Source organism: Leclercia sp. AS011 (genome assembly GCF_037152535.1).
Lineage (GTDB): Bacteria > Pseudomonadota > Gammaproteobacteria > Enterobacterales > Enterobacteriaceae > Enterobacter.
Window position 1 is genome coordinate 1 of sequence record NZ_JBBCMA010000001.1, and the last position, 57478, is coordinate 57478.

Below are 57478 nucleotides of genomic sequence, written 5' to 3' on the forward strand. Positions count from 1 at the left end.
CGGTGGTCCCACCTGACCCCATGCCGAACTCAGAAGTGAAACGCCGTAGCGCCGATGGTAGTGTGGGGTCTCCCCATGCGAGAGTAGGGAACTGCCAGGCATCAAATTACGCGAAAGCCCATCCTCACGGATGGGCTTTTTGCGTTGGGGCGGAAAAAACCGGCTGGCGGCTTCGCCTGCCCGGCCTACAATAACAAGATACGCATCGTCAGCGAGGTTATTTTGCCGAACCCACCCTTTAACTACCAACAAGATTTCGCCAACACTAACTTCCGTGACCACCCGGAGCTTTACCAGGTAGGACGGGGAGAACAAGGTGTTCTGCTGGTTGAACCTTACAAAAGCGAAATCCTTCCCCACTGGCGATATAAAAATGCTGAGGTTGCGACCAAATCTGCGCAGGAGATCTATGCGCTGTTTGAACAATACCGCCAGCAAAACGATTTTGTGGGCATGGATATGGCAAGGAAGTTTATTCAGATGGGATATACCCGCGCCAGACGCTACGCCAACCACAAAGGCGGAAAAAAGTATGATGATGAATGCAACGTTCGTCCGTTAGATCACGATCCTGTGAAAGCCGAAGCGGCCAAAATCTTTAAAGGATGGTGGGATAAAATTCGCGCCGACGAAGATTATTTGCAACGAAAACAAGCGCATCAAAAAAAGTGGGGATAACGACGCCACTCCCATTAGCGCTCGTTTTATGACGTAACTCACAAAATTAAATGAAACATAATAGAAACAATTTTTTTACCTAACGTTAAATTTTAAACCTGGTTTTACTGGAATGGGTGCAATGGCCCGCAATGTAAGACAGGGGATTTAAAATGACAGAAACCGTAGCAAGTATAGATACGGATAGTAAAAAAGCAACAGACGGGGATACTCGCCGTAGGATCTGGGCAATTGTCGGCGCATCTTCAGGCAATCTGGTGGAATGGTTCGACTTTTACGTTTACTCATTTTGCTCACTCTATTTTGCCCATATCTTCTTCCCATCCGGCAACACCACTACCCAACTGCTGCAAACCGCAGGCGTCTTCGCCGCCGGCTTTTTAATGCGTCCGATCGGTGGCTGGCTGTTTGGTCGCATCGCCGACAGAAAAGGGCGAAAAACGTCCATGCTGATCTCCGTCTGCATGATGTGTTTCGGCTCTTTGGTGATCGCCTGTTTACCTGGCTATGACGCGATCGGCACATGGGCACCGGCCTTACTGTTGCTGGCCCGTTTGTTCCAGGGGCTCTCCGTGGGGGGAGAATACGGCACCAGCGCGACCTATATGAGTGAAGTCGCAGTGGAGGGTCGTAAGGGCTTCTATGCCTCTTTTCAGTACGTCACGCTGATAGGTGGACAGCTGCTGGCTATCCTTGCAGTAGTAATCCTGCAACAGGTTCTGAGTGATGAAGATCTTCGTGCCTGGGGATGGCGTATTCCTTTTGCGATCGGTGCGGTACTTGCTGTTGTGGCATTGTGGTTACGCCGCCAGCTGGAAGAGACGTCCCGAAAAGAGGTGCGGGCGTTAAAAGAGGCAGGTTCATTTAAAGGTTTGTGGCGTAACCGGAAGGCATTTCTGATGGTGCTTGGCTTTACGGCAGGCGGCTCGCTCACCTTCTATACCTTTACTACCTATATGCAGAAGTATCTGGTCAACACGACGGGCATGCACGCTAACGTGGCGAGTATGGTCATGACGGTAGCGCTGTTTGTCTTTATGTTGATTCAGCCCATCGTCGGCGCGCTATCGGATAAAATAGGTCGTCGTAACTCAATGCTGATTTTTGGCGGGTTGTCGGCGTTATGCACGGTGCCCATTCTCACGGCCCTTCAGCATGTTTCATCTCCTTATGCCGCTTTTGCACTGGTAATGGTGGCGCTGATTATCGCCAGCTTCTATACCTCTATCAGCGGTATCCTTAAAGCAGAGATGTTTCCGGCTCAGGTACGTGCGCTGGGCGTTGGGCTGTCTTATGCAGTGGCTAATGCGCTGTTTGGCGGTTCGGCGGAATATGTCGCACTGTCACTGAAATCGGCAGGAAATGAGACCATCTTCTTCTGGTACGTTACGCTGATGGGAGCGCTGGCATTCATTGTCTCGTTGATGCTGCACCGAAAAGGCAAAGGGATCCGTCTTTAGCGATCTGCCAGTTGCCACAGGCTATAGCCGGTCGTCGCGCCGGCGATATCCCAGGCAAAATCTTTCCAGCTCCAGCCGCTCCCCGCCGGGCGGCTGTCCCACAGCTCCTTCGATGCGCCCAGACTGACCGAAAACATCAGACCATACGCGGCGCTACGATCGCGGCTGTAACCCTGGCGTTGAGCATATTCATTACCCGCCGCCGATAGCATTGCCGAGGCTAAAAAGTGTTGCGCCTTATCCTGACCAGACCAGCTATCCTGAGCCATATGGCTGCAGCCGGACAGGACCAGACAGCCCATTAACAGGAAATAACGCACAACGACCTCCATAAAAAAGCCCCGTCGATGACAGGGCTGAAGATTACAAAATGCGGCTAATCAGACGATCGATTCGGATCCTGCGCAGACGGCGGATCAGCTTTCTGACCTTGACCGGGTAATCGGCAATGCTCTGCAGATCGCGGTAATGGTTAACCACAGTGGTGTGGGTGCGAATCAGCTCCAGCTCGCGATCGCGCTGAGCGGCAAGCTCGTGGCGCGGGTCGTGGATCAGAATGGCATTCTCCAGATCCAGTCGCCATGCACGCGGGTTGAGGTTATTTCCCGTCAGCAGCATCCATTCATCATCAACCCACATTCCTTTCAGGTGATAGCTATTGTCTTCATCTTTCCAGAGACGCACCACCAGCTGATCGGTATTCACATAATACTGCAGGCGGCTGAGGAAGCGGCGCAGGTTGATCTCATACAGATAAGGCAGAGCGCCGATGATCTTGAACGGCTGATCTTCCGGGATAAAGAAATCGTTCGCGGTTTTATCGCCTACGATAATCTCCACCTTTTTGCCGTCCCGTAAGAGCTGAATGATATTACGCACCAGCACGGCTGGCAGGTTGAAGTATGGCGTGCAGATGGTCAGCTTATGCTCGGTGCAGGGCATAAGATGGAAGATGGTTTTATTGAGCAGGCTGGACTTGCCCAGGCCTACAAGAGGCGTCACCGCAAGCTGTTCGTTATCCGCATCACCCTGGAAATGGTACATGGCATCGCGCAGTTCCTGACGGAAAAGGCGAATGTCATTTTTAATCTCCGGGCTTTTTGGACGATGGGGATCGTCAAGGCGATTCACGCCGCGACCGCGCACCAGGTGCTGATCAACCCACTCGAACATGATGTCCGCCATGCGGGCATTACGCACCAGGTGATAGCGATCGTAACGGTATTTATCGAGCTGATGCAGGTAGACGTCATTCAGACTCGCGCCGCTGTACAGCACGCTGTCATCAATAATGAAGCCTTTGAAATGGAGTACACCGAGCGCTTCGCGGGTGTTAACCGGGACACCATAAACCGTGACCTCTACGCCAGGATTCTCCTGCGCCATGCGGCAATACCAGTCGGCATTGGTGTTGGATGCGGCCGCACCAATACGTCCGCGCTGGGCGCGATGCCAGTCAACCAGGATGCGTACATCCAGTTCCGGGCGCTGACGTTTGGCCTCGTATACCGCGCGTAAAATGGCGCTGCCGCCTTCATCCTGTTCAAGATAAAGCGCGATGATGCAGATACGATGCGTTGCGCTGGCAATTTTTTCCAGTAGCGTCTCCCGAAAATCGGCGGGAGCATAAAAGAACTCTACATCATCAACTGACTGAGAAAGCTTCGGTAGTTGAGCAAGGTGTTGTTGATGTTTGTTACGCTTAAATTTGGACAACATCACAGTGCGTTTCTTCTCTGTTCATTGAAGGATTATATGGACTATGCAGACAACAGAAGCGGGCAATCATACCACCAGTGCCGTTTAAAGTGGTCAACATTTCCAGTACCTTACTCTTGTTTACCTGCTGACATCAGCGCCAGCGTCAACCCGACGATGCCGTCTTCCAGCTGAACATCAACGGTAAAGCCTAATTTTCGTGCCAGAGCGATCATGCCCCGGTTATTGGGCATAGTAATGCCATTGAGGCGGATAAGTCCGTGATCGCGCGTATAACTGATTAGCTTTTCCAGTAACCGTCTTCCCAATCCGAGTCCTTTTAGATCGGAGCGAACCAGCACTGCAAACTCCGCATCGACGTTATCGGGATCGGAAATAGCACGCGTGACGCCAAGGATCTCATCGCCCTCATCCGTGCGGCGGACGGCAACAAAAGCCATTTCCCGATCGTAGTCGATCTGCGTCATATTGGCTAAATCTTCGTGGGTAAATTCGTTGATTTCACTAAAGTAGCGGTAGTACAGATCTTCTTTTGTTACCTGGTCGATAAAGCGCTGCAGCTGAGGTTCATCTTCCGGCAGGATGGGACGAAACAGCGATCTCTCGCCATTTTTCATCTCCACCCACTCTTCAAGCTGATGGGGATAAGGGCGGATTGCGAGACGGCTTTCACGATCGCCGGTAAAGGCCGCAACATCCATCGTCACATCCAGCGCCGTCAGCTCGCTGCCGGATGCCAGCAAAGGATGAATATCCAGACGCCGAATTTCCGGGCTGTCGACAATCAGGTTCGATACCTGCACCAGGAACTGGCTCAGGGCGGCAATATCCAGCGGTCGCAAGGCGCTACGTCCGCGGATCTTCTTGCTCTTGATCCCCTGGATCACCAGATAGCGCGCCAGGTTCATGTTCAGCGGAGGCAGCGCCACCACAGCCTGCTCTTCAGGGCGCCACTCCACGCCCCCTTCACCCAGCATGATCAGCGGGCCGAAGACCGGATCGTGTTCGACCACCACCCGCAGCTCCTGTGCGCCCGCGCGGTTGGCCATGCTTTGCACCAGTAGACCGTGAATGCGTGCCTGGGGCCAGGTCATTTTGACGCGATCGATAATGGCATCCGCCGCCTGCTGCACTTCTGCGGCGGTGCGCAGATACAGCATGACCCCCTGGACTTCCGACTTATGCGGAATATCGGGAGAGCGCAGTTTCAGGGCCACCGGATAACCAATCTGCTCGGCGATATGCACCGCTTCTGCACTGTCGCTGGCGATCCAGGTCGGCAGGGTATGCATGCCGAAGGCATTAAGGATCGGCTGCACCTCATGGGTATCCAGCGAGCGTGCGCCATCATCAATGGCGCGCTGCAGCAGGGCCCGGGCGTGGCCGGTATTGGCCGTCAGATTGCCAGGAAGCGCAGGCGTTTCCCGCAGCTGTTTCTGGTTACGCCGGTACTCCACCATATGCATAAAGGCAGTGATAGTGCCTTCCGGGGTGCGGTATGTCGGCAATCCCGCCTCGCTGAACAGGCGTCGCGCCTCCTGAGAGGAATACTCGCCGCACCAGTTAGTCAGGAGCGACACGTATTTTCCCCGGGGATGCTTCTTCACGGCCTCAATCAGCGAACGGGCGCTTTCGCTACCCGGTGCTACGGCGCTCGGGGAGTGAATGACCATCAGGGCGTCAAAATCCTGGCTTTCCAGCAGGATGTTCAGGGCGCTGATATAGCGATCGCTACTGGCATCATCGCGCAAATCCAGGGGATTACCCGGCTCCACGCCGGGCGGCAGCGTATCACGCAGGCGCTGGAGCGTCTCTTCGCTGAGTGCGGCCAGCTTCCCGTTGCGCAGCCAGAGTTCGTCCAGCGCCAGCGCAGCCGGGGCGGCGCCATTGCTGATGATCATCAGCCGCTCTCCCCGCAGCGGGCGCATATGGCTGAGCGTTTCGACAGCGGAAAAGAGTTCGTGAGTATCCTGAACGCGCAGTAAACCGGCGCGCTGGATAGCCGCATCCCATGCCGGATCCATCCCGGAATGGGAGTGCAACAGACGTTGGGCGGCCGGGCTACGTCCGCTTTTGATCACCAGGATCGGTTTATTGCGCGAGGCGCTACGGGCGGCGGACACAAAGCGTCGCGCGTCGCTGAGATGTTCAAGATAGAGCAGAATCGCGCTGGTTTTGCTGTCACGCGCCAGGAAATCCAGCAGCTCGTCGACATCAATGTCCAGCCCGTCGCCCAGCGCGATAAAGTAGGAGAACCCCATCTCGCGCTGCTGGGCCCAGTCGAGAATGGTATTGGAGACCGCAGCCGACTGCGAGATAAAGGCCAGTTTGCCTTTACGTATTGGCACGGGAGAGAAACTGGCGTTCAGCCCCTGCCAGGGAGCCAACAGGCCGAGGCTGTTTGGCCCCAGCAGCCGCATCTGGTGTCGCGCCGCGCAGGCCAGCAGCTCCGCCTGTTGTTCAGGCGGCGAGGAGAGAATGATGCAGGTTTTGCAGCCCTTTTCCCCCAGCGCCTCGAGTAGCGCGATATTGCGGCGGGCGTGGGTACACAGCACCGCGAGATCGGGAATAAAGGGCAGAGCGTCGACGTCGGGCCAGGCCAGAACGCCCAGCACGGCTTTATAAGCCGGTGTCACCGGCAGGATCGGGCCGTTAAAACCGCCTGCGAGCAGGTTTCGCATCATCAGGTAACCGGCGCGTTCGGGTTTCATCGACGCGCCAATCACGGCGATGGATTTAGGGCGGAGTAAGGCTTCTAACCCGCGCTGGCTCATACAAGTCTCCTGAAAGGGCGAGTGACCTGATGATTTTAAACGCTTTCCGGCTCCGCTGCTGTGATGCTTCCCTTATGAATGGTTTTTCCGGCCAGATAGCGTTCACGAAAACGCGTGAAGTGATCGCCCAGTGCGCCAGCCGCTTGTACATCTCCCGCCAGATCCAGCAGGGCAATCGCCACTTCGGCGGTGCAGTACTGACCTTCAGCATGGGCTTCGCGCAGGCGGTAAGCGGAAACGCGCGACAGGTCGACGGAGATGACCGGCAGGGCATCAAGGTAAGGGCTCTTGCGGAACATTTTGCGCGCTTCGGTCCAGGTGCCATCCAGCATTATGAACAGCGGCGGCTTGCCGGATGGCGGCACGGAAAGCACCTGACGTGATTCTCCTGCATAGGAAGCGGGGAACACGACCATAGGTTGATAATCGGGGCTCGCGACCAGATCGAGCAGCGCCTGCGGCGGCTCAGTACGTGACCACTGGAAGGCGGTGGTATCGGGTAAAATATCGGCGATCAACCGCCCGGTATTGCTCGGTTTCATCGGTTCGGTATCGAACATCACCAGACAGAAACGGCTGTGGGCCTGGCTCGGGATCAGGGTCGCGCACAGGCACTGCTTAAGCGGCAGCAGGCAGCGCTGACAGCGACGAATGCGGTTACCACGGGCAAGAAAGGGGCGAGTCGCACGCGCCAGGCGTTCGGCGCGCAATTGCAGTACGGCGTTATCAGTCATGGGGGAGTGCGCAGAAAAAACGCCATTCTCGCAGAGGCGAGAGCGGGGCACAAGTTACGTGCCCCGGAATATCAGAGGGATTCGTTCAGCCAGCTGTCAAACGGGGCTTTAGGAACGGCACCGTTCAACATATCAACAACTTCGCCATTCTTGATAATCATGATGGTCGGGATACTGCGAATGCGGAAGCGGGCGCTCAGCTCGCGTTCGGTCTCGGTATTCACTTTCACGAAACGCACTTTACCGCTGCGCTCTTCGGCGACATCTTCAAAAATCGGGGCAAAGTTACGGCACGGGCCGCACCAGGGAGCCCAGAAATCAATGACTACCGGCAGATCGTCCTTCAGCAGTTTATCCAGAGTTGCACCGGTAGCATTAATGACATCACCATCGAACAATTCATGACCGCAGCGTCCGCATTTTGCTCCGTCATCAATTCGATCATCCGGAATGCGGTTAAGAGCCTGGCAGTTGGCACATACGGTATTCATAACTAACCTCAGGTAGAGCAGGGGGACAAATCGGCAACATGCCGGTTATGTTTCCAATATGTTACATATTATCAACGACCCTGTTTGAAACGACAATGCGTTTTATTCAATGAGAACAATAGTCACAGGCTTTTATACGAAGTAATGGCTATGCGCCGGGACATCGGGTAATCTGCGCGCTTCGCGCAGCGCTGGTGGAGAAAAGCATGAACGACGAACTGAAAAACAAAAGCGGCAAGGTCAAAGTGATGTATGTCCGCAGTGATGATGACTCTGATAAACGCACCGAAAATCCGCGTACCGGAAAAGGTGGCGGGCGTCCAGGGCCATCTCGTGCAGACGGTGGCCGTCGCCCCGCCCGCGATGAGAGAAACAGCCGCGGTGATGACCGCAAACGCGACGATCGTAAACGTGACGACCGTAAGCGTGATGATTTCAAACGCGACGACTTTAACCGCGATGCGTCCCCATGGCGTACCGTTTCCCGTGCACCTGGCGATGAGTCAAAAGCACCCGTCGATCACGGGAGCATGGCCGGTAAAGCGGTTATCGATCCTGAAGTGATCCGTCGTCAGCGCGCGGAAGAGACCCGCGTCTACGGTGAGAACGCCTGCCAGGCCCTGTTCCAGAGCCGCCCTGATTGCATCGTTCGCGCCTGGTTTATCCAGAGCGTTACGCCGCGTTTCAAAGAAGCGCTGCGCTGGATGGCCGCCAACCGCAAAGCCTACCACGTTGTAGACGATGCTGAGATCACCAAAGCGTCGGGCACCGAACACCACGGTGGCGTGTGCTTCCTGATTAAGAAACGTAACGGAACCACCGTTAAGCAGTGGGTAAGCCAGGCAGGCGAAGATGACTGCGTGCTGGCCCTGGAAGACGTGGGCAACCCGCACAACCTTGGCGCGATGATGCGCAGCTGCGCTCATTTCGGCGTCAAAGGGGTACTGTTGCAGGATGCGGCTCTGCTGGAATCTGGTGCGGCAATCCGTACGGCGGAAGGCGGGGCGGAGCATGTTCAGCCGATCACCGGCGACAGCGTGCTGGAAGCCATTGAGCAGTTCCGTAAAGCGGGCTACGCCATTGTGACTACCTCCAGCCACAAAGGCACCACGCCGCTGTTTAAAGCGACACTGCCACGTAAAATGGTGCTGGTGTTGGGTCAGGAGCGTGATGGTCTGACCGATGCGGCACTGTCCAGCGCCGATCTGAGCGTCTCAATTGATGGTACCGGCAATGTAGAAAGCCTCAACGTATCCGTTGCGACCGGCGTTCTGCTGGCGGAATGGTGGCGTCAGAACAAAGCGTAATGTCGCTTTGTTCGTAGGCCCGGCAAGCGTAGCGCCGCCGGGCAATGTGCCGGGTGGCGGCTTCGCCTTACCCGGCCTACAAAACCACTCTATTCGCTTTCAGCCGGTAACTCCGGCATCCAGTTAATCGGCGTTTCGCCCTGTTTCTCCAGCCACTCATTCGCCAGCACAAAATGGTTGCAGCCAAAAAAGCCGCGATGCGCTGACAGCGGTGATGGGTGCGGTGCTTTCAGCACATGGTGACGCTGGGTATCAATGATTGCCCCTTTCTTCTGCGCGTGAGATCCCCACAGTAAAAACACCACACCTTCCCGATGCTGGTTAATCAGGCTGATGACTTTATCCGTAAAGGTCTCCCAGCCGAGGCTGGCATGGGAATGTGCCTGTCCTGCGCGAACCGTCAGCACGGTGTTAAGCAGCAGAACACCCTGTCGTGCCCAGCTTTCCAGATAGCCGTGCGCGGGTCGGGTAAAACCAGGTACCGAGGCTTCCAGCTCCTTATACATATTCAGCAGGGAAGGTGGGGTCGCAACGCCCGGACGCACGCTGAAGGCCAGTCCGTGCGCCTGACCCGGCCCGTGATAGGGATCCTGACCCAGGATGACTACTTTGACATCGGCCAATTCAGTAAAGCGGAAGGCGTTAAACACGTCTTTCTGGGGAGGATAGATGGTGATGCCGTCCTGACGTTCAGCGGCAACGGTGTTCAGGGTGTTGACGAAGTAAGGCTGTTTTTTCTCATCGGCCAGGACGTCGTGCCAGGTTAAAGGTGTAGTCATCTCGCTCTCCTGCGAATTTTCTCTGCCCCTAGCTTAACTGCTTATGACCAGGGAGCAAAATTGCCCGCTGAAAAAGGTCATCCTGTTGAAAAATATTTAAAAAATTACAAGATTTTTTGAGTGCTGGATTTGGGGAAAATTGATATAAAACAACAATCTTCCTCTATGGCCCTTTTTCTTGTATGGTTTTTATTGATTTAAGTCAAAGAATGCCGATGGGTTGACTGATATATATACACTCAAGCAACAATGGTTTTACCAATTGCCCTAAATAACGGGCGACACCCAATAGTGTAGTTTAAGGGAGGCATCACATGATTACTGGTATCCAGATTACTAAAGCTGCAAACGACGACCTGCTGAACTCTTTCTGGCTGCTGGACAGCGAAAAAGGCGAAGCGCGCTGCGTATGTGCAAAAGCAGGCTTTGCTGAAGACGAGGTTGTTCAGGTTAATGCGCTGGGCGAATTCGAATATCGCGAAATCCCAATGGAGATCAAACCGGAAGTGCGTGTTGAAGGCGGTCAGCATCTGAACGTTAACGTACTGCGTCGTGAAACCCTGGAAGATGCTGTTAAGCACCCGGAAAAATATCCGCAGCTGACCATCCGCGTTTCTGGCTACGCCGTTCGCTTCAACTCCCTGACTGCAGAACAGCAGCGTGACGTGATTGCGCGTACCTTTACCGCCAGCCTGTAATTGTTGGCAGGGTACAAATAAAAACGCCGGGTTATCCCCGGCGTTTTTTTTACTCTTCTTTCTGTGAGGCCGGCGCGCTGCCGCTTGGCTTACGACGCTTGCCAATGTTTTTGCTGTAACGGTGGCGTTGCTTCGCGCGCGGTTTCTCTTTTTCTTTCTCTTTTTTCTCTGCGCGTTTAGCGAGCACCTTCTTGGACGGTTTACCCGTCATCTTCTCACTTGGCGGACGGGTAACAGGGCGCAGTTCATCAATCACGCGCGCTTTCACCGGCTCGTCGATGTAGCGGCCCACTTTCTGCAGCAGCAGATAGTCATGCGCTTCCACCAGAGAGATAGCCGTGCCTTTCAGGCCAGCTCGCCCGGTACGACCGATACGGTGCAGGTAAGTATCTCCGCTGCGCGGCATGTCGAAGTTAATCACATGGCTTACTTCAGGAATATCGATACCACGCGCCGCCACGTCGGTGGCAATCAGCACGTTCACGCGACCTTCGGTCAGGCGTTTAATCCCTTCGGTACGTTTAACCTGCGCCATCTCGCCTTCGAGATAACAGTTGTTAATGCCTGCGGCCCGGAGCTGTTCCGCCAGCTCATGCACACGTTCGCGTTTGCGGACAAAAACGATGGTGCGCGTTGTATCATCTTGTTTTAACAGATGCTTAAGTAACTCGAGCTTATGCTCGTAGTTATCGGCGCGATAATACCACTGGTGAATTTTTTTACGCTCACGCGTGGACGGCGTAGCAGAGACTTCTGCCGGATCGTTAAGCAGACGCTCAGCAAAGTCCTTGATGGCATCGCCTTCAAGCGTTGCGGAGAACAGCATGGTCTGTTTGCGCCAGCGCGTTTCGCCTGCGATGTGTTCAATATCCTGCGCGAAGCCCAGCTCCAGCATGCGGTCCGCTTCATCGAGAATCAGCGTTTCAACAGCACGACAGTCAAAGTTCTCTTCTTTGATGTACTGCATCAGGCGCCCGGTCGTGGCGACCACGATATCCTGGTTCTCACTGAACACTTCGGCGTGGTTCATATAGGCGACGCCACCGGTGATGGTCGCAATATCCAGATGGGTCCTGGCAGCCAGTTCACGTGCATGCTCCGCAACCTGTACGGCTAACTCACGTGTCGGGGTCAGGATAAGAATGCGCGGCGGCCCGGATTTCTTACGCGGGAAATCAATAAGATGCTGCAAGACGGGCAGCAGATACGCCGCTGTTTTACCGGTGCCTGTCGGCGCTGAACCGAGTACGTCGCGGCCTTCTAACGCAGGCGGAATGGCTGCCGCCTGGATGGCAGTCGGGCGTGTGAAGCCTTTATTCTGGAGAGCTTCCAGAAGGCTTTCGTCGAGTTCAAGTTCGGAAAAAGTCGTTACAGTCATGTTCTACCTCTGTGTGGGGCGCTGATTATAGACGTTATGGCTGCGATCTTCATCTGTTTGTGTGGATATCCCTTTTCCCTCATTGCGCTTTCACCTATGCTACTCCCGTTTCATTTTGAAGGTTGCTCTGACATGTCTCAACTCAAAGCGCAGCTGCGCCGCGATGGTTTTACCTTTAAGCAGTTCTTTGTCGCTCACGATCGTTGTGCGATGAAAGTCGGTACTGATGGCATTTTACTGGGGGCATGGGCACCGGTTGCAGGCGTTAAACGTATCCTTGATATTGGCAGCGGCAGCGGACTCTTAGCCCTGATGCTGGCTCAGCGTACCGGGGAATCTGTCACCCTGGATGCCGTTGAGCTGGATCCGCAGGCGGCCGAACAGGCGGCAGAAAACGTGGCGGAGTCTCCCTGGGCGTCTCGTATTACCCTCCATTGTGCGGATGTTCTGACCTGGGCACCAGAGCAAACGGCTCGCTATGACTTAATTGTCAGTAATCCTCCTTATTATGAACCCGGCGTCGGGTGCGCAACGCCCGAGCGCGATCAAGCCCGCTCAACCGGCTCGCTCGATCACAGCTCACTGTTAGCCTGTGCGGCGGCGTTGATCACCGAAGAGGGGTTTTTCTGCGTGGTATTACCGGAAAGCGCAGGCACTGCCCTTGTCAGTAATGCACTGGAGATGGGCTGGTATTTACGCCTGCGCACCGATATTGCTGACACGGAAGGCAGGCTACCGCATCGGGTGCTGGTGGCGCTGTCGCCGAAAGAAGGGGAGTGTTTCAGCGACAGGATGGTGATTCGGGGGCCGGATCAGCGCTATTCCGAGGATTACACGGCGCTGACCCACCCGTTCTATCTGTTTATGTGAGTCAGCGGAGAGAGCACGGACGGCCCGGAGTGCTCAAGTTGTTCCGGGTAGTCGAGGGTATAATGCAGCCCGCGGCTCTCTTTACGCATCATTGCGCAGCGTACAATCAACTCTGCCACCTGAACCAGATTACGCAGCTCCAGCAGGTTGTTTGAGACGCGGAAGTGGGCGTAATACTCGTCAATCTCCTGCTGTAGCATGGTAATGCGGCGCAGGGCGCGCTCCAGCCGCTTGGTGGTACGTACAATTCCAACGTAATCCCACATAAAGAGGCGCAGCTCGTGCCAGTTATGCTGGATCACTACCAGCTCATCCGGATTTTCCACGCGGCTCTCATCCCAGGCAGGCAGGTTATCCGCCTGACGGGCGTACGGCATGCGTTTGGTAATATCTTCCGCTGCCGACCAGCCGTAGACCAGACACTCCAGCAGGGAGTTCGATGCCATACGGTTAGCGCCATGCAGGCCGGTATAACTCACTTCCCCGATGGCATACAGACCGTCGACGTCAGTGCGGCCATGATCGTCCACCATCACTCCGCCGCAGGTATAGTGCGCCGCAGGCACCACAGGCATCGGCTCTTTGGTAATGTCGATGCCTAATCCCAGCAGTTTTTCATAGATCGTCGGGAAGTGCTGACGCACAAACTCTGCCGGTTTATGGCTGATATCCAGATACATGCAGTCCACGCCCAGGCGTTTCATTTCATGATCGATAGCGCGGGCCACGACATCACGCGGGGCCAGCTCGCCACGCTCGTCAAAGTCAGGCATAAAGCGCGTGCCGTCCGGGCGTTTTAAATGCGCCCCTTCACCACGCAGGGCTTCGGTCAGTAAGAAATTGCGGGCCTGCGGATGGAAGAGGGCGGTGGGGTGGAACTGGTTAAATTCCAGGTTAGCCACGCGACAGCCTGCACGCCAGGCCATGGCAATCCCGTCTCCTGAGGAGATATCCGGGTTGGTGGTGTACTGATATACCTTGGAAGCACCGCCTGTTGCAAGCACCACCGATTTTGCCCGGCAGGTTTCTACCGTCTCTTTATTTCGGTTCCACACCCAGGCACCCACAACGCGACGCGTGCCCGGCAGGCCAATCTTATCGGAGATGATCAGGTCCACCGCGTTGCTGCGTTCCAGCACCTGGATATTCGGATGGCTTAACGCCTGGCTGACCAGCGTCGTTTCCACCTCTTTACCGGTGGCATCCGCAGCGTGCAGGATACGGCGATGGCTATGCCCACCTTCCCGCGTCAGGTGATAGCTCTCTTCACCGTTGGCCTGCACATGCGTATCAAACAACACACCCTGATCGATGAGCCACTGCACACAATGACGGGCATTGCTGGCGACAAACTCCGCAGCGTGCTTATCGACGATCCCGCCACCGGCAATAAGGGTATCTTCCACATGCGAGTCGATACTGTCCGTTTCATCAAACACAGCGGCAATCCCGCCCTGTGCATAGAAAGTGGAGCCTTCGCTGATAGGGCCTTTACTGAGGACAATTACTTTCTGGTGTGGGGCGAGTCGCAGCGCCAGTGAAAGGCCGGCGGCACCGCTGCCGATAATCAGTACGTCACAGGAGAGTTCAGACATTGCGTTCATGATGTGTGTTTAATTTACTAAACAGTGTTTGGTCAGCATAGCACCCGAATGCGATGAATCGCACGTTTTTTTTGCTACGTGTTGCAATGGCTAAACAGCCAGTAGGGCGGGGAGGAAACACTAAAAGGGCGAAAATATTTTGCGAAGCAGATCGTTAGCTTCAGATTTTGTGGTGAAATAAAGCCTGTCTTGCGGTACCCTGCAAGCGGTAAAATGCCAATTCTTATCAGAAACTGGGTGCGTTTCAGTATCAGACTTATAATGATAGAAAATGAACAGTCTGCGACGCGATTAACAAAAACAAAGGCGTGACGGAACTTTTTGAAAAAAAGACCCTCAAAGCAACTGCTTGCTCACAGTGCAGTGTTTGGAGTGGCGTTTCGATAACGCGTGGATTTTAGGTTTGGGGAGACATTACCTCGGATGAGCGAGCAGTTAACGGACCAGATTCTGGTTGAACGGGTCCAGAAGGGAGATCAGAAAGCCTTTAACTTACTGGTGGTGCGCTACCAGCATAAAGTGGCGAGTCTGGTGTCCCGCTATGTACCGTCAGGCGATGTCCCTGATGTCGTACAAGAGTCTTTTATCAAGGCCTATCGCGCGCTGGAATCTTTCCGGGGAGATAGTGCTTTTTATACCTGGCTGTATCGTATTGCGGTCAATACTGCCAAGAATTACCTCGTCGCTCAGGGCCGTCGTCCGCCGTCAAGCGATGTTGACGCCATCGACGCCGAAAATTTTGAAAGCGGCGGTGCGTTAAAAGAAATTTCGAACCCTGAGAACTTAATGTTGTCAGAAGAACTGAGACAAATAGTTTTTCGCACCATCGAGTCGCTCCCGGAAGATTTACGCATGGCAATTACGTTGCGGGAGTTGGATGGCCTGAGCTATGAAGAGATAGCCGCTATCATGGATTGCCCGGTCGGTACGGTTCGCTCACGGATATTTCGTGCGCGAGAAGCTATTGATAATAAAGTTCAACCGCTAATCAGGCGTTGACGATAGCGGGATACTGGAAAAGGTATTAGGCATGCAGAAAGAACAACTTTCCGCTTTAATGGATGGTGAAACGCTGGACAGTGAGATGCTCAATGAGCTCTCTCGCTCTCCTGAGATGCAAAAAACCTGGGAGAGTTATCATCTCATCCGCGATACCCTGCGCGGCGATACCGGCGAGCTCCTCCATTTTGATATCTCATCTCGCGTAATGGCTGCCATTGAGAATGAACCTGTTTCTCAGGCCACTCCGCTGATTCCTGAAGCCCAACCGGCACCGCACCTGTGGCAGAAGATGCCTTTCTGGAACAAAGTGCGTCCATGGGCGAGTCAACTGACGCAAATGGGCGTCGCTGCTTGCGTATCGCTTGCAGTTATTGTTGGCGTCCAGCACTATAACACCCAATCTGAAGTGAGCCAGCAACCTGAAGCGCCAGTGTTTAACACGCTGCCGATGATGGGCAAAGCCAGCCCGGTAAGCCTGGGTATTCCTTCTGATGCATCGGCAGGAGCCGGTCAGCAGCAGCAGGTACAAGAGCAGCGCCGTCGTATTAATGCGATGTTGCAGGACTATGAATTGCAGCGTCGTCTGCATTCCGAACAGCTTCAGTTTGAGCAGGCGCAAACCCAGCAGGCTGCTGTGCAAGTGCCCGGAAACCAAACTTTAGGAACGCAATCGCAGTAATGAAGCAACTTTGGTGCGCCATGTCTCTGATGGCGGGTAGCCTGTTGTTCACTGTCAACGCCTCGGCTGATGTATCGTCCGGGGCGTTGTTACAGCAAATGAACCAGGCCAGCCAGTCACTCAACTACGAGCTGGCTTTTATCAGTATCAATAAGCAGGGTGTAGAGTCGTTACGCTATCGCCATGCCCGTCTTGATAAACAGCCGCTTGCCCAGCTTTTGCAGATGGATGGTCCGCGCCGCGAAGTCGTGCAGCGTGGCAACGAAATCAGCTATTTTGAGCCGGGTCTTGAGCCCTTTACGCTGAACGGCGATTACATCGTTGATTCGCTGCCTTCGCTCATCTATACCGACTTCAAACGGCTTGCGCCTTACTACGACTTTATCTCCGTAGGGCGTACCCGTATCGCTGACCGACTGTGTGAAGTGCTGCGTGTGGTCGCAAGAGACGGGACGCGTTACAGCTATATCGTCTGGATGGATGCGGAGACCAAGCTGCCGATGCGGGTCGACCTGCTGGATCGTGATGGCGAGACGCTGGAGCAGTTCCGGGTGATCTCCTTTACCATTGACGATCAGGTCGGCAACAGCATGCAGAATCTGGCAAAAGCCAGCCTGCCGCCGCTGCTTTCTGTCCCGGCTGGCGATCCTGTCAACTTCAACTGGGCGCCAAACTGGATCCCGCAGGGCTTCAGTGAAGTCTCCAGCAGCCGACGCCAGCTGCCGACGATTGATACCCCGGTCGAGTCCCGTCTTTACTCTGATGGCTTGTTCAGCTTCTCGGTTAACATCAACCGGGCAACGCCGGTAAGCGCCGATCAGATGCTGCGCACCGGGCGTCGTACCGTCAGCACCACAGTGCGTGATAACGCTGAGATCACCGTCGTCGGCGAACTGCCGCCGCAAACGGCTAAACGCATCGCAGACAGCATTAAATTCAAGGCCGGACAATGATCAAAGAGTGGGCAACTGTCGTTTCATGGCAGGAGGGCGTTGCGCTGGTAAGCTGTGACGTAAAAGCATCCTGTAACAGCTGCGCCTCCCGCGCCGGTTGCGGAAGCCGGGTGCTGAACAAACTCGGGCCGCAGACGTCGCATACTATCAGCGTACCCAGCGCAGAGCCGCTGGTGGCCGGACAAAAAGTCGAGTTAGGCATTGCTGAAGGCAGCCTGCTGGGCTCGGCGATGCTGGTCTATCTCTCCCCGCTGGTGGGGCTGTTTGCCCTGGGCGGGGTATTCCAGGTGCTGTTCGGTACCGATCTGGCCGCGATGTGCGGTGCAGCCCTCGGTGGCGTGGGTGGTTTCTTACTGGCCCGCGGCTTTTCGTCGAGGCTTGCCGTACGCGAAGAGTGGCAGCCTGTTATTCTCAGCGTCGGACTGCCCCCCAATGAGCTTCGCGTCGAAATGCTCTCTTCTGAAGCCCGGTGATGTCACCGGGCTTTGCTTTATTTACATCTCATAAAAGAAAACGCTGAATCTTCACGCTAAGCTTGCTGGAAGAGCATTTCCCGGTTAAGGAGATGTAGTGTAGAATGCTGCGTTTTCGCACTGAAAAACGTCAGGCTAAGAACAGCGGCCTCCAGGAATTCGTAAGGCATAATTATTTAACTATATGAAGAACATACGTAACTTTTCGATCATTGCTCACATTGACCACGGTAAGTCGACGCTGTCTGACCGTATTATCCAGATTTGCGGTGGCCTGTCTGATCGTGAAATGGCAGCCCAGGTTCTGGACTCCATGGACCTGGAACGCGAACGCGGTATCACCATTAAAGCGCAGAGCGTGACGCTCGACTATAAAGCGTCTGATGGCGAAACCTACCAACTTAACTTTATCGACACCCCAGGCCACGTTGACTTCTCCTATGAAGTATCCCGTTCGCTGGCGGCCTGCGAAGGCGCGCTGCTGGTGGTTGATGCCGGGCAGGGCGTAGAAGCCCAGACGCTGGCCAACTGCTATACCGCGATGGAAATGGATCTCGAAGTGGTGCCGGTACTGAACAAAATCGACCTGCCAGCCGCCGATCCTGAGCGCGTAGCGGAAGAGATTGAAGATATCGTCGGCATTGACGCTACCGATGCGGTGCGCTGCTCCGCCAAAACCGGTGTTGGCGTTCCCGATGTACTCGAACGCCTGGTGCGTGACATCCCGGCCCCGGAAGGTGACGCAGACGCGCCACTGCAGGCGCTGATCATCGACTCCTGGTTCGATAACTATCTCGGCGTAGTCTCGCTGGTGCGTATTAAAAACGGCACCATGCGTAAAGGCGACAAAATTAAAGTGATGAGCACCGGGCAGGTCTATAACGCTGACCGTCTGGGGATCTTCACGCCAAAACAGGTTGACCGTACCGAGCTGAAATGCGGCGAAGTAGGCTGGCTGGTTTGTGCCATCAAAGACATCCTCGGCGCACCGGTGGGCGATACCCTGACCCAGGCACGTAACCCGGCAGATAAAGCGCTGCCAGGTTTCAAAAAGGTGAAACCGCAGGTTTACGCCGGTCTGTTCCCGGTCAGCTCCGATGATTACGAGAACTTCCGTGACGCGCTCGGCAAGCTGAGCCTGAATGATGCATCCCTGTTCTATGAGCCAGAAAGCTCAACGGCGCTGGGCTTCGGCTTCCGCTGCGGCTTCCTCGGCCTGCTGCACATGGAGATCATCCAGGAGCGTCTGGAGCGTGAATACGATCTGGATCTGATCACCACCGCACCGACAGTAGTGTATGAAGTTGAAACCACCTCGAAAGAGGTTATCTACGTCGACAGCCCGTCCAAGCTGCCGCCGCTGAACAATATTCATGAGCTGCGCGAGCCGATTGCAGAGTGTCACATGCTGCTGCCGCAGGAGTTCCTGGGGAACGTCATCACGCTGTGTATCGAGAAGCGTGGCGTACAGACCAACATGGTTTACCACGGTAACCAGGTGGCGCTGACCTATGAAATCCCAATGGCAGAAGTGGTGCTCGACTTCTTCGACCGCCTGAAGTCCACCTCCCGCGGCTATGCGTCGCTGGATTACAACTTCAAACGCTTCCAGGCTTCTAACATGGTGCGTGTGGACGTGCTGATCAACAGCGAGCGTGTCGATGCGCTGGCGCTGATTACCCACAACGACAATGCCCCGTACCGCGGTCGCGAACTGGTCGAGAAGATGAAAGAGCTCATCCCACGCCAGCAGTTCGACATTGCGATCCAGGCGGCCATTGGCAACCACATCATCGCCCGTTCGACGGTGAAACAGTTGCGTAAAAACGTTCTGGCAAAATGCTATGGCGGCGACGTCAGCCGTAAGAAGAAGCTGCTCCAGAAGCAGAAAGAAGGTAAGAAGCGTATGAAGCAGGTCGGTAACGTCGAGCTGCCGCAGGAAGCGTTCCTCGCCATTCTGCACGTGGGTAAAGACGGAAAATAATCCTTTAAGGAGTTGGCATGGCGAACATGTTTGCCCTGATCCTGGTGATTGCCACCCTGGTGACGGGGCTGTTGTGGTGTCTGGATAAGTTTATCTTTGCCCCAAAACGTCGCGAACGTCAGGCTGCCGCACAGGCGGCCACGGGCGACCAGTTAGATCCGAAAACCCTGAAAAAAGTCAGCCCTAAGCCGGGCTGGCTGGAGACGGGCGCATCGGTCTTTCCGGTGCTGGCGATCGTGCTGGTGGTGCGTTCGTTTATCTATGAACCTTTCCAGATCCCATCCGGTTCGATGATGCCAACGCTGCTGATCGGTGATTTTATTCTGGTGGAGAAGTTTGCCTACGGCATTAAAGATCCGATCTACCAGAAAACGCTGATCGAAACCGGTCATCCGAAACGTGGCGATATCGTGGTGTTTAAATATCCGGACGATCCGCGTCTGGATTACATCAAACGCACCGTTGGCGTGCCGGGCGATAAGGTGACCTATAATCCGGTCTCCAAAGAGGTGACGGTTCAGCCTGGCTGCAGTTCCGGTACGGCCTGCGGAAGCGCGCTGGCGGTGACTTACTCTGGCGTTGAGCCAAGCGACTTTGTGCAGACCTTTGCCCGTCGCAACGGCGGCGAAGCCACCAGCGGATTCTTCCAGCTGCCAAAAGGCGAGACCAAAGAGAACGGTATTCGTCTGAACGAGCGCAAAGAGACCCTGGGTGATGTGACGCACCGTATTCTGACCGTCTCCATCGCTCAGGATCAGCTGGGGATGTACTATCAGCAGCAGGGGCAGCAGCTGGCGACCTGGATTGTGCCGCCGGGACACTACTTCATGATGGGTGATAACCGCGACAACAGCGCGGACAGCCGTTACTGGGGCTTTGTGCCGGAAGCGAATCTGGTCGGTAAAGCGACCACTATCTGGATGAGCTTTGAGAAACAGGAAGGCGAATGGCCGACCGGCGTACGGTTAAATCGTATTGGCGGCATCCATTAATTCCTGATAAATGAGCACGTAGTCTCTTTAATCAGAGGCTACGTGAATTATTTAAGGGATAAATCTCTTCTGACTAACGACAACCCCTGTCGTTGCGTATAGAATATTCCCCCGAAGTTTAAGGTTGGCGCTGATTCAGTGCCACGGCACACGAAACCGCGTTGGCTTTCTCAGGACGGTTTCGTGTGCTGCATTTTTGACGCATTTATTCTATTGGTATCGCATGAACCCCATCGTAATTAATCGGCTTCAACGGAAGCTGGGCTACACTTTTCAGCATCAGGAGTTGTTGCAACAGGCATTAACCCATCGCAGTGCCAGCAGCAAACACAATGAGCGACTCGAATTTCTGGGCGACTCCATTTTAAGTTTTGTTATTGCGAATGCGCTTTATCACCGTTTCCCGCGCGTGGACGAAGGTGATATGAGCCGTATGCGCGCAACGCTGGTACGTGGCAATACGCTTGCCGAAATTGCCCGTGAATTTGAACTGGGTGAGTGCCTGCGACTCGGGCCTGGCGAACTGAAAAGCGGCGGCTTCCGTCGTGAATCTATTCTCGCGGATACCGTCGAAGCGTTAATCGGTGGCGTTTTCCTCGACAGCGATATCCAGACGGTTGAGCAACTGATCCTGAACTGGTATCAGTCGCGTCTGGATGAAATCAGCCCGGGTGATAAACAGAAAGATCCAAAAACCCGTTTGCAGGAGTACCTGCAGGGTCGCCACCTGCCGCTGCCATCCTATCTGGTGGTGCAGGTTCGTGGCGAAGCACACGATCAGGAATTTACCATCCATTGCCAGGTCAGTGGCCTGAGTGAACCGGTGGTTGGCACAGGTTCAAGCCGTCGCAAGGCGGAACAGGCTGCCGCCGAACAGGCGTTAAAAATGCTGGAGCTGGAATGAGCGAAGAAAAGAGTTACTGCGGTTTTATTGCCATCGTCGGACGCCCGAACGTTGGCAAATCGACCCTGCTGAATAATCTGCTGGGTCAGAAAATTTCCATCACCTCCCGTAAGGCGCAGACCACCCGTCACCGTATCGTCGGTATTCATACCGAAGGGGCGTATCAGGCTATTTATGTCGATACCCCGGGTCTGCATATGGAAGAGAAACGCGCCATTAACCGTCTGATGAACAAGGCGGCGAGCAGCTCTATCGGTGACGTTGAGCTGGTGATTTTCGTTGTCGAAGGTACCCGCTGGACGGCCGACGACGAAATGGTGCTGAACAAGCTGCGCGACGGTAAAGTGCCGGTGATCCTGGCGGTCAACAAAGTGGATAACGTGCAGGAAAAAGCCGATCTGCTGCCGCATCTGCAGTGGCTGGGTAGCCAGATGAACTTCCTCGATATCGTTCCGCTCTCTGCCGAGACCGGTCTGAACGTGGATACCATCGCGGGCATCGTGCGTAAGCATCTGCCGGAAGCGATTCATCACTTCCCGGAAGAGTACATCACTGACCGTTCTCAGCGTTTTATGGCGTCTGAAATCATCCGTGAAAAACTGATGCGTTTCCTCGGCGCTGAACTGCCGTACTCCGTGACCGTGGAGATCGAACGTTTCCAGACCAACGAGCGCGGCGGTTACGACATCAACGGGCTGATCCTCGTTGAGCGCGAAGGGCAGAAGAAGATGGTGATTGGCAACAAAGGTGCCAAAATCAAAACCATCGGTATCGAAGCCCGTAAGGACATGCAGGAGATGTTTGAAGCTCCGGTTCACCTGGAACTGTGGGTGAAAGTGAAATCTGGCTGGGCCGATGACGAGCGCGCACTGCGTAGCCTCGGTTACGGCGACGACGTTTAAGTCAAAACAACGTGGATGGATGGCAGCGTGCCTTTGTCCTTCACAGCCGTCCGTGGAGCGAAACCAGCCTGATGCTGGACGTCTTCACGGAAGAGTCAGGCCGCGTGCGCCTTGTTGCCAAAGGCGCACGTTCCAAACGTTCTAACCTGAAGGGCGCTCTGCAACCCTTCACACCCTTGCTGGTTCGCTTTAGCGGGCGTGGGGAAGTCAAAACCCTGCGCAGTGCCGAAGCCGTCTCTCTGGCGCTTCCCCTCTCTGGTATTACGCTGTATAGCGGTCTGTATGTGAACGAGCTGATCACGCGCGTTCTGGAACATGAGACCCGCTTCTCTGAACTCTTTTTCGATTATCTGCACTGCCTGCAAGCACTGGCGGGCGTAACCGGCTCGCCGGAACCGGTGCTGCGCCGCTTTGAACTGGCGTTGCTCGGCCATCTGGGGTACGGCGTCGATTTCCTGCACTGCGCGGGTAGCGGCGAATCCGTCGAAGACACCATGACCTACCGCTATCGTGAAGAGAAGGGCTTTATCGCCAGTGTCGTCATCGACAACAATACCTTTACCGGCCGGGATCTGCGGGCGCTGGCGGAACGCGAGTTTCCCGACGTCAGCACCCTGCGGGCGGCAAAACGCTTTACCCGCATTGCGCTCAAGCCGTATCTTGGTGGCAAGCCCCTTAAGAGCCGCGAATTATTCCGGCAGTTTATGCCGAAGCGTTAACCTCCCCCAGGGTGAGGGCATCACGAACAACGAACCAAAAGAAAACCGAGGATTGTCATGGCTGAATTACTGTTAGGCGTCAACATTGACCACATTGCCACCCTGCGCAACGCGCGCGGCACGGCATATCCTGATCCGGTTCAGGCGGCATTTATCGCCGAGCAGGCGGGGGCCGATGGCATTACCGTTCATCTGCGCGAAGATCGCCGTCATATCACCGACCGCGACGTGCGCATCCTGCGCCAGACCCTGGACACCCGCATGAATCTGGAGATGGCCGTCACCGAAGAGATGCTGGCGATTGCCGTCGAGACCAAACCGCACTTCTGCTGCCTGGTGCCGGAAAAGCGTCAGGAAGTGACTACCGAGGGCGGGCTGGACGTGGCCGGTCAGCTGGATAAGATGCGTGACGCCTGCAAGCGCCTGGCCGATGCCGGGATCCTGGTGTCGCTGTTCATCGATGCTGATGAAGCCCAGATCAAAGCCGCCGCCGACGTGGGCGCGCCGTTTATTGAGATCCACACCGGCTGCTACGCCGATGCCGAAGATGAAGCCACTCAGGCAAAAGAGCTGGATCGCATCGCCAAAGCGGCCACCTGGGCGGCGGGTCTGGGTCTTAAGGTCAATGCCGGTCACGGCCTGACCTACCACAACGTCAAAGCCATTGCCGCTATCCCTGAGATGCACGAGCTGAACATCGGCCATGCGATTATCGGTCGCGCGGTGATGAGTGGCCTGAAAGAGGCGGTGGCCGAGATGAAGCGTCTGATGCTGGAAGCCCGCAAGTAATGGCCATCCTCGGCTTAGGCACGGATATCGTCGAGATCGCCCGGATCGAAGCGGTGATTGCCCGCAGCGGCGATCGCCTTGCCCGCCGGGTGCTCAGCGATAACGAATGGGCCATCTGGGAGACGCACCAGCAGCCGGTGCGTTTTCTTGCCAAACGTTTTGCGGTGAAGGAGGCGGCGGCGAAAGCCTTCGGCACCGGGATCCGCAACGGCCTGGCCTTTAATCAGTTCGAAGTGTTTAACGATGAGCTGGGCAAACCGCGCCTGCGGCTGTGGGGCGAGGCGTTAACGCTGGCGGAAAAGCTGGGTGTGGCGCATATGCACGTTACGCTGGCCGATGAACGCCATTACGCCTGCGCCACGGTGATTATCGAAAGTTAAATCTTATCCGCGTGGTGCATCAGGACAAACTTGTCCCACAGCTGCTCTTCGGATTCAGTATGTGCCGGGTCTTTCAGGATGGTATTGGGGATCGGGCACACCTTCTGGCAGGTTGGCGTCTCGTAATGACCAATACATTCGGTGCAGCGGTCGCTGTTAATCTCATAAATGCTGTCCCCCATCGAAATCGCCTGGTTCGGGCATTCAGGTTCGCACATATCGCAATTGATGCATTTTTTGGTGATTAACAGCGCCATCAGGAAATTCTCAGAAACAACACAAACAGGGCGGGCATTATACGCTCGGTCATTCCCTGCTCAAACCAGTTTTTTTACCAGCGCCTCACTGTGGCGAATGCGTTCCGGAGCCCGCTCCAGATCCTGCTGGACCAGGGCCATAAACAGCAGGTCGGTCAGCATCATCTGCGCGCTGGTGGAGGAGATCGCCGCGCTGCGGGTGGCCTGCTCCTCGGCAATGGTATACAGACAGCGGGTGGCCCGCTGCTGCAGCGCATTGGGGGTAAAGCCGGTGATCGCCAGTATTTTCCCGCCCACGCGCAGGGCTTCATCGGCGGCCAGGTTAATCTCCCGGCGCTCGCCGGTATAGGAGATCGCCAGCAGGAGATCCTCAGGGGCCATCGCCTGTACGGTAGCCAGCAGGGCGTGCATATCCTGTTCGACAATGGCGATCAGGCCAATCTTGTTCAGCTTCCAGCCAAAATTACGCGCCACCAGTCCTGAAGCCCCGATCCCGGTGAGGATCACCCGTCGCGCCGCGTGCAGCATGGCGACGCTTTCCAGCAGTTTCTCTTCACTGTTGACGTCCAGGGTGGCGTGCATCGCCGCCACGTTCTCCTTAATCAACTTTTCACCCACCAGGCGCATCGGGTCGTCGCCGCGGATCTGGTTGTGCACCGGCATGGACTGGGGATTCGGGTTGCTGGCCAGGGCTTCGCTCAGGGCCAGCTTCAGCGCCGGGAAACCTTTAAAACCAATTTTTTGCGCGAATTTAACCACGCTGGACTGGCTCACGCCCGCCTCGCTTGCCAGCTGCTGAGAGCTGAGATGGCGGGCACGATCGGGCTGGGTGAGTAAAAAGTCCGCCAGCTTTTTATCGCTCTGGGCAAAACCCGCGTATCGCTGACGGATACGAATTAAACAGTTCATAAGGACTCCTGGCGAAATGTGATGACTGCAGCAAATGCGAATTCTGCTCGCCTGAATGAATTTTATATTCCATTATAATGCGACTATTATGAATTAAAAATTCTTGAGGCACAAAAATATGAATCTCGGCTCACTGGTTTCAGAATCCCGCAATCCACAAACCCTGGATCTTGACGCGCTCTCCACGCTTGACCTGGTTAATCGCTTTAACCAACAGGATACGCTGGTCGCGCAGGCAGTGAAAGAGACATTGCCTGAGGTGGCGAAAGCCGTGGACGCGGCAGCCGACGCGCTGAAGGCGGGCGGGCGCATCATCTACATGGGGGCGGGTACCAGCGGACGTCTTGGGGTGCTGGACGCTTCAGAATGTCCACCGACCTTTGGCGTACCCCATGGCCTGGTCATTGGCCTGATTGCCGGTGGTCCGGGGGCGCTGCTGAAAGCGGTGGAAGGGGCTGAAGACAGCAAGCAGTTGGGTGAAGAGGATCTTAAAGCCCTCAACCTGACCGCGCAGGATCTGGTGGTCGGGCTGGCGGCTTCCGGGCGCACGCCGTATGTGATTGGCGGTCTCGAGTACGCGAACCAGACCGGCTGCACCACCGTGGCGATCTCCTGTAATCCGGGTTCACCCATTGCCCAGGTCGCGGCGATCGCCATCTCGCCGGTTGTCGGCCCGGAAGCGTTGACCGGCTCCACCCGTCTGAAATCCGGCACCGCGCAAAAGCTGGTGCTGAACATGATCTCCACCGGGGCGATGGTGAAGTTCGGCAAGGTTTACCAGAACCTGATGGTGGACATGAAAGCCACCAACGTGAAGCTCATCGACCGGGCCTGCCGCATGGTGGTAGAAGCCACCGGCACCACGCGCGAAGAGGCGGAAGAGGTCCTGAAACAGACCGGGTACGACGTCAAACCGGCGATCCTGATGATCTTAAGCGGGCTGGATGCCGCGGCGGCGCGCGCCAGACTCGACGCGCATCAGGGATTCTTACGTGCGGCATTAGAAAACTAAAGAGGCGTACATGGAAAAAACAGCAGCGCTCGCCAGCGATATCCTTGCGGGTATAGGCGGAGAGAACAATATCCGGCGTCTGGAAAACTGCATGACGCGGGTGCGGGTGGAAGTCCAGGATGATGACAAGCTCGATCTGGCGCGGCTGAAAAAACTGCCCGGCGTCAGCGGCTACGTAAAGCAGGGGGAGCAGCATCAGCTGATCGTCGGCCCCGGCAAGGCCGCGCAGGTGGTGGATGCCATGCGTTCGCTGATGGGCGGGGCGGTGATGGATGACGCCGAGCGCACCAAAGCGCAGGCGAAGGCCAAATATAAAGCCCCGATGAGCGACGCGCTGCGTCAGCTGGCAAACGTCTTTATTCCGCTGATCCCGGCCTTTATTGCCTCGGGGCTGATCACCGGGATCATCAATATCCTGAAACGTCCGGACATTGTCGGTGACTTCGCGACCCACTACCCAAACCTGCTGGGGATCCTCGGCATTTTCGGCAGCGCGGTCTTTGCCATCATGAACATTCTGGTGGGGGTGAACACCGCCAAAGTATTCGGCGGATCGCTGGCGATGGGCGGGGTAATGGCGGGGATCCTCTCCAGCCCACAGCTAGCCCAAATCACCCTGTTTGGTGAGGCGCTGCAGCCGGGGCGGGGCGGGGTGATCGCCGTGCTGCTGGTGGTGGTGTTGATGTGCTGGATCGAGAAACGGCTACGCAATATCCTGCCGGGCTCGCTGGAGCTTATCTTTAATCCGCTGCTGACTACCTTAATTACCGGCAGCGTGGCGATCATCGCCCTGCAGCCGCTGGGTGGGGTGATCTCGGAATCTATCGCCCACGGGGCCTCCTGGGCTATCGATCGCGGGGGATTCCTGGTGGGCGGGGTTCTTTCGGGCACCTTCCTGCCGCTGGTGTTGACCGGCTTACATCAGGGCCTGGTGCCGATCCACGTTGAGCTGGTGCAGGCCCATGGTTATAACGCACTGCTGCCTATTCTGGCGATGGCGGGTGTCGGGCAGATCGGCGCGGCGATAGCGGTGCTGATGAAAACCCGCAATGAACGTCTGAAGAAGGTGATCAAAGGGGCGCTGCCGGTCGGGCTGCTGGGGATCGGTGAACCGCTGATCTTCGGTGTCACCCTGCCGCTGGGCAAGCCGTTTATCGGGGCCTGTCTTGGCGGTGCGGTCGGCGGGGCGCTGATCAGTTACTGGAAAGTAGCGACCGTTATCACCTTTGGTATTTCCGGATTACCGCTGGCATTAACCATCGTGACCGGAAAAGTCATGCTCTATCTGTTAGGCTATCTGGTAGCGGTGATCGCCGGGTTCCTGTTTACCTGGCTGTTAGGGTTCAACGATCCAGAGGAGTAAGGTTTGGCCAATCACGAGCGTCGCGTAGTCTTTTTTGATCTGGACGGAACGCTGCATCAGCAGGATATGTTCGGCACCTTTATGCGCTATTTACTGCGCCGACAGCCCCTGAATGCCCTGCTCGTGTTACCCCTGCTACCCATCATCGGCGGCGCGTTGCTGGTAAAAGGCCGCGCCGCCCGCTGGCCGATGAGCCTGCTGCTGTGGGGCTGCACCTTCGGCCACAGCGAAGCGCGACTCAGACAGCTGGAGAAAGAGTTTGTCAGCTGGTTTCGCGGGCATGTCACCGCCTTCCCGGTGGTGCAGGAGCGGCTCACCAACTACCTCAACGCCAACGATGCCGACATCTGGCTGATCACCGGCTCGCCGCAGTCGCTGGTGGAGCAGGTCTATTTCGATACCCCCTGGCTGCCGCGCGTTAACCTGATTGCTACCCAGATGGGGCGCGCTTATGGTGGCTGGGTGCTGACCATGCGCTGCCTCGGCCACGAGAAGGTGGTACAGCTGGAGAAGAAAATCGGCACCCCGCTGCGGCTCTACAGCGGCTACAGCGACAGCAAGCAGGACAACCCCCTTCTCTACTTCTGCCAGCACCGCTGGCGCGTCACGCCCCTGGGCGAACTTCAGCAACTGGAATGATTTTGTGATTATGCATAGCGGGTGTGTATAATGCGCCCGCTTTTCAGACTGGAGTATGCTGCGTTGTCCGAACCTGAACTTAATCATGAATACTGGATGCGCCATGCGCTCCAGCTTGCCAAACGTGCCTGGGAAGAGGGTGAAGTCCCGGTGGGCGCCGTGCTGGTCCACAATAACCAGGTGATTGGCGAAGGCTGGAACCGCCCGATTGGGCGACACGACCCGACCGCCCATGCCGAAATCATGGCCCTGCGCCAGGGCGGGCTGGTGCTGCAAAACTATCGCCTGCTCGACACCACCCTCTATGTCACCCTCGAACCCTGCGTCATGTGCTCCGGCGCGATGATCCACAGCCGCATCGGCACGGTAGTGTTTGGCGCGAAGGATGAAAAAACCGGGGCGGCAGGTTCGCTGCTGGACGTGCTCAGACATCCCGGCATGAACCACCAGGTTAATGTCGTGGGCGGGGTGCTGGCACCAGCGTGTTCGGCGATGCTAAGTGACTTCTTTCGAATGCGGCGTCAGCAGAAAAAGCGACAAAAGGCAGAATCGACGTCATCGGGCGAGTAAGCTCATCCGGCGATACCACCGGATAACTTTGCGCCAGCTGCTGCTGCGCTATCGCCTCTCGCTCTTTCTCCAGCAGATACCCCTCCAGGCTGATCTGGTATTTGCGGATATTCTCCACGTAGGCGTACGCCTCGTGGCCGCGCGCGTAGCCATAGGTTAACTTGTCGTAATACGGCTTCTGGCTCAACAGCGGCAGGCGCTGTTTAACGTCTGACCAGCTGTCGGGATTACCTTTGGTTTTAGCCGTCAGGGCGCGGGCGTCGATCATATGGGCGTATCCCATGTTGTAGGCCGCCAGTGCAAACCAGATCCGCTCCTCTTCCGGCACCGTCTCCGGCACCTTCGCCATCATATCCTGCAGATAACGTGCGCCACCGCTGATGCTCTGTTCGGCATCGGTGCGGTCGGTCAGGCCCAGGCTCTGGGCGGTATTTTTGGTCAGCATCATCAGACCGCGCACGCCGGTGGGGGAGGTGGCCTGCGCGTCCCAGTGCGACTCCTGATACGAGATGGCGGCCAGCAGACGCCAGTCAATCTCCTGGGCGTACTTCTCAAACAGCGGCTGCAGGTCCGGCAGGACGTTATCCACGGCGCGCAGGAAGCTGCGGGTATCGACATAGTCGAAGTCATCCCCGTGGCCGAGGTATTTCTCCTCCAGACGCGCCAGGGTGCCGTCCTCATTCATCCCGTTGAAGAAATCGAGCATGGCGGCAGAGAGCGTCTGATCGTCATCGAGGGGGCTGAACCAGGTGACGGGCTGTTCGTCAGTGACGTCCAGCGCCACCGCCAGCTCCGGGTGGACACGCTGGAACAGGCTGATAGCAACCGAGTCAGCGATGGTGTAGGGCAATTTGCCGTCGGTGACCTGCTCCAGCAGCGCCGTGGTGCCCAGTTTCTCATCCACCGTCCAGTTGAGGTTAGGGTACTTCTTTTCTTTCAGCGCCCGCAGGTCGTCAATCACCACATGCCCCGGGGCGACGGTGAGCTGCTCAGCGCTGAGGTTGGCAAGGGTGCGCGGGCGCAGGCTGCCGACGCGGTAGACCAGCTGCTGCGACACGGAGTAGTAGGTGGGGCCTGGCTGATAGTTCTTGCTGCGCTCGCTGTTATAGACCAGACCGGCGGCCAGCATATCGGCATCGCCATTATCCAGATCGTCGAACAACTGGCTGATGTTCTGGCGTACGGTGATTTTGAGCTTTACGCCCAGGTAGTCGGCAAAGTGCTGCGCCAGTTCGTAGTCCAGTCCAGTCACTTTGTCGTTGATCGCGCTGTAAGTTAACGGCGAGGAGAGGGTACTGACGCGCAGCTCCCCCCGCGCCTGGATAGCGGCGATACGGTTTTCGGCTTTGCCGAACCAGGGGATTGAGGGCCAGAGGGCCACTGCCAGCAGCAACGTCACTATGCCGATGAACAGATAATTAATCTTTAATTTTTTCAATAAGTTGATTCTATGAGCTGTGTATTATTCTGGTTTATAGTCGCCACAGTAAAAACAGGTATTACCAAAGATTTCGCGGCATTTTGCGCAAAGTAACGCCACTTGGCAACTTATTAGCGGGAAAGGCAACACCAATGGTTAAATGGCGACATCGATTTTATTACGACGCAAACGGTTTCGTCGGCGCGCAGGATCCACTATAATGGCGCCCGTTTTCCCCCCTTGCGCACACTGTAAGCGCCTCCGGCGCTTCGAAGACGAGAGACTTATGATGGAAATTCTGCGTGGTTCGCCTGCACTGTCTGCCTTCCGTATCAACAAACTGCTGGCACGTTTTCAGGCAGCCGACCTTCCGGTAAGCAATATTTACGCTGAGTATGTCCATTTTGCTGACCTGAATGCTCCCTTAACGGCAGAGGATTTAGTCCGGCTTGAGCGCCTGCTGAAGTACGGCCCAAGCCTGAGCAGCCATACCCCGAACGGTAAACTTCTGCTGGTTACGCCTCGTCCGGGCACCATCTCCCCCTGGTCTTCTAAAGCAACCGACATCGCCCGTAACTGTGGTCTGAACCAGATTGACCGTCTGGAGCGCGGCGTGGCGTATTACGTTGAAGCCTCCACCCTGACCGACGCCCAGTGGGCCCTTGTGGCAGCCGAACTGCACGACCGCATGATGGAGAGCGTGTTTGCCTCTCTGGATGATGCGCAGCAGCTCTTCTCCCACCACCAGCCTGCGCCGGTACAGAGCGTGGATCTGCTGGGTGAAGGCCGTCAGGCGCTGATTGACGCCAACCTGCGTCTGGGCCTGGCGCTGGCCGACGATGAAATCGACTACCTGCAGGACGCGTTCGTTAAGCTGAACCGCAACCCGAACGACATCGAACTCTATATGTTCGCCCAGGCCAACTCCGAGCACTGCCGCCACAAAATCTTTAACGCCGACTGGATTATCGACGGCGAGCAACAGCCGAAGTCGCTGTTCAAAATGATCAAAAACACCATGGAGAAAACCCCTGACCACGTGCTGTCTGCCTATAAAGACAACGCCGCGGTGATGGAAGGTTCCGAGGTGGGCCGCTTCTTCGCCGATCGCGAAGCAGGGCGCTATGACTTCCACCAGGAGCCTGCGCATATCCTGATGAAAGTCGAAACCCACAACCACCCGACGGCCATCTCCCCGTGGCCGGGTGCGGCGACCGGCTCCGGCGGCGAAATCCGTGACGAAGGGGCAACCGGTCGTGGGGCTAAACCCAAAGCGGGTCTGGTGGGCTTCTCCGTCTCCAACCTGCGTATCCCGGGCTTCGAGCAGCCGTGGGAAGAAGATTTCGGCAAGCCAGAGCGTATTGTTACCGCCCTGGACATCATGACCGACGGCCCGCTGGGCGGCGCGGCATTTAACAACGAATTTGGTCGTCCGGCCCTGAACGGTTACTTCCGTACCTACGAAGAGAAAGTGGAGAGCCACAACGGCGAAGAGCTGCGCGGCTACCACAAACCAATCATGCTGGCGGGTGGGATCGGCAACATTCGTGCCGATCACGTGCAGAAAGGCGAGATCGTCGTCGGCGCGAAACTGATCGTCCTCGGCGGTCCGGCGATGAACATCGGCCTGGGCGGCGGGGCGGCCTCTTCGATGGCCTCCGGTCAGTCCGATGCGGATCTCGATTTCGCCTCCGTACAGCGCGACAACCCGGAGATGGAGCGCCGTTGCCAGGAAGTGATCGACCGCTGCTGGCAGCTGGGCGATGCCAACCCGATCCTGTTTATTCACGACGTGGGCGCGGGCGGTCTGTCGAACGCCATGCCGGAGCTGGTCAGCGATGGCAACCGCGGCGGACGCTTCAACCTGCGCGACATCCTGAGCGATGAGCCGGGCATGAGCCCGCTGGAGATCTGGTGTAACGAATCCCAGGAGCGCTACGTGCTGGCCGTTGCCCCGGACCAGTTGCCGCTGTTCGACGAGCTGTGCCGCCGCGAGCGCGCGCCGTATGCGGTAATCGGTGAAGCCACCGAAGAGATGCACCTCTCCCTGAGCGATACCCACTTCGACAACCAGCCAATCGATCTGCCGCTGGACGTGCTGCTGGGCAAAACGCCGAAGATGACCCGCGACGTCCAGACCCGCAAAGCCAGCGGCAAAGCGCTTGATTTGCAGGGTGTGACCGTTGCCGAGGCGGTAAACCGGGTGCTGCATCTGCCGGCCGTGGCGGAAAAGACCTTCCTGGTGACCATCGGTGACCGCACCGTGACCGGTATGGTTGCCCGCGATCAGATGGTTGGCCCGTGGCAGGTACCGGTAGCCAACTGCGCGGTGACCACCGCCAGCCTCGACAGCTACTACGGTGAAGCGATGGCGCTGGGCGAACGTTCTCCGGTTGCCCTGCTGGACTTTGCCGCCTCTGCCCGTCTGGCAGTGGGGGAGGCGCTGACCAACATCGCCGCCACCCAGATTGGCGACATCAAACGCATCAAGCTCTCCGCTAACTGGATGGCCGCAGCCGGTCACCCGGGCGAAGATGCTGGCCTGTACGAAGCCGTAAAAGCGGTAGGTGAAGAGCTCTGTCCGGCGCTGGGCCTGACCATTCCGGTGGGCAAAGACTCCATGTCGATGAAAACCCGCTGGCAGGAAGGCAGCGAGCAGCGCGAGATGACTTCGCCGCTGTCGCTGGTGATCACCGCCTTCGCCCGTGTGGAAGATGTGCGTCATACCATCACGCCGCAGCTTTCTACCGAAGATAACGCCCTGCTGCTGATCGACCTGGGTAAAGGTCATAACGCGCTGGGTGCCACCGCGCTGGCGCAGGTTTATCGCCAGCTGGGTGATAAGGCCGCTGACGTGCGCGACGTGGCGCAGCTGAAGGGCTTCTATGACGCCATCCAGGCGCTGGTGGCTCAACGCAAACTGCTGGCCTACCACGACCGTTCCGACGGCGGTCTGCTGGTCACTCTGGCCGAGATGGCCTTCACCGGCCACTGCGGCGTGGAAGCCAACATTGCCAGCCTGGGCGACGATCGTCTGGCGGCGCTGTTCAACGAAGAGCTGGGTGCCGTTATTCAGGTGCGTGCAGCGGATCGCGAAGCGGTGGAAGCGCTGCTGGCCCAGCACGGTCTGGGCGACTGCGTGCACTACCTGGGTAAAGCGGTGACCGGGGATCGCTTTGTTATTGAAGCCAACGGTCAGGCCGTCTTTGCCGAAAGCCGCTCCACGCTGCGCATGTGGTGGGCGGAAACCACCTGGCAGATGCAGCGTCTGCGCGATAACCCGGCGTGCGCCGATCAGGAGCACGAGGCAAAAGCCAACGACAACGATCCGGGCCTGAACGTGAAGCTGTCGTTCGACATCAACGAAGACATCGCTGCGCCATACATTGCGAAGAGTGCCCGTCCAAAAGTGGCCGTTCTGCGCGAGCAGGGCGTCAACTCCCACGTTGAGATGGCGGCTGCCTTCCACCGTGCGGGCTTCGATGCCATCGACGTCCACATGAGCGACCTGCTGGCAGGCCGTACCGGTCTGGCCGATTTCCAGGCGCTGGTGGCGTGCGGCGGCTTCTCCTACGGCGACGTGCTGGGAGCGGGTGAGGGCTGGGCAAAATCCATCCTCTTCAACGACCGCGTCCGTGACGAGTTTGAAACCTTCTTCCACCGTCCGCAGACCCTGGCCCTTGGCGTCTGTAACGGCTGCCAGATGATGTCCAACCTGCGCGAGTTGATCCCGGGCAGCGAGGCCTGGCCGCGCTTTGTGCGTAACCAGTCCGACCGCTTCGAAGCGCGTTTCAGCCTGGTGGAAGTGACCCAGAGCCCGTCTCTGCTGCTGCAGGGGATGGTGGGATCGCAGATGCCTATCGCCGTGTCTCACGGTGAAGGGCAGGTTGAAGTGCGTAACGCCGCGCACCTGGCGGAGCTGGAGAGCAAAGGCCTGGTGGCGCTGCGCTTTGTCGATAACTTCGGTAAAGTGACGCAGACCTACCCGGCGAACCCGAACGGCTCAGCCAACGGGATCACGGCGGTGACCAGCGAAAGCGGTCGCGTTACGGTGATGATGCCGCACCCTGAGCGCGTGTTCCGCACCGTCAGCAACTCCTGGCACCCGGAGAACTGGGGCGAGGACAGCCCGTGGATGCGTATCTTCCGCAACGCGCGTAAGCAGTTGGGTTAAGCGATCGTTGTTGTGCCCGGTGGCGCTTCGCTTACCGGGCCTGGAAAGGCCGGGCAAAAGCAGTGCCTTCCGGTATTTCCCCGGTGTCGCAAATATGCGACACGCCTCACATAGTGATGTCGCCAATTGGCGACATTTAACTTATTGATTTTACTAGACCCATTAATAACCCATCCAGGGTGTTGCTAATAAGCGACAGATAGCCTGAAAACCATTCCGCCAGCAACTACCGCTGAATGCTGTAAAATTTCATATAAATTAACAATTTAATATTTTTATTTGCAATATGGCACATCTGTTGCATAATAATAACCAGTGGCTCATTCACCCTCTTATGTCAGCCCCTTCGGGACGCGCTACATAAACTTCGAATGACGCACAAAAAGGTGCCTGCCGTCCAACTACTGATCATAGCGTTGCTTTATCAGACCCAGGGCGAAACGTCGAGTTAGGCACCGCCTCATTCCATAACAAAGCCGGGTTTTTAACCCGGCTTTGTTGTATCTGAAGGGTTGTCCAGCTAGCATCCTCTTACCCCCTCGTAACAGAGAGTAATGCGTTGAAACGCTGGCCTGTTTTCCCTCGCTCCTTGCGACAGTTAGTCATGATGGCATTCCTGCTGATCCTGCTGCCTCTGCTGGTTCTGGCCTGGCAGGCATGGCAGAGCCTGAATGCCCTCAGCGCCCAGGCGGCGCTCACCAACCGCACCACCCTGATTGATGCCCGCCGCAGCGAGGCGATGACCAACGCTGCGCTGGAGATGGAGCGCAGCTACCGCCAGTATTGCGTGCTCGACGACAGAACCCTGGCGCGGGTGTATCAGGATCAGCGTAAGCGCTACAGCGAAATGCTCGATGCCCATGCGGGCGTGCTGCCGGACGATAAGCTCTATCAGGCCTTACGCCAGGATATCAATGCGCTGGCGCAGCTCCAGTGCCTTAATAGCGGCCCCGATGCGATGTCTGCCATGCGGCTGGAGGCCTTCGCTAACGCCAATACCGAGATGGTGCAGGCGACCCGGGCGGTGATCTTCTCCCGCGGGCAGCAGCTCCAGCAGGAGATTGCCGAGCGCGGCCAGTTCTTCGGCTGGCAGGCGCTGGTGCTGTTCCTGGTCAGCCTGGTCCTGGTTTTGCTCTTCACCCGCATGATTATCGGCCCGGTGAAGGGTATCGAGCGGATGATCAACCGGCTGGGGGAGGGGCGCTCGCTGGGCAATACCGTGGTCTTTACCGGACCGCGCGAGTTGCGCTCGGTTGGGCAACGCATCATCTGGCTCTCAGAGCGGCTGGCGTGGCTCGAATCCCAGCGCCACCAGTTTCTGCGCCACATCTCCCACGAACTGAAAACCCCCCTTGCCAGCATGCGCGAGGGCACCGAGCTGCTGGCCGACGAGGTCGCCGGGCCGCTGACGCCGGAGCAGGGGGAGATTGTCGAGATCCTCGACGCCAGCAGCCGCAATCTGCAAAAGCTGATCGAGCAGCTGCTCGACTACAACCGCAAGCTGGCCGACGGCATACCCGAGCTGGAGCGCGTGGAGCTGGCCCCGCTGGTGGATATGGTGCTCTCTGCCCACAGCCTGCCTGCACGGGCTAAAATGATGCATACTGAAGTGGCGCTCTCGACGCCCGCCTGTTTAGCTGAGCCCATGCTGCTGATGAGCGTGCTGGATAATCTTTATTCCAACGCGGTGCACTATGGCATTGAATCCGGTACCATTTATGTTCGCAGTTTTACGCGCGGCTCGCGAGTCTGTATCGATGTCGCCAACACCGGAAACCCGATCCCCGACGATGAAAAAACGATGATCTTCGAACCCTTTTTCCAGGGGAGCCATCAACGTAAAGGGGCGGTTAAGGGAAGCGGTCTGGGGCTGAGCATCGCCCGCGACTGCATTCGTCGTATGCAGGGAGAACTTAATCTTGTCAATGACGACCGTACCGATGTCTGTTTTCGCATCGAACTGCCGCTTGAGTCGGAAAAATCACTGAAATGAATCTAAGTCTGGTGAGTATGTCACACGTCTTTTCCCGCGCCATTAGCGCGGTCTTTTCCGGCCACTTTATCCGCCTGAGCCTTCCCTGCCTGCTGCTGGCCGGCTGCGTCACCCACGCGCCTACGCCTGCCATCAGCGACAAGCAGGATGAAAAATTGCCTGAACATCAGCTGGCGGACTTCCTCTCTACGGACTGCAATAATATCTGGCAGCTGCACGGTCAGGAGACCGACAGTAACCCGCTCTACTGGCTGCGCGGCATGGACTGCGCGGATCGCCTCTCACCCGCCGCCGCGCGCGCGGAGGCCCGGGGTTGGACCGATGACACCTGGCAGGAGAGCTTCAAACGCGGGATCCTGCTGGCCAATGCCAAAATTAACCCGGTGGAGCGGCGGGTGTTGACTACCCGGCTGGATGCCCTGAGCCCGCAGATCCCTGCCCAGTTGCGCCCGCTGTATCAGCTCTGGCGACACGGGCAGGTGCTGCAGCTGCAGCTGGCGGAGGAGCGTTCCCGCTACGGCAAGTTACAGCAGACGACCGACGGTGAGCTGGATACCCTGCGCCAGCAGCAGCAATATTTACGTTCGCAGCTGGACACTACCACCCGGAAGCTGGAAAACCTGACCGATATTGAACGGCAGCTCTCCACCCGCAAGCCGGTGAGTAACTATCTGCCGGATGCGCCGAAGAGTACAACCCCGGCCGCCGATGGCGATGGGGCACCGGACAGCGATACCCCGAAACAAGAGGAGGTAAAGCCATGACAAGCCGAAAACCTGCGCATCTTTTGCTGGTGGATGATGACCCCGGCTTGCTGAAGCTGCTGGGCATGCGTCTGGTGAGCGAGGGCTACAGCGTGGTCACCGCCGAAAGCGGCCAGGAAGGGCTGAAGGTGCTGGGGCGCGAGAAGGTCGATCTGGTGATCAGCGACCTGCGGATGGATGAAATGGACGGCATGCAGTTGTTCACCGAGATCCAGAAGCTGCAACCCGGCATGCCGGTGATCATCCTCACCGCCCACGGATCGATCCCGGATGCGGTGGCAGCCACCCAGCAGGGGGTCTTCAGCTTCCTCACCAAGCCGGTGGACAAAGACGCGCTCTACAAAGCGATTGACGATGCGCTGGAGCACGCCGCGCCATCCGGGGATGAGACGTGGCGGGAGACCATTGTCACCCGTAGCCCGATCATGCTGCGGCTGCTGGAGCAGGCGCGGATGGTGGCCCAGTCCGATGTCAGCGTGCTGATTAACGGCCAGAGCGGCACCGGGAAAGAGATCCTCGCCCAGGCGATCCACAATGCCAGCCCGCGCGGCAAAAACGCCTTTATCGCCATCAACTGCGGGGCGCTGCCGGAACAACTGCTCGAATCTGAACTGTTTGGTCATGCGCGCGGAGCCTTTACCGGCGCGGTCAGCAGTCGGGAAGGACTGTTCCAGGCCGCGGAAGGCGGGACCCTGTTCCTCGATGAAATTGGCGATATGCCTGCGCCACTGCAGGTCAAACTGCTGCGCGTGCTGCAGGAGCGTAAGGTCAGGCCGCTCGGCAGCAACCGCGATATCGACATCAACGTGCGCATTATCTCCGCCACCCACCGGGATCTGCCCAAGGCGATGGCGCGCAACGAGTTCCGTGAAGACCTCTTCTATCGCCTCAATGTGGTCAACCTGAAGATCCCCGCGCTGGCGGAGCGGGCGGAAGATATTCCGCTGCTGGCGACCCAGCTGTTGCGCCAGTCTGCCGAGCGGCACAAGCCATTTGTACGGGCCTTTTCCACCGACGCCATGAAGCGGCTGATGACCGCCAGCTGGCCCGGCAACGTGCGCCAGCTGGTGAACGTGATTGAACAATGCGTGGCGCTCACCTCCTCGCCGGTGATCAGCGATGCGCTGGTGGAGCAGGCGCTGGAAGGGGAGAACACCGCCTTGCCGACCTTCGTCGAGGCCCGCAACCAGTTTGAGCTCAACTATCTGCGTAAGTTACTGCAGATCACCAAGGGCAACGTCACCCATGCCGCGCGGATGGCCGGACGTAACCGCACCGAGTTTTATAAGCTGCTGTCGCGCCATGAGCTGGAAGCAAACGATTTTAAAGAGTGATGCGCTAAAAGCCGTCTGAATATGATACTGTGAGCAACCGATTACGAGGCAGCTGACAGGCATAAGTTTAAGGACCACCATGAAAAAGATTGATGCGATAATTAAACCTTTCAAACTGGATGATGTGCGCGAAGCGCTGGCGGAAGTCGGCATCACCGGCATGACGGTGACAGAGGTGAAAGGCTTTGGTCGTCAGAAGGGCCACACTGAACTGTACCGTGGCGCGGAATACATGGTTGATTTCCTGCCGAAGGTAAAAATTGAAATCGTGGTGTCGGACGACATCGTGGAGACCTGCGTGGATACCATCATCCGCACCGCACAGACCGGCAAAATCGGTGACGGCAAAATCTTCGTCTTTGACGTGGCGCGCGTGATCCGTATCCGTACCGGCGAAGAAGACGACGCCGCGATTTAACAGCGCCAACGGTTTTGTAGGCCGGGTAAGGCGCAGCCGCCACCCGGCGAAAAAAAAGCCCCTCGAACGAGGGGCTTTTTCATTACAGCACCTTATGCGGGCCGAAACATTCGTAGTGAATGTTGTCTTTGTTCACGCCCAGCTCAACCAACTGTGCCGCGGCATACTGCATAAACGCCACCGGGCCACAAACGTAGAACTGCATTTCCGGGGCGTGGAACTGCGCTTTGTGCTGGCTTAACGCCATCAGACCTTCGCTGTCGAAGCGGGCTGCGGCACGGTCGTCGTCCGTTGGCAGGCGATACCAGGTATGGGCGGTAAAGTGCGGCAGACCGGCAGCCAGGGCTTTCACTTCATCAGAAAAGGCATGCACTTCGCCATTCTCTGCGGCGTGGAACCAGTTCACCTGGGCCTGATGCTGCGATTTCGCCAGGGTATCCAGCATCGCCAGCATCGGAGTCTGGCCGACACCGGCGGAGATCAGCGTCACCGGGGTGTGCGCATCGACAGCCATAAAGAAATCGCCCGCCGGTGCGGCCAGATGTACCACGTCACCGACCTTGGCTTCGTCGTGCAGCCAGGTCGAGACCTGTCCGCCTTCCTCGCGTTTTACCGCAATGCGATAGCCTTTACCGTTTGGTTTGCGGGTCAGGGAGTACTGGCGGATCTCCTGATGCGGGAAGCCTTCCGGTTTCAGCCACACGCCCAGATACTGACCCGGCTGGTAATCGGCAACCGGCTGGCCGTCGACCGGCTCAAATTCAAAGCTGGTGATAAGCGCGCTGCGCGGGGTTTTCTCCACGATGCGGAAGGCGCGGGTGCCTTCCCAGCCGCCGTTCTTGCTGGCGTTTTCGCTGTAGATCTGCGCTTCACGATTAATAAAGACATTGGCCAGCACGCCGTAGGCTTTGCCCCACGCGTCCAGTACCTCCTGGCCCGGGCTGAACATCTCATCCAGGGTCGCCAGCAGATGGCCACCAACAATGTTGTACTGCTCGGGTTTGATCTGGAAGCTGGTATGTTTCTGCGCGATTTTTTCCACCGCAGGCAGCAGCGCCGGCAGGTTCTCAATGTTGCTGGCATACGCGGCAATGGCGTTGAATAACGCTTCGCGCTGGTCGCCGTTACGCTGGTTGCTCATGTTGAAAATCTCTTTGAGCTCCGGGTTATGGGCGAACATGCGGTCGTAAAAATGGGCGGTGAGTTTAGGGCCGGTTTCGACCAGCAGGGGGATAGTGGCTTTAACGGTCGCGATGGTTTGTGCGTCTAACATAGCAGCTTCCTTCAGATGTTACTTTAATGATGTATTTTATATGCATCTTATAAAAAATAACCCTGCGTTGTAAATGGTTCTTTGCAACCTGGATTAACTGCATCACAAACCTGAAAAGAAATCCGTTTTGCCGGGTGAGAGCGTTATTGCTCAAACCCTTGCGTGGCGGGTAGGTAAACGTTTGCGTAAAATCGTTTGTCAAGACCTGTTATCACACTGCTAATCAGTTATACTGTTGCCCGTCGTCCAACTGGACCGCCTTTTTCAGGCAAAAATTTACTTGTTAGCTGAGTCAGGAGATGCGGATGTTAAAGCGTGAAATGAACATTGCCGATTATGATGCCGAACTGTGGCAGGCTATGGAGCAGGAAAAAGTACGTCAGGAAGAGCACATCGAACTGATCGCCTCCGAAAACTACACCAGTCCGCGCGTTATGCAGGCGCAGGGCTCTCAGCTGACCAACAAATACGCTGAAGGTTACCCGGGCAAGCGCTACTACGGCGGTTGCGAATACGTTGATATCGTTGAGCAGCTGGCGATCGATCGTGCCAAAGAGCTGTTTGGCGCTGACTACGCGAACGTGCAGCCGCACTCTGGCTCTCAGGCTAACTTCGCGGTCTACACCGCGCTGCTGCAGCCGGGCGACACCGTGCTGGGTATGAACCTGGCGCAGGGCGGCCACCTGACTCACGGCTCTCCGGTTAACTTCTCCGGCAAACTGTACAACATCATCCCTTACGGTATTGATGAGACCGGCAAAATTGACTACGAAGACATGGCTAAGCAGGCCAAAGAGCACAAACCGAAGATGATCATCGGTGGCTTCTCTGCTTACTCCGGCGTGGTTGACTGGGCCAAAATGCGTGAAATCGCCGACAGCATCGGCGCATACCTGTTCGTCGACATGGCGCACGTTGCCGGTCTGATCGCCGCAGGCGTTTACCCGAACCCGGTTCCGCATGCTCACGTGGTCACCACCACGACCCACAAAACCCTGGCAGGTCCACGCGGTGGCTTGATCCTGGCGAAGGGCGGCGACGAAGATCTGTATAAGAAACTGAACTCTGCCGTGTTCCCAAGCGCGCAGGGCGGCCCGCTGATGCACGTGATCGCGGCGAAAGCCGTGGCGCTGAAAGAAGCGATGGAGCCTGAGTTCAAGGTTTATCAGCAGCAGGTTGCTAAGAACGCCAAAGCGATGGTGGAAGTGTTCCTGAACCGTGGCTACAAAGTGGTCTCCGGCGGCACTGAAAACCACCTGTTCCTGCTGGATCTGGTAGATAAAAACCTGACCGGTAAAGAAGCTGACGCTGCCCTGGGCCGCGCCAACATCACCGTCAACAAGAACAGCGTACCAAACGATCCGAAGAGCCCGTTCGTGACCTCCGGTATCCGTATCGGTTCTCCGGCTGTCACTCGCCGCGGCTTTAAAGAAGCGGAAGTGAAAGAGCTGGCTGGCTGGATGTGTGACGTGCTGGACAACATCAATGACGAAGCCGTTATCGAACGCGTGAAGGCCAAAGTGCTGGATATCTGCGCGCGCTTCCCGGTTTACGCATAATTCTGCTTAGCAGAACAAAAAGGCCGCGCATGCGGCCTTTTTTTATGGCTAACGCCGGTCGATGGAGATCGCCCCCGGCCCGGCGACCGCCAGCAGAAGAAATCCGCCAGCGATGCTGATGTTCTTGAAGAAGTTAATCATGTTGGGCATTACCGCGTCGCCGCTCATATCCCAGTAGTGGTGACCAATCACCGCCGTACCCAGGGTATAAAAGACGAACAGCACCGCCAGCGGACGGGTGAAAAAGCCGAGCACGATCAGAATGGCAGCGGGCACTTCCATGATCACCGCCACAATGGCCGCCAGCATCGGCATCGGGGCGCCCAGCTTCGCCATATATTGCACCGTGCCGTCAAAACCGAACATTTTTGGCACACCGAAAATAATAAACAGGGCGATGAGTGCGAGACGGGCGATCAACAGGATCAGCGCCCGGGACTGACCAAAATCGAAATACCGTAGTGTGTTCATGGCAGGCTCGCTATGGGTGGGATTTATCTTAAAGCTAATACACAAAATGCCGGCCCGCCATTCAGCTTTTCTTCATAAATCAGGCATCAGACTGATGTAAATTTGCGCAACTGCGGCATCTCCCCGTCAGCCTGCCGCAAGCGCATCCTCCACAAACAGATAACCGATCCCGACGATCTGCTGCTGCCGCGTCAGCCCGCCAAAGGCGATTTCCGTTTGCCGGTTTCGCACCGCATCTCCGTGATCGAAGGGGGTAAAGCCAATCTGGCGATTAATGGTCTGCAGCCAGCGTTCGCCAAAGGCACAGCTGCGGCCATAGAACCAGATTTGGTTGATGTTGAGGATGTTGAGCAAGTTGTAGAGCGTCAGGCCGATGGCGTTGGCGGCCTCGTCTGCCCAGCGCTGAATATTTGCGTCACCCTGACGCCAGGCGTCCAGCAGTTGCAGGCTGGTGAGGCTATCCGGGTCGAGACTCAGGGAGCCGGGCTGGGATTTCAGCCACAGCCGGGCCTGTTTTTTGAGAGCTGACAGGGAGGCGACCGTCTCCAGACAGCCGTATCGCCCGCAGGCGCAGGCCACGCCGTCGCGATCGAAAATGGTGTGACCAATCTGCCCGCTGCCGTTCAGCGTCCCGCGGTAGACCTGCCCGTTAATGACGAACGAGGAGCCGATACCGTAATCGACGTTAATTACGCAAAAATCGTCGCGGTTGGCCGGGTTTTGCCATTTCTCCGCCAGGGCCAGCATCACGCAGTCGTTATCCACCATCACCGTGATGCCCAGCTTCTCTTCCAGCAGATACTTAATCTCAATCGGTTTTTTCCAGGGGGCCTGGGGCATGATCTGGGATACCCCGGTGGCGGTATCCACCTGTCCGTGGATCCCGAGGGCCAGATTGATCCGCTGCCCCGGCCAGCGTTTACGCTGCTGCTGCCACAGGCTTTCGATGGCCTGCAACAGCGCCTCTGGGGTACGGGCGTTGACGTCGGTCCAGGTAAAATCCCCCTGCGGCACCATGCGTCCGTCGATCAGCTGGCTCTCTATGCTGGTGGGGCTGACATTCATGCAGAGTATGAGTGGGCCCGCATCGGGGATCTGATAATGGCCGCTGTTCATCCCCCGGGTGCTGAGGTTTTCACTGGAGTGCCCCAGCTTTTTATCGGCTACCAGCTCATCCAGAATTTTACTGACGGCGGGGATCGACAGCCCGGTGTGCTGGGCCAGCTGCGATTTGCTCAGGCGCTGGTAGCGCCAGATAAGCGCCATGATCGTGCGTCGGTTATGCTGCCGCACCCGCTGGTTGTTCAGACCGGCAATCTGCATTTCACTAAACTCCGTTAATTGTATTGCGTGAGCATTACGCAATCAGCGCGCTGAATTCCTCTCTACACTGCCATCTTATCGCTTTTTACTGTTATTTGTTTACTGGAGAGTGAATATGTCTGGAGCAGTGAAGGTCTGGCGGGAGACCGTCGCATTACCGACGTGGACCACCGGCGCAGAAGATACCAACCCGATGTTCCTTGAGAAACGCGTGTACCAGGGCTCCTCCGGTGCGGTCTACCCCTACGGCGTAACCGATACCCTGACCGGGATCCGCGAGATGCGCGATTACCAGGCGGTGTGGATGGAAAACGACTTCATCCGCATCATGCTGCTGCCGGAACTGGGGGGACGTATTCATCGGGCGTATGACAAAGTCCAGGCGCGTGATTTCGTCTACTACAACGAAGTGGTGAAACCGGCGCTGGTGGGTCTGCTTGGGCCGTGGATCTCCGGCGGGATCGAATTTAACTGGCCGCAGCACCATCGCCCGACCACCTTTATGCCGGTTGACGTGACCATCCAGCCTCAGGAGAGCGGGGCGCAGACCGTCTGGCTGGGCGAGGCCGAGCCAATGCGCGGCCTGCAGGTGATGACCGGCTTTACGCTCTACCCGGACCGGGCGTTGATTGAGATCACCGGTAAAGTCTTCAACGGCAACGCCACCCCGCGCCACTTCCTGTGGTGGGCCAACCCGGCGGTGAAGGGCGGGGACGATCATCAGAGCGTCTTCCCGCCGGACGTTACGGCGGTGTTTGACCACGGCAAGCGCGCCGTGTCGGCCTTCCCGATCGCCACCGGCACCTACTATAAGGTCGACTACTCGGCGGGCGTGGATATCTCGCGCTACAAAAACGTGCCGGTCCCCACCTCCTACATGGCGGAAAAATCGGACTATGACTTTGTCGGCGCCTACCATCACGGTGAGCGGGGCGGCCTGCTGCACGTGGCCGATCACCACGTTTCCCCAGGTAAAAAGCAGTGGTCCTGGGGCCATGACGATTTCGGCCGCGCCTGGGATCGCAATCTGACCGATGAAAACGGCCCTTATATAGAGCTGATGACCGGCGTCTTCACTGACAACCAGCCGGATTTCACTTGGCTTGCCCCTTATGAAGAGAAGATCTTCGTGCAGAACTTCCTGCCCTACAGCGAGCTGGGGCAGGTGCATAACGCCAACACGCAGCTGGCCCTTAAGCTGGAACGCCGTGAGCAGCAGCTGCACCTTGGCCTCTATGCCATCGCCCCGCTTCAGGACCTGCACCTGGAACTGACCGCAGATGGCAAGCCGGTGTGGGAGACGTCGCTGACCCTGATGCCGGGCGAAAGCTGGCAGCAGGCGCTGGCGGACGCGTGGCCGCAGCGCTTAACCCTGCGGGTAAAAGACACTGCGGGCCGTATCCTATTGCACTACCAGGAGCATATCGCCGAAGAGACCCCGCTGCCGGACCCGGCCACCGCGCCCGCCATGCCCGAAGCCATCAGCAACAGCGACGAGCTCTATTTTATTGGTCAGCATCTGGAGCAGTACAACCACGCCAGCCGCTATGCGGAGGATTACTATCGCCGCGCGCTGGCGCTGGATGCCCACGACTATCGCAACAATGTGGCGCTGGGCACCCTGGCGCTGAACCGCGCCGACTGGGGGCTGGCGCAGCGCTGTGCCGAAGCCGCGCTGGTGCGGGCCCATAAGCTGAACAAGAACCCGCGCGATGGCGAAGCCAGCCAGCTGCTGGCAACGGCGCTGGAGCGGCAGGGGGATGACGATGCCGCCTGGGATCACTACTACAAAGCCTCGTGGAGCGGAAACTGCCGCGATGCCGCGTTCTGGTCGCTGGCGCGGCTGGCGATGACGCGCGGAAACGCGGCTGACGCGCTGGAAAAAGTGGATGTCAGCCTCGGCATCAATGCCAGCAACAATCTGGCGATGGGGCTCAAAGCGCTGGCCCTGGCTGAGCTTGAGGGCCAAAGCACCGCGCTGGCGTACATTGCAAGCTGCCTGCAAAACCATCCCCTCAGCTATGTTCTGCACTACGCCCGCTGGGCGATTGGCCGGGACGAGGCCGCGCGTGACCAGCTGCTACAGGTCACCGGCCGCCGCGGGGCCAACGCCTGCGTGCTGGCGGGCTGGTTAACCTCGATGGGCATGCGCGACGCCGCCCGCGAGATGCTGGATCTGCTCGACAGCCAGGAGACCTTGCCCCAACTCTGGCGGGCAGCCTTAAGCGACGAACCCGCCATCCGTGCCCGCTACATTGCCGCCGCGCGCCGCTGTGAGGCCAATCGGGTGCGTTTCCCGAACGCGCTGGATGAAGTGCAGATGCTGCAAACCCTGCAGGATGATCCTTTCGCTCGTTATCTGCTGGGCTGCTTCTGGTACAGCAAACGCCGCTACGACGATGCGGTGCGGTGCTGGCAAACCACCCTCGAGCAGGAGCCGCAGTTTGCACCGGCGCACCGCCTGCTGGGGATCTACGCCTGGAACAAAGAGCACAATCTGGCGCGGGCTCAGCAGCATCTGCAACGCGCCGTGGCGCTGGAGCCCGACAACCCGCGCTTCCTGTTTGAGCTCGATTATCTGCAAAAACTCACCGGCCAGCCGGTGGCGAAACGCCTCGCCCTGCTCACCGAGCGGCAGGCCGTGGCGCTGAAGCGCGATGACCTTACTGCGGAGCTGTTAAGTTTGTGGAACGCCTCCGGGCGCTATGACGCGGCGGCGCAGGTGCTGCAGGCGCGCCAGTTCCATCCGTGGGAAGGCGGCGAAGGCAAGGTGACCGGGCAATATCTGCTTAACCAGCAGCATCGCGCGTTACAGCACATCGCCCGGGGTGAGTTCCACGAGGCAATTGCCCTGCTGCAGGCGGCGCTGCGCTATCCGCACAACCTGGGGGAGGGGCGTCTGCCGGGGCAGACCGATAACGATATCTGGTATCTGCTGGGCTACTGCCACGCCTGCGGCGATGCCCATGACGAGGCCCGGCGCTGCTTTGCCCGGGCGGCGCAGGGGGGCTCGACCCTCGATGCCGGGCGCTACTACAACGATCAGCCGGCGGATTACCTGTTCTGGCAGGGCATGGCCCTGCGCCAGCTGGACGACAGCGCGGCGGCGGAGCGCCACTTCCAGGGGTTCCTGGCCTGGGCGCAGACCCATCGCGATGAGGTTCCGGAGGCGGATTTCTTTGCGGTCTCGCTGCCGGATCTGGTGGTGCTGGATACCCCAGCCGGTCTTCAGCATCAGCAGCACTGCCTGTTTATTGAGGCGCTGGGTCATGCGGGACTGGGCGACAGTGCAGCCTGCAAACGCCAGCTGGGTGCCCTGCTGGCCCTGAACCCGGCCCATGATAAAGCGCACCTGATCCAGCATGCGCAGGCCACCGGCATTTTTTAATTAACTGACCCGGCGGGTGGGGCGACCCACCCGTTAACCCTCTGTACCCTGCGTTTCCCTTAAAGAGGAATCAACATGAATAACAGTGCGCAGACACAACTGAAAATGGGCTACGTCTGGACAATCTGTCTGGTCGCCGCCTGCGGTGGATTACTGTTTGGCTACGACTGGGTGGTGATTGGCGGGGCCAAACCCTTCTATGAAGCCTGGTTCTCGATTACCGACCCGGCGCAGTCCGGCTGGGCGATGAGTTCCGCGCTGGTGGGCTGTATCTTCGGAGCGCTGGTTTCCGGCTGGTGCGCCGACAAGTTTGGCCGCAAATGGCCGCTGATCCTGTCGGCGGTGCTGTTCAGCGCCTCGGCGTGGGGCACGGCGGTGGCGAGCAGCTTTGACATGTTCGTGGTCTATCGCATCGTCGGCGGGGTCGGGATTGGCCTGGCGTCCGCCCTCAGCCCGCTCTATATCGCCGAGGTCAGCCCGGCGGAGAAGCGCGGTCGCTTCGTGGCCATCAACCAGCTGACCATTGTGGTGGGGGTGCTGGCGGCGCAGCTGATTAACCTGATGATTGCCGAGCCGGTGGCACCAGGCGCGACCCAGGAGGCCATCGTCCAGACCTGGAACGGACAAACCGGCTGGCGCTGGATGTTCGGTGCCGAGCTGGTTCCGGCTCTGGCGTTCCTGGTGCTGATGTTCTTTGTTCCGGAATCCCCGCGCTGGCTGATGAAGGCTGGCAAGCCGGAACGTGCCCGTGCCATGCTGGAGCGTATTGGCACCCCGGAGTACGCCAGCCAGACCTTAAAAGAGATCGCCCACACCCTGGAAAAAGACACCCAGAAAGTGGCGTTCTCCACGCTGCTGCAGCCGCAGGTCAAACCGATTGTGATCATTGGCATGGTGCTGGCGATGTTCCAGCAGTGGTGCGGGATCAACGTCATCTTCAACTATGCCCAGGAGATCTTCGCCTCGGCCGGGTTTGATATCAACGACACCCTGAAGTCGATTGTGGCGACCGGGATCATCAACCTGGTCTTTACCCTGGCGGCGCTGCCGCTGGTGGACAAGATTGGCCGCCGCAAGCTGATGCTGTTGGGGGCATCGGGTTTAACTATCATCTACGTGCTGATTGCCAGCGCCTACGCGATGAACATCATGGGCTGGCCGGTTCTGCTGCTGGTGCTGGCGGCGATTGCCATCTATGCCCTGACGCTGGCCCCGGTGACCTGGGTGCTGCTGTCGGAGATCTTCCCTAACCGCGTGCGCGGTCTGGCGATGTCAATGGGGACGCTGGCGCTGTGGATCGCCTGCTTCCTGCTGACCTACACCTTCCCGCTGCTCAATGCCGGGCTCGGGGCGGCGGGCAGCTTCCTGCTCTACGGGGTAATCTGTGCCGCCGGCTATCTCTATATCCTGCGTAAAGTCCCGGAAACCAAAGGCGTGACGCTCGAAGCGCTGGAGGAGCAGCTGGAAAAACAGCACAGCAAAGTGGCCGCGACGGCGGATGCCGGGCGCGTACACTGATGGAGCTGTTGTTGATCGAAAACGCGCATCTGCGGATGCGCGTCAACCCGCAGGGGGGCGGGTTGCAGGAACTCTTCTCCCGCATGCACGGGCAGCCGGTGCTCTGGGATGAGGGGGACAGCGCGCTGTTTCCGATGGTGCCGCTGGCCAACCGGGTGGCCGGCAATCGCTTCAGGTTTCAGGGGCGGGAGGTGGTGCTGCCGCAAAGCCCGGTGGACGAACGCTTCTTTTTGCACGGGGATGGCTGGCAGGCACGCTGGCAGGTGGCATCGCTGACGGATTCGGAGACTGTCCTGACGCTGCGCCGCCAGCATGCGTGCGGTTTTGATTATCAGGCGACGCTGCGTTATCGGCTGCGCGGAAAGGTGCTGCGCGCAGAGCTGATACTCACTCATCTCGGGCCGCAGCCGATGCCGTACGGCCTGGGTTTTCATCCGTGGTTTTACTTTGACGAACGCAGCCGCCTGCAATTCTCCGCCAGCGGCTACTGGCCGGAAGGGGAGCATCATTTACCCGAGGCGTGGCAGAGCCATATCCCGCCCGATATCGATTTCAGTACGGCGCAGCAGGGGAGGGATAGCTGGCTGAATGTGGGTTATTCCGGCTGGAACGGCGTGGCGACCCTCCAGCATGATGTGATGAGTGTCACAATTGCGGCGCAAACTCCGTGGCTGATGCTGTTCAGAATGTCGGGTAAATCATTCTTATGCCTCGAACCGCAGAGCCATCCGGTCAACGCCCACAACATGCCCGGACAGCCTGGGCTGGTGGTTTTACGCCAGGGCGACAGCACCCAATTTGCGATGGATATTGCCGTCGAGAGCACCGCCGGTAGTTGTTAACAAGCGGTTAATACCCGCTTGCGCCAGCCTGTTTTTACCGCCAGACTATCGCCTCCAAAACGGGAGGGATTCATGGTTTTGCATTCCACACGCTGGCTGGCGCTCAGCTACTTCACCTACTTTTTTAGCTACGGTATTTTTCTGCCTTTCTGGAGCGTCTGGCTCAAGGGAATCGGCCTCACCCCGGAGATGATTGGCGTTCTGCTGGGCTCGGGCCTGGTGGCGCGTTTTCTCGGTAGCCTGCTGATTGCGCCGCGCGTCAGCGATCCCTCCCTGTTAATCAAAGCCGTGCGCGTGCTGGCGCTGCTCACTCTGGTGTTTATGGCCGGCTTCTGGGTCAGCCAGCAGTTTGCCTGGCTGGTAGTGGTGATGGTGGGCTTTAACCTCTTCTTCTCGCCGCTGGTGCCGCTGACCGATGCCCTGGCTAACACCTGGCAGAAGCAGATCACCATGGACTATGGTCGGGTGCGGCTGTGGGGTTCGATTGCTTTTGTGATTGGCTCGGCGCTGGTGGGCAAGCTGGTCAGCCTGTACGACTATCGCGCCATTCTGGCTCTGCTGAGCGTCGGGATTATGTCGATGCTGCTCGGGATGCTGCTGCGCCCGTCGGTGATGCCGCAGGGCGAGAGCCGCCAGCAGGAGAGCGCTGGCTGGCCGGCATGGCGCTCTCTGGTGGCCCAGAGCTGGCGTTTCCTCGCCTGCGTCTGCCTGCTCCAGGGCGCTCATGCCGCCTACTATGGCTTCAGCGCCATCTACTGGCAGGGGGCCGGGTATTCGGCTTCGGCCGTCGGCTACCTCTGGTCGCTGGGGGTGGTGGCGGAAGTGATCATCTTTGCCCTCAGCAACCGCCTGTTCCGCCGCTTTACCGCCCGGGATCTGCTCCTGCTCTCTGCCGTCTGCGGTATTGCTCGCTGGGGGATTATGGGCTGGACCACCGAGCTGCCGTGGCTGATTGTCGCGCAGATCCTGCACTGCGGCACCTTTACCGTGTGCCACCTGGCGGCGATGCGCTATATCTCGGCGCGCAAAGGCGGGGATGTGATCCGCCTGCAGGCGGTCTACTCGGCGGTGGCGATGGGGGGAAGTATTGCGATCATGACGGTGTTTGCCGGTTTCCTGTACCAGCATCTCGGCCACGGGGTGTTCTGGGTGATGGCACTGGTGGCGCTGCCTGCGGTCCTGCTGCGTCCGCGTGTAGCAGCGCGCTAAGATTCCAGCATGGCGCGAATGTGTTCCTGCTGCTGCGCATTCAACGCCTCGACGGCGTGGATGAGCGGCGGCGAGAACAGCGGCAGGGCGGTGGTGTAGGGCGTGACCACCAGGGCGGCCTCGCGCGGGGCCCCCTCCTTCTGAAAGACCTGGAGCGTCACATAGCGAATGTTCAGCGGCAGCAGGGTCAACTCCCGCAGCTGCTGTTCAATCAACGCCTCGCAGGCTTTATCCTCCCCGGTCAGTAACACCACCTGCTTTTCATGCAGGTCGCTCTCCTGCATCAGCCAGGCACCAAAGATCACTGCCACCAGGCTCGCCTCCTCCTCGGATAACCGCAGGCCAAACTCCGCCTCCAGTTCGAACAGCACTTCACGGGTGGTGCGCATCAGGCGCGGATAGAGGCGGTGGATCTCTTCGGGCAGGCTGTTGTCGATGCCGATGCCAAACAGCGAGCGGTCCAGGGCCTGGGCCAGATGGATATAGAGCTGGTCGATCAGCCCCTGCTCGTCGCTGAACTGCATCCCGGTTTGCCCATGAAAGCGGGCGATCATGCGGGTGATGGTGCGGCGCAGGCGGTCATCTTCCTGGTGCGCATCGTGAAGGGGATCCGGCGTGCGGAGCATCATAAACAGCAGGGCCAGAAACGGCTGCTCATCGGCGTGAGGCACTTGCGCTACGCGGCGCTGCCAGTGGCGCACAATCTCCTGCGCCATCAGGTATTCGTTGCGCGACTGGGTCCAGTTGCGCTGAACCACCGAAAATTCCGGGCTCAGGCCCAGCTGGTGCTGGAGCAGACAGTACTGCAGATAGAGCTGCAAAAACTGCGTGTCCCGGCATTCAAACTGACGCTGCAGGCGGCGGGAGCAAAAATTAATCAGCGCCCGCAGGTTGGTATCGTCATATAAAGTGCGGGCGATGCCGAGCTGCTTTAGCGCGATTTTCAGAGATGGGGTAAACTGCTGCGCGACAAAGTGAGGGCAGAGGCGTAACGCCCGCCGCAACCAGTGCAGCAGGCACAGGCGTTGGTTCAGGTGGCTACCTTCCAGCAGGTAACAGCCATCATGCTGTGTCGCAATGTCGAGCTGGTGATAGCGCTGGATCTCCATGCGCATCTCGTCGATATCCTGCCGGCAGAGGGCATCATCGACACCATTGATTTCACCGATGCTTTGCAGAGTGGCGCGAAAGCCCGGTACGTACAGCATCAACAGAACCTGGCAGCGGCGCTGCGAACTGGAAAGTGCAGATGGCATTTCGAGAGTCGTCATCATCTGTCGGGTTCCAGTAAGGGTGTTTGATAAGAATAGCTAAAGGATGTACCCCGTAGCACAGGATGCCGGGCTTTCCTTCAGGAATGCGGGTGAACATCACAGAATTTTTGACGTGAGGATGAGATGCAAACAGTGAAACGCAGCGCAGCAGCGCTTTTTTTGGCGGTTTTGTCTTTTGCCGCCGCCGCGCACCCTCACAGCTTTATCACCCTGAAAACGCAGATTATGGTCAAAGACAACCAGCTCACCGGGCTGAAGATGCGTTGGGCGATGGATGAACTGACCTCCGCCGATCTGCTTTACGATGCCGGAAACGCAAAGCCGGGGGATGAGATCTGGAAAAAGCTGGCGGCAGAGGTGATGGCTAACGTGCTCGGCCAGCACTACTTTACCGAGTTCTGGCATAACGGCGAGAAGGTTAAATTTCTCAACCGCCCCACCCAGTACGGTATGACCCGTCAGGATCATCAGGCGGTGCTGACCTTTATCCTGCCGCTGGCGGAGCCGCAGCCGCTGGCCGGGCAGAAATATACCTTCTCCACCTTCGATCCCTCCTACTACGTGGACATGAGCTACGCCGAGGATGACGATGTGTCCCTGCCTGCGGAGCTGCAAAAAAGCTGTTCCGTCAGCGTGGATACCCCGGAGCCCAGCGATGAGACGCTGAACTTTGCCAGTTCGCTGGATAAAGATGATGCGCCGCCGGAGGATATGGATCTCGGGAAACAGTTTGCCCAGACGGTGACCCTGCAATGTCCGTAGTTCGCGCAAGACGCGGGTGGGAGCTCTGGCCGCTGGGGCTGTTCCTGGTGGTCGTGGTGGCTGGGGGGTTCTGGCTCTGGCAGGCGTGGTCGCAGGTGATGCGTCAGAGCATTCTCTGGCAGCGGGACGTCAACCAGCAGATGAGCGGCCTGCTGAAGGCGGTAGCCGATAACCCGACGGCGGCGGGCGGGTCGCTGTTGATATTCAGCTTTTTATACGGCGTACTGCACGCCCTGGGGCCGGGTCACGGCAAGATTGTTATCGCCACCTGGCTTGCCACCCACCCTTCAAAACTGAAATCGAGCATCGGCTTAACCCTGGCCTCCTCGCTATTACAGGGAGGCGTGGCAATTGCGCTGGTGGTAGGGGTGTTAACCCTGCTGCAACTCCCGGCGCGGGATCTGCACATGAGCAGCTTCTGGCTGGAGAAGGGAAGCTATGCCCTGGTGGGCGTGCTGGGGTTGATGCTCTGCTGGCGGGCGCTGAAAAAACTGCGCGTTCTGCTGCGTAAACCGACCTTCAAAGCCTTTACCCCGCATCACGTTCATGACGCCCACTGCGGCTGCGGCCATCAGCATCTGCCGAACCCGACGCAGATCCAGCGCGCGGACGACTGGCGGGCGCGGATGATGATTATCCTGTCGATGGGGATGAGACCCTGTTCCGGGGCGATCATGGTGCTGCTGTTCAGTAAGGTGATCGGCGTGTTTAGCTGGGGCGTGGCCTCGGCGCTGGCGATGGCGGCGGGAACGGGTTTAACCATTTCGTCGCTGGCGCTGCTGGTGCACGGTTTTCGTCAGCTGGCGGTCAGGCTCAGCGGCAATAAAGCGCCGGTGCTGTGGCGACAGATCGGATGGACAACGCTGGCATTAGCCGGTGGGGTGGTGCTGCTGGTAGCGGCGGTGATGATGTGGGTCAGTGCGGTGCCGGCGGGCAGGGGGATGCGGCCGTTTTAATAATATTGCCCGGATTGCTGTGCGCCATCCGGGCAAGACAACCGAAATTAACGCTTCAGCGCTTCACTCAGTTCGTCACGCATGTTCGCCAGCATCGCTTTCACTACACGTGGGTTACCTGCAACGATGTTGCCGGACAGCATGTAGTTGTGACCACCGGTGAAATCACACACCAGCGCACCCGCTTCACGGGCAATCAGCTCGCCAGCCGCGAAGTCCCATGGCTTCAGACCAATTTCAAAGTAACCATCAACGCGGCCAGCGGCAACGTAGGCCAGATCCAGCGCAGCGGAACCGGTGCGGCGGAAGTCAGCGCATTCGGTGAACAGTTTGCCCAGGATTTTCATGTACGCAGGAGCGTGCTGTTTGGCTTTGAACGGGAAGCCGGTCGCCAGGATGGTGCCGTCGAGATCGCGAGCGTTGGTGCCGCGCAGACGGTAGCCGTTCAGCTGTGCGCCCTGACCACGGGTTGCAGTGAAGAGTTCGTTGCGCATTGGGTCATAAACAACGGCGACTTCAGTACGGCCTTTGATGCGTACGGCGATAGAAACAGAGAAGTGTGGCAGACGTTTAACGAAGTTGGTGGTGCCATCCAGAGGATCGATAACCCATTGAACATCCTGATCTTCGCCTGCATGCTCACCGCTTTCTTCGGTGATGATGGTGTGCTGCGGGTAAGATTTGCGAATGGTTTCGATAATCATCGCTTCTGCGGCTTTATCGACGTTAGTCACAAAGTCATTGCTGCCTTTCTGGCTGGTTTCTACGGAATCTGGGGTCTCGTAGTGTTTGGCAATTACATTACCCGCCTTGCGCGCTGCGCGCACGGCGATGGTCAACATAGGATGTTGCATCGGTTACTCTCACTGGATGTTAAAGAACGGGGGATACGAAAACGGCGCAGAGTATACCAGCGGGATCGGAATATGTCTTCCGTTTATGATAACATCACCGAATATTCTCCAGACTCAGAAAAATTATGCTGCAAAATATCCGAATCGTGCTGGTCGAAACATCGCATACCGGCAATATGGGCTCCGTGGCCCGCGCTATGAAAACCATGGGCTTAACCAATCTCTGGCTGGTTAACCCGCTGGTGAAACCCGACTCCCAGGCCATCGCCCTCGCCGCAGGTGCCAGCGACGTGATTGGCAACGCGCAGATCGTCGATACCCTGGATGAAGCCTTAGCGGGCTGTAGCCTGGTGGTGGGCACCAGCGCGCGTTCACGCACCCTGCCGTGGCCGATGCTCGATCCGCGTGAGTGCGGGCTGAAAAGCATTTCCGAAGGTCAGCATGCGCCGGTGGCGCTGGTGTTTGGCCGTGAGCGCGTGGGGCTGACCAACGATGAGCTGCAGAAGTGTCATTATCACGTCGCCATTGCCGCCAACCCGGAATACAGCTCGCTGAACCTGGCGATGGCCGTGCAGGTGATTGCCTATGAAGTGCGGATGGCATGGCTGGCAACGCAGGATAAACCGGTAGAGCCGAAAGAAGAGGCCGCCTACCCGCTAGTGGACGACCTTGAGCGCTTCTACGGTCACCTGGAGCAGACGCTGCTCTCAACCGGCTTTATCCGTGAAGGCCACCCGGGGCAGGTGATGAACAAGCTGCGTCGTATGTTCACCCGCGCCCGCCCGGAAAGTCAGGAGTTGAACATCCTGCGCGGGATCCTTGCGTCGATTGAGCAGAAGAATAAAGAGTCGCGGTAACGCCCGGCGGCGCTGCGCTTGCACGGGCCTACGGACCTGTAGGCCGGGTAAGCGAAGCGCCACCCGGCAAAACCGCTGAACGCACAGAAGGTTAAATACCTGACTAAAACAGTCAAGTAAATAGTTGACCAAATTAGTCGGGAATGTCAGACTTGGCCCTGCTATGCAATACCCCCACTTTACAATAAAAATCCCCGGGCAGGGGCGAGTTTGAGGTTAAGTAAGACATGAGACTGACATCTAAAGGGCGTTATGCCGTGACCGCGATGCTGGACGTTGCGCTCAACTCCGAAGCGGGCCCGGTTCCATTGGCTGATATTTCTGAACGTCAGGGAATCTCCCTCTCTTATCTGGAACAGCTTTTCTCCCGACTGCGTAAAAATGGCCTGGTTTCCAGCGTCCGTGGTCCTGGTGGTGGATATCTGTTAGGTAAAGACGCGGGCAGTATTGCCGTTGGCGAAGTCATCAGCGCAGTTGACGAATCCGTCGACGCGACCCGTTGCCAGGGTAAAGGCGGCTGTCAGGGCGGCGATAAATGCCTGACTCACGCGCTGTGGCGCGATCTGAGCGACCGTCTGACCGGCTTCCTAAATAACATCACCATTGGTGAACTGGTGAACAACCAGGAAGTGCTGGACGTCTCTGGTCGTCAGCACTCGCACGAGTCCCATCGTAATACCCGCACGCAAGACGCTATCGACGTTAAACTGCGCGCGTAATAAAAACGAAAAGTATTTTAGAATCAGGCTGGGGCGCTCACGCGCCTCGATGATCCGGTTGTACATCGGCCTGTCGCCTGGTTCCTTGCATTGAAGCGATGTACGGAGTCTATAGAGCAATGAAATTACCTATCTATCTCGATTACTCCGCAACCACGCCGGTGGACCCGCGTGTTGCCGAGAAAATGATGCAGTGTCTGACCCTGGACGGAAACTTCGGTAACCCGGCTTCCCGCTCACACCGTTTTGGCTGGCATGCTGAAGAGGCGGTTGATATCGCCCGTAATCAGATTGCCGAGCTGGTTGGCGCTGACCCGCGTGAGATTGTTTTCACCTCAGGCGCGACCGAATCCGATAACCTGGCGATCAAAGGTGCGGCCAATTTCTATCAGAAAAAAGGCAAGCACATCATCACCAGCAAAACCGAACACAAAGCCGTGCTGGACACCTGTCGTCAGCTGGAGCGTGAAGGGTTTGAAGTGACCTACCTCGCACCGCAGCGCAACGGTATCATCGACCTGAAAGAGCTCGAAGCGGCCATGCGTGATGACACCATTCTGGTCTCCATCATGCACGTGAACAACGAAATCGGCGTGGTACAGGATATCGCCACTATCGGCGAACTGTGCCGTGCACGCGGTATCATCTACCACGTAGATGCGACCCAGAGCGTGGGCAAACTGCCTATCGACCTGAGCCAGCTGAAAGTGGACCTGATGTCCTTCTCCGGCCACAAAATCTATGGCCCGAAAGGCATTGGTGCGCTGTACGTGCGTCGTAAGCCACGTATCCGTATCGAATCCCAGATGCACGGCGGCGGTCACGAGCGCGGTATGCGTTCCGGTACCCTGCCTGTTCACCAGATCGTGGGTATGGGTGAAGCCTACCGTATCGCCAAAGAAGAGATGGAAACCGAGATGGCGCGCCTGCGTACGCTGCGCAACCGTCTGTGGGAAGGCGTGAAGGATATGGAAGAAGTCTACCTGAACGGCGATCTCGAGCAGGGCGCACCGAACATCCTCAACGTCAGCTTCAACTATGTTGAAGGCGAGTCGCTGATCATGGCCCTGAAAGACCTGGCGGTCTCTTCCGGTTCTGCCTGTACGTCCGCAAGCCTGGAGCCATCCTACGTCCTGCGCGCGCTGGGTATGACCGACGAACTGGCACACAGCTCTATCCGTTTCTCTTTAGGTCGTTTCACTACCGATGAAGAGATTGACTACACCATCAAACTGGTTCGCAACGCCATTGGCCGTCTGCGTGAGCTTTCTCCACTGTGGGAAATGTTCAAAGAAGGCGTGGATCTGAACAGCATTGAATGGTCACATCACTAATCGGTTTGTAAGGAGAA

The 57478-nt window shown here is 57.6% G+C and carries 52 protein-coding genes and 1 rRNA gene; 37 read left to right on the forward strand and 16 right to left on the reverse strand.

Features of this window, described 5'->3' with window-relative positions:
• From rrf to WFO70_RS00015, 3 genes are all read left to right on the forward strand, one after another.
• Positions 1-100, forward strand: a 5S ribosomal RNA gene (gene rrf, locus WFO70_RS00005); the annotation flags it as partial.
• Between the two features lie 122 nt (positions 101-222).
• Positions 223-678, forward strand: coding sequence for a DUF4385 domain-containing protein (locus WFO70_RS00010; RefSeq protein ID WP_337016536.1), 456 nt, complete (start codon positions 223-225; stop codon positions 676-678).
• Positions 679-830: 152 nt separating this feature from the next.
• Complete coding sequence (locus WFO70_RS00015; RefSeq protein WP_337013874.1) at positions 831-2138, forward strand: MFS transporter; 1308 nt, start codon at positions 831-833, stop codon at positions 2136-2138.
• Here WFO70_RS00015 and WFO70_RS00020 read toward each other — a convergent pair.
• From WFO70_RS00020 to trxC, 5 genes are all read right to left on the reverse strand, one after another.
• Positions 2135-2470: a YfiM family lipoprotein gene (locus tag WFO70_RS00020; protein ID WP_442913336.1), complete on the reverse strand. Its 336-nt coding sequence runs from the start codon at positions 2468-2470 to the stop codon at positions 2135-2137. The two genes, WFO70_RS00015 and WFO70_RS00020, sit on opposite strands and share 4 nt — an antisense overlap.
• A 31-nt stretch (positions 2471-2501) precedes the next feature.
• Positions 2502-3857 (reverse strand): CDP-diacylglycerol--serine O-phosphatidyltransferase, encoded by a 1356-nt coding sequence (gene pssA / locus WFO70_RS00025; protein WP_337016538.1) that lies wholly within the window; start codon positions 3855-3857, stop codon positions 2502-2504.
• Positions 3858-3967: 110 nt separating this feature from the next.
• Positions 3968-6631 carry a bifunctional acetate--CoA ligase family protein/GNAT family N-acetyltransferase gene (locus WFO70_RS00035; RefSeq protein WP_337013876.1) on the reverse strand — a complete coding sequence of 888 codons (2664 nt, stop codon included), beginning with the start codon at positions 6629-6631 and terminating at the stop codon, positions 3968-3970.
• A 35-nt stretch (positions 6632-6666) separates the two neighbouring features.
• On the reverse strand, positions 6667-7365 hold the full coding sequence (tapT, locus tag WFO70_RS00040; protein WP_337013878.1) for a tRNA-uridine aminocarboxypropyltransferase: 699 nt from the start codon (positions 7363-7365) through the stop codon (positions 6667-6669).
• Between the two features lie 71 nt (positions 7366-7436).
• The gene (trxC, locus tag WFO70_RS00045; RefSeq protein ID WP_337013880.1) at positions 7437-7856 is read right to left on the reverse strand and encodes a thioredoxin TrxC; all 420 of its coding nucleotides are present in this window, start codon (positions 7854-7856) and stop codon (positions 7437-7439) included.
• Positions 7857-8062: 206 nt separating this feature from the next.
• Between trxC and WFO70_RS00050 the strand changes: the two genes are divergently transcribed.
• On the forward strand, positions 8063-9163 hold the full coding sequence (locus tag WFO70_RS00050; RefSeq protein ID WP_337013882.1) for a tRNA/rRNA methyltransferase: 1101 nt from the start codon (positions 8063-8065) through the stop codon (positions 9161-9163).
• 89 nt (positions 9164-9252) lie between these two features.
• Here WFO70_RS00050 and ung read toward each other — a convergent pair whose 3' ends face one another.
• Positions 9253-9942, reverse strand: a complete 690-nt coding sequence (gene ung, locus WFO70_RS00055; RefSeq protein WP_032613197.1) for a uracil-DNA glycosylase — start codon at positions 9940-9942, stop codon at positions 9253-9255.
• A 314-nt stretch (positions 9943-10256) separates the two neighbouring features.
• Here ung and grcA point away from each other — a divergent pair, with 314 nt between their 5' ends.
• A complete protein-coding gene (grcA, locus tag WFO70_RS00060; protein ID WP_103180763.1) occupies positions 10257-10640 on the forward strand; it encodes an autonomous glycyl radical cofactor GrcA in 384 nt (127 codons plus the stop codon).
• Between the two features lie 49 nt (positions 10641-10689).
• On the opposite strand, the gene srmB is transcribed toward grcA, so the two are convergent.
• Positions 10690-12018 (reverse strand): ATP-dependent RNA helicase SrmB, encoded by a 1329-nt coding sequence (gene srmB / locus WFO70_RS00065; RefSeq protein ID WP_337013884.1) that lies wholly within the window; start codon positions 12016-12018, stop codon positions 10690-10692.
• Between the two features lie 132 nt (positions 12019-12150).
• On the opposite strand from srmB, the gene trmN reads away from it, so the two are divergent.
• Positions 12151-12888 carry a tRNA(1)(Val) (adenine(37)-N(6))-methyltransferase TrmN gene (gene trmN / locus WFO70_RS00070; protein ID WP_337013886.1) on the forward strand — a complete coding sequence of 246 codons (738 nt, stop codon included), beginning with the start codon at positions 12151-12153 and terminating at the stop codon, positions 12886-12888.
• On the opposite strand, the gene nadB is transcribed toward trmN, so the two are convergent.
• The gene (nadB, locus tag WFO70_RS00075; RefSeq protein WP_337013888.1) at positions 12873-14492 is read right to left on the reverse strand and encodes an L-aspartate oxidase; all 1620 of its coding nucleotides are present in this window, start codon (positions 14490-14492) and stop codon (positions 12873-12875) included. The genes trmN and nadB overlap by 16 nt on opposite strands.
• 358 nt (positions 14493-14850) lie before the next feature.
• On the opposite strand from nadB, the gene rseD reads away from it, so the two are divergent.
• The 12 genes from rseD (at position 14851) to acpS (ending at position 24269) form a co-directional block, all read left to right on the forward strand.
• Positions 14851-14919 (forward strand): rpoE leader peptide RseD, encoded by a 69-nt coding sequence (gene rseD, locus WFO70_RS00080; protein WP_231313890.1) that lies wholly within the window; start codon positions 14851-14853, stop codon positions 14917-14919.
• Positions 14916-15491, forward strand: coding sequence for an RNA polymerase sigma factor RpoE (gene rpoE, locus WFO70_RS00085; RefSeq protein ID WP_032613187.1), 576 nt, complete (start codon positions 14916-14918; stop codon positions 15489-15491). The genes rseD and rpoE overlap by 4 nt, the downstream gene beginning before the upstream one ends.
• Before the next feature lie 31 nt (positions 15492-15522).
• Positions 15523-16173, forward strand: coding sequence for an anti-sigma-E factor RseA (rseA, locus tag WFO70_RS00090; protein WP_337013890.1), 651 nt, complete (start codon positions 15523-15525; stop codon positions 16171-16173).
• Complete coding sequence (gene rseB / locus WFO70_RS00095; RefSeq protein WP_337013892.1) at positions 16173-17126, forward strand: sigma-E factor regulatory protein RseB; 954 nt, start codon at positions 16173-16175, stop codon at positions 17124-17126. The genes rseA and rseB overlap by 1 nt, the downstream gene beginning before the upstream one ends.
• A complete protein-coding gene (gene rseC / locus WFO70_RS00100; RefSeq protein ID WP_337013894.1) occupies positions 17123-17599 on the forward strand; it encodes a SoxR-reducing system protein RseC in 477 nt (158 codons plus the stop codon). The genes rseB and rseC overlap by 4 nt, the downstream gene beginning before the upstream one ends.
• Before the next feature lie 184 nt (positions 17600-17783).
• Positions 17784-19583 carry a translation elongation factor 4 gene (gene lepA / locus WFO70_RS00105; RefSeq protein ID WP_312078558.1) on the forward strand — a complete coding sequence of 600 codons (1800 nt, stop codon included), beginning with the start codon at positions 17784-17786 and terminating at the stop codon, positions 19581-19583.
• Between the two features lie 17 nt (positions 19584-19600).
• The gene (gene lepB / locus WFO70_RS00110) at positions 19601-20575 is read left to right on the forward strand and encodes a signal peptidase I (RefSeq protein WP_337013898.1); all 975 of its coding nucleotides are present in this window, start codon (positions 19601-19603) and stop codon (positions 20573-20575) included.
• Between the two features lie 223 nt (positions 20576-20798).
• Positions 20799-21479, forward strand: a complete 681-nt coding sequence (gene rnc / locus WFO70_RS00115) for a ribonuclease III (RefSeq protein WP_032613175.1) — start codon at positions 20799-20801, stop codon at positions 21477-21479.
• Positions 21476-22381 (forward strand): GTPase Era, encoded by a 906-nt coding sequence (gene era, locus WFO70_RS00120; protein ID WP_337013901.1) that lies wholly within the window; start codon positions 21476-21478, stop codon positions 22379-22381. The genes rnc and era overlap by 4 nt, the downstream gene beginning before the upstream one ends.
• A gap of 11 nt (positions 22382-22392) precedes the next feature.
• Entirely contained in the window at positions 22393-23100 is a 708-nt protein-coding gene (gene recO, locus WFO70_RS00125) for a DNA repair protein RecO (RefSeq protein WP_337013903.1), read from the forward strand.
• A gap of 57 nt (positions 23101-23157) precedes the next feature.
• Entirely contained in the window at positions 23158-23889 is a 732-nt protein-coding gene (gene pdxJ / locus WFO70_RS00130; protein WP_337013905.1) for a pyridoxine 5'-phosphate synthase, read from the forward strand.
• A complete protein-coding gene (acpS, locus tag WFO70_RS00135) occupies positions 23889-24269 on the forward strand; it encodes a holo-ACP synthase (protein WP_337013907.1) in 381 nt (126 codons plus the stop codon). The genes pdxJ and acpS overlap by 1 nt, the downstream gene beginning before the upstream one ends.
• Here the strand turns inward: acpS and WFO70_RS00140 are convergent.
• On the reverse strand, positions 24266-24526 hold the full coding sequence (locus WFO70_RS00140) for a YfhL family 4Fe-4S dicluster ferredoxin (protein WP_337013909.1): 261 nt from the start codon (positions 24524-24526) through the stop codon (positions 24266-24268). The genes acpS and WFO70_RS00140 overlap by 4 nt on opposite strands.
• 60 nt (positions 24527-24586) lie before the next feature.
• Positions 24587-25435, reverse strand: a complete 849-nt coding sequence (locus WFO70_RS00145; protein ID WP_333854999.1) for a MurR/RpiR family transcriptional regulator — start codon at positions 25433-25435, stop codon at positions 24587-24589.
• A 118-nt stretch (positions 25436-25553) separates the two neighbouring features.
• Here WFO70_RS00145 and murQ point away from each other — a divergent pair, with 118 nt between their 5' ends.
• From murQ to tadA, 4 genes are read left to right on the forward strand one after another with little or no spacing between them, the layout of a single operon-like run.
• Positions 25554-26447: an N-acetylmuramic acid 6-phosphate etherase gene (gene murQ / locus WFO70_RS00150; RefSeq protein ID WP_337013913.1), complete on the forward strand. Its 894-nt coding sequence runs from the start codon at positions 25554-25556 to the stop codon at positions 26445-26447.
• Between the two features lie 10 nt (positions 26448-26457).
• A complete protein-coding gene (locus WFO70_RS00155) occupies positions 26458-27810 on the forward strand; it encodes a PTS transporter subunit EIIC (protein ID WP_337013915.1) in 1353 nt (450 codons plus the stop codon).
• A gap of 3 nt (positions 27811-27813) precedes the next feature.
• Positions 27814-28449 carry a phosphatidylglycerophosphatase C gene (gene yfhb, locus WFO70_RS00160; RefSeq protein ID WP_337013917.1) on the forward strand — a complete coding sequence of 212 codons (636 nt, stop codon included), beginning with the start codon at positions 27814-27816 and terminating at the stop codon, positions 28447-28449.
• Positions 28450-28479: 30 nt separating this feature from the next.
• Positions 28480-29019 carry a tRNA adenosine(34) deaminase TadA gene (tadA, locus tag WFO70_RS00165; protein ID WP_337013919.1) on the forward strand — a complete coding sequence of 180 codons (540 nt, stop codon included), beginning with the start codon at positions 28480-28482 and terminating at the stop codon, positions 29017-29019.
• Here the strand turns inward: tadA and mltF are convergent.
• Positions 28901-30457, reverse strand: coding sequence for a membrane-bound lytic murein transglycosylase MltF (mltF, locus tag WFO70_RS00170; protein ID WP_337013921.1), 1557 nt, complete (start codon positions 30455-30457; stop codon positions 28901-28903). The two genes, tadA and mltF, sit on opposite strands and share 119 nt — an antisense overlap.
• 268 nt (positions 30458-30725) lie before the next feature.
• Here mltF and purL point away from each other — a divergent pair, with 268 nt between their 5' ends.
• The 5 genes from purL (at position 30726) to glnB (ending at position 39122) form a co-directional block, all read left to right on the forward strand.
• Positions 30726-34613, forward strand: coding sequence for a phosphoribosylformylglycinamidine synthase (gene purL / locus WFO70_RS00175; protein WP_337013922.1), 3888 nt, complete (start codon positions 30726-30728; stop codon positions 34611-34613).
• Positions 34614-35172: 559 nt separating this feature from the next.
• Positions 35173-36606, forward strand: coding sequence for a two component system sensor histidine kinase QseE/GlrK (qseE, locus tag WFO70_RS00180; protein ID WP_337013924.1), 1434 nt, complete (start codon positions 35173-35175; stop codon positions 36604-36606).
• Positions 36603-37370 carry a two-component system QseEF-associated lipoprotein QseG gene (qseG, locus tag WFO70_RS00185; RefSeq protein WP_337013926.1) on the forward strand — a complete coding sequence of 256 codons (768 nt, stop codon included), beginning with the start codon at positions 36603-36605 and terminating at the stop codon, positions 37368-37370. Before qseE ends, qseG begins: the two co-directional genes overlap by 4 nt.
• Positions 37367-38704, forward strand: coding sequence for a two-component system response regulator GlrR (gene glrR / locus WFO70_RS00190; protein ID WP_337013928.1), 1338 nt, complete (start codon positions 37367-37369; stop codon positions 38702-38704). The genes qseG and glrR overlap by 4 nt, the downstream gene beginning before the upstream one ends.
• A 79-nt stretch (positions 38705-38783) precedes the next feature.
• A complete protein-coding gene (gene glnB / locus WFO70_RS00195; protein WP_032613150.1) occupies positions 38784-39122 on the forward strand; it encodes a nitrogen regulatory protein P-II in 339 nt (112 codons plus the stop codon).
• Between the two features lie 82 nt (positions 39123-39204).
• On the opposite strand, the gene hmpA is transcribed toward glnB, so the two are convergent.
• The gene (gene hmpA / locus WFO70_RS00200) at positions 39205-40395 is read right to left on the reverse strand and encodes an NO-inducible flavohemoprotein (RefSeq protein ID WP_337013929.1); all 1191 of its coding nucleotides are present in this window, start codon (positions 40393-40395) and stop codon (positions 39205-39207) included.
• Between the two features lie 305 nt (positions 40396-40700).
• Between hmpA and glyA the strand changes: the two genes are divergently transcribed.
• The gene (gene glyA, locus WFO70_RS00205; protein WP_333854979.1) at positions 40701-41954 is read left to right on the forward strand and encodes a serine hydroxymethyltransferase; all 1254 of its coding nucleotides are present in this window, start codon (positions 40701-40703) and stop codon (positions 41952-41954) included.
• A 48-nt stretch (positions 41955-42002) separates the two neighbouring features.
• Here the strand turns inward: glyA and WFO70_RS00210 are convergent, their stop codons facing one another.
• Together WFO70_RS00210 and WFO70_RS00215 are read right to left on the reverse strand one after the other, a co-directional pair.
• A complete protein-coding gene (locus WFO70_RS00210; RefSeq protein ID WP_337013932.1) occupies positions 42003-42425 on the reverse strand; it encodes a DoxX family protein in 423 nt (140 codons plus the stop codon).
• A 126-nt stretch (positions 42426-42551) separates the two neighbouring features.
• Positions 42552-43748, reverse strand: coding sequence for an ROK family protein (locus WFO70_RS00215; RefSeq protein ID WP_337013933.1), 1197 nt, complete (start codon positions 43746-43748; stop codon positions 42552-42554).
• 115 nt (positions 43749-43863) lie between these two features.
• On the opposite strand from WFO70_RS00215, the gene WFO70_RS00220 reads away from it, so the two are divergent.
• The 4 genes from WFO70_RS00220 (at position 43864) to WFO70_RS00235 (ending at position 50705) form a co-directional block, all read left to right on the forward strand.
• Positions 43864-47136 carry a DUF5107 domain-containing protein gene (locus tag WFO70_RS00220; RefSeq protein ID WP_337013934.1) on the forward strand — a complete coding sequence of 1091 codons (3273 nt, stop codon included), beginning with the start codon at positions 43864-43866 and terminating at the stop codon, positions 47134-47136.
• 75 nt (positions 47137-47211) lie between these two features.
• The gene (locus WFO70_RS00225) at positions 47212-48654 is read left to right on the forward strand and encodes a sugar porter family MFS transporter (RefSeq protein WP_337013936.1); all 1443 of its coding nucleotides are present in this window, start codon (positions 47212-47214) and stop codon (positions 48652-48654) included.
• Complete coding sequence (locus tag WFO70_RS00230) at positions 48651-49496, forward strand: aldose 1-epimerase (RefSeq protein WP_337016539.1); 846 nt, start codon at positions 48651-48653, stop codon at positions 49494-49496. The genes WFO70_RS00225 and WFO70_RS00230 overlap by 4 nt, the downstream gene beginning before the upstream one ends.
• A gap of 72 nt (positions 49497-49568) precedes the next feature.
• Positions 49569-50705 carry a 3-phenylpropionate MFS transporter gene (locus WFO70_RS00235; RefSeq protein ID WP_337013938.1) on the forward strand — a complete coding sequence of 379 codons (1137 nt, stop codon included), beginning with the start codon at positions 49569-49571 and terminating at the stop codon, positions 50703-50705.
• Here WFO70_RS00235 and csiE read toward each other — a convergent pair.
• Complete coding sequence (gene csiE / locus WFO70_RS00240; protein WP_337013940.1) at positions 50702-51979, reverse strand: stationary phase inducible protein CsiE; 1278 nt, start codon at positions 51977-51979, stop codon at positions 50702-50704. The genes WFO70_RS00235 and csiE overlap by 4 nt on opposite strands.
• A gap of 123 nt (positions 51980-52102) precedes the next feature.
• Between csiE and WFO70_RS00245 the strand changes: the two genes are divergently transcribed.
• The gene (locus WFO70_RS00245; RefSeq protein ID WP_337013942.1) at positions 52103-52741 is read left to right on the forward strand and encodes a DUF1007 family protein; all 639 of its coding nucleotides are present in this window, start codon (positions 52103-52105) and stop codon (positions 52739-52741) included.
• A complete protein-coding gene (locus WFO70_RS00250) occupies positions 52732-53697 on the forward strand; it encodes a nickel/cobalt transporter (protein ID WP_337013944.1) in 966 nt (321 codons plus the stop codon). Before WFO70_RS00245 ends, WFO70_RS00250 begins: the two co-directional genes overlap by 10 nt.
• Positions 53698-53744: 47 nt before the next feature.
• Here WFO70_RS00250 and suhB read toward each other — a convergent pair whose 3' ends face one another.
• Entirely contained in the window at positions 53745-54551 is an 807-nt protein-coding gene (suhB, locus tag WFO70_RS00255; protein WP_138369752.1) for an inositol-1-monophosphatase, read from the reverse strand.
• 125 nt (positions 54552-54676) lie between these two features.
• Here suhB and trmJ point away from each other — a divergent pair, with 125 nt between their 5' ends.
• The 3 genes from trmJ (at position 54677) to WFO70_RS00270 (ending at position 57461) form a co-directional block, all read left to right on the forward strand.
• Positions 54677-55408: a tRNA (cytosine(32)/uridine(32)-2'-O)-methyltransferase TrmJ gene (gene trmJ, locus WFO70_RS00260; RefSeq protein WP_337013946.1), complete on the forward strand. Its 732-nt coding sequence runs from the start codon at positions 54677-54679 to the stop codon at positions 55406-55408.
• Between the two features lie 227 nt (positions 55409-55635).
• Entirely contained in the window at positions 55636-56127 is a 492-nt protein-coding gene (gene iscR, locus WFO70_RS00265; protein ID WP_337013947.1) for a Fe-S cluster assembly transcriptional regulator IscR, read from the forward strand.
• Between the two features lie 119 nt (positions 56128-56246).
• Positions 56247-57461: an IscS subfamily cysteine desulfurase gene (locus tag WFO70_RS00270; RefSeq protein WP_337013948.1), complete on the forward strand. Its 1215-nt coding sequence runs from the start codon at positions 56247-56249 to the stop codon at positions 57459-57461.
• The last annotated feature ends 17 nt before the right edge of the window (positions 57462-57478 follow it).

Bases quoted from the DNA above. Each gene is read 5' to 3' on its own strand.
- WFO70_RS00015 (WP_337013874.1), top strand. From the start codon at position 831: ATGACAGAAACCGTAGCAAGTATAGATACGGATAGTAAAAAAGCAACA.
- WFO70_RS00020 (WP_442913336.1), bottom strand. From the start codon at position 2,470: ATGGAGGTCGTTGTGCGTTATTTCCTGTTAATGGGCTGTCTGGTCCTG.
- pssA (WP_337016538.1), bottom strand. From the start codon at position 3,857: ATGTTGTCCAAATTTAAGCGTAACAAACATCAACAACACCTTGCTCAA.
- WFO70_RS00035 (WP_337013876.1), bottom strand. From the start codon at position 6,631: ATGAGCCAGCGCGGGTTAGAAGCCTTACTCCGCCCTAAATCCATCGCC.
- tapT (WP_337013878.1), bottom strand. From the start codon at position 7,365: ATGACTGATAACGCCGTACTGCAATTGCGCGCCGAACGCCTGGCGCGT.
- trxC (WP_337013880.1), bottom strand. From the start codon at position 7,856: ATGAATACCGTATGTGCCAACTGCCAGGCTCTTAACCGCATTCCGGAT.
- WFO70_RS00050 (WP_337013882.1), top strand. From the start codon at position 8,063: ATGAACGACGAACTGAAAAACAAAAGCGGCAAGGTCAAAGTGATGTAT.
- ung (WP_032613197.1), bottom strand. From the start codon at position 9,942: ATGACTACACCTTTAACCTGGCACGACGTCCTGGCCGATGAGAAAAAA.
- grcA (WP_103180763.1), top strand. From the start codon at position 10,257: ATGATTACTGGTATCCAGATTACTAAAGCTGCAAACGACGACCTGCTG.
- srmB (WP_337013884.1), bottom strand. From the start codon at position 12,018: ATGACTGTAACGACTTTTTCCGAACTTGAACTCGACGAAAGCCTTCTG.
- trmN (WP_337013886.1), top strand. From the start codon at position 12,151: ATGTCTCAACTCAAAGCGCAGCTGCGCCGCGATGGTTTTACCTTTAAG.
- nadB (WP_337013888.1), bottom strand. From the start codon at position 14,492: ATGAACGCAATGTCTGAACTCTCCTGTGACGTACTGATTATCGGCAGC.
- rpoE (WP_032613187.1), top strand. From the start codon at position 14,916: ATGAGCGAGCAGTTAACGGACCAGATTCTGGTTGAACGGGTCCAGAAG.
- rseA (WP_337013890.1), top strand. From the start codon at position 15,523: ATGCAGAAAGAACAACTTTCCGCTTTAATGGATGGTGAAACGCTGGAC.
- rseB (WP_337013892.1), top strand. From the start codon at position 16,173: ATGAAGCAACTTTGGTGCGCCATGTCTCTGATGGCGGGTAGCCTGTTG.
- rseC (WP_337013894.1), top strand. From the start codon at position 17,123: ATGATCAAAGAGTGGGCAACTGTCGTTTCATGGCAGGAGGGCGTTGCG.
- lepA (WP_312078558.1), top strand. From the start codon at position 17,784: ATGAAGAACATACGTAACTTTTCGATCATTGCTCACATTGACCACGGT.
- lepB (WP_337013898.1), top strand. From the start codon at position 19,601: ATGGCGAACATGTTTGCCCTGATCCTGGTGATTGCCACCCTGGTGACG.
- rnc (WP_032613175.1), top strand. From the start codon at position 20,799: ATGAACCCCATCGTAATTAATCGGCTTCAACGGAAGCTGGGCTACACT.
- era (WP_337013901.1), top strand. From the start codon at position 21,476: ATGAGCGAAGAAAAGAGTTACTGCGGTTTTATTGCCATCGTCGGACGC.
- pdxJ (WP_337013905.1), top strand. From the start codon at position 23,158: ATGGCTGAATTACTGTTAGGCGTCAACATTGACCACATTGCCACCCTG.
- acpS (WP_337013907.1), top strand. From the start codon at position 23,889: ATGGCCATCCTCGGCTTAGGCACGGATATCGTCGAGATCGCCCGGATC.
- WFO70_RS00140 (WP_337013909.1), bottom strand. From the start codon at position 24,526: ATGGCGCTGTTAATCACCAAAAAATGCATCAATTGCGATATGTGCGAA.
- WFO70_RS00145 (WP_333854999.1), bottom strand. From the start codon at position 25,435: ATGAACTGTTTAATTCGTATCCGTCAGCGATACGCGGGTTTTGCCCAG.
- murQ (WP_337013913.1), top strand. From the start codon at position 25,554: ATGAATCTCGGCTCACTGGTTTCAGAATCCCGCAATCCACAAACCCTG.
- WFO70_RS00155 (WP_337013915.1), top strand. From the start codon at position 26,458: ATGGAAAAAACAGCAGCGCTCGCCAGCGATATCCTTGCGGGTATAGGC.
- tadA (WP_337013919.1), top strand. From the start codon at position 28,480: ATGCGCCCGCTTTTCAGACTGGAGTATGCTGCGTTGTCCGAACCTGAA.
- purL (WP_337013922.1), top strand. From the start codon at position 30,726: ATGATGGAAATTCTGCGTGGTTCGCCTGCACTGTCTGCCTTCCGTATC.
- qseG (WP_337013926.1), top strand. From the start codon at position 36,603: ATGAATCTAAGTCTGGTGAGTATGTCACACGTCTTTTCCCGCGCCATT.
- glrR (WP_337013928.1), top strand. From the start codon at position 37,367: ATGACAAGCCGAAAACCTGCGCATCTTTTGCTGGTGGATGATGACCCC.
- glnB (WP_032613150.1), top strand. From the start codon at position 38,784: ATGAAAAAGATTGATGCGATAATTAAACCTTTCAAACTGGATGATGTG.
- hmpA (WP_337013929.1), bottom strand. From the start codon at position 40,395: ATGTTAGACGCACAAACCATCGCGACCGTTAAAGCCACTATCCCCCTG.
- glyA (WP_333854979.1), top strand. From the start codon at position 40,701: ATGTTAAAGCGTGAAATGAACATTGCCGATTATGATGCCGAACTGTGG.
- WFO70_RS00210 (WP_337013932.1), bottom strand. From the start codon at position 42,425: ATGAACACACTACGGTATTTCGATTTTGGTCAGTCCCGGGCGCTGATC.
- WFO70_RS00215 (WP_337013933.1), bottom strand. From the start codon at position 43,748: ATGCAGATTGCCGGTCTGAACAACCAGCGGGTGCGGCAGCATAACCGA.
- WFO70_RS00220 (WP_337013934.1), top strand. From the start codon at position 43,864: ATGTCTGGAGCAGTGAAGGTCTGGCGGGAGACCGTCGCATTACCGACG.
- WFO70_RS00225 (WP_337013936.1), top strand. From the start codon at position 47,212: ATGAATAACAGTGCGCAGACACAACTGAAAATGGGCTACGTCTGGACA.
- WFO70_RS00235 (WP_337013938.1), top strand. From the start codon at position 49,569: ATGGTTTTGCATTCCACACGCTGGCTGGCGCTCAGCTACTTCACCTAC.
- csiE (WP_337013940.1), bottom strand. From the start codon at position 51,979: ATGATGACGACTCTCGAAATGCCATCTGCACTTTCCAGTTCGCAGCGC.
- WFO70_RS00245 (WP_337013942.1), top strand. From the start codon at position 52,103: ATGCAAACAGTGAAACGCAGCGCAGCAGCGCTTTTTTTGGCGGTTTTG.
- WFO70_RS00250 (WP_337013944.1), top strand. From the start codon at position 52,732: ATGTCCGTAGTTCGCGCAAGACGCGGGTGGGAGCTCTGGCCGCTGGGG.
- suhB (WP_138369752.1), bottom strand. From the start codon at position 54,551: ATGCAACATCCTATGTTGACCATCGCCGTGCGCGCAGCGCGCAAGGCG.
- trmJ (WP_337013946.1), top strand. From the start codon at position 54,677: ATGCTGCAAAATATCCGAATCGTGCTGGTCGAAACATCGCATACCGGC.
- iscR (WP_337013947.1), top strand. From the start codon at position 55,636: ATGAGACTGACATCTAAAGGGCGTTATGCCGTGACCGCGATGCTGGAC.
- WFO70_RS00270 (WP_337013948.1), top strand. From the start codon at position 56,247: ATGAAATTACCTATCTATCTCGATTACTCCGCAACCACGCCGGTGGAC.